The organism is Pseudomonas sp. GD04058 (assembly GCF_029836855.1).
Classification (GTDB): domain Bacteria; phylum Pseudomonadota; class Gammaproteobacteria; order Pseudomonadales; family Pseudomonadaceae; genus Aquipseudomonas; species Aquipseudomonas bharatica.
In genome coordinates, this window is the sequence record NZ_JAOECN010000003.1 from 170,567 (window position 1) to 226,211 (window position 55,645).

Below are 55,645 nucleotides of genomic sequence, written 5' to 3' on the forward strand. Positions count from 1 at the left end.
TTCCTCGTGCTGAGCCTGCAGCAACGCCTGCGGATGTTCCCGATGTGGCAGCAGAGCCTGACCATTCTGGTGGTGTTCGGTGTGGCGCAACTGGTGCAGTTGTGGCTCAGTGCCCTTACCGGTAACCGCCAGCCGACCCTGGCGCTGGTCTGGCCCGCGGTCACCAGTGCCTTGCTCTGGCCGTGGATCAGCTTTGGCCTGCGCGGCCTGCGCAGCCGTTTGAGCATCTACTGAACCATTCGCTTTTCGACGCTGACAGGGAGTAGTCAAGATGACCCCGCTGTACCTGGCCTCCGGTTCGCCGCGTCGCCGTGAACTGCTGACCCAGATCGGCATTCCCTTTACCGTCGTCAGCGCCTCCATCGACGAAACCCCGCTTCACGGCGAGCAGCCCGGTGCCTATGTCGAGCGCCTGGCCCGTGGCAAGGCTGCGGCGGGCCTGGCCCTGCTCACCGCCAGTGGCGCCAGCGCTCCGCTCGCGGTGCTGGGCGCCGATACCGCCGTCGTGCTCGATGGACGGATCCTCGGCAAGCCGGTCGATCGCGAGGATGCCATGGCCATGCTGGCGGCGCTGTCCGGGCGCGAGCACGAAGTGCTGACCGCCGTCGCCGTCACCGATGGACAGCGCACGGAAAGCCTGTGCATCAGCAGCCGTGTTGCGTTCAACACCATCAGCGAGGAGCGTGCCCGCGCCTACTGGGCCAGCGGCGAGCCTCGGGACAAGGCCGGCGCCTATGCCATCCAGGGGCTTGGCGCGGTATTCGTGCAGGGCCTGCAGGGCAGCTACTCTGCGGTGGTGGGCTTGCCGGTGGCGGAAACCGCCGAATTGCTGGCCCGCTTCGGCATTCCGTGCTGGCAGGGCGTACCAGGCAGCGAGTGAGGATGCACCGACGCCGTTTATCGCTCGCCAGTCGGTGTCGGGCGATCCATGATTACCCGAAGCCCCTTTGACGAGAGATTGCCATGAGTGAAGAGATCCTGATCAACATCACCCCGATGGAATCCCGCGTGGCGGTGGTGGAAAACGGTGTCCTTCAGGAAGTCCATGTCGAGCGCACCCAGCGTCGCGGCATCGTCGGCAACATCTACAAGGGCAAGGTGGTGCGGGTCCTGCCGGGCATGCAGGCGGCCTTCGTCGATATTGGCCTGGACCGCGCCGCTTTCATCCATGCGTCGGAAATCTCCCTGCGCGAAGGCACCACGGTGGAAAGCATCAGCGCCCTGGTCCACGAAGGGCAGAGCCTGGTGGTCCAGGTGACCAAGGACCCGATCGGCTCCAAGGGCGCACGCCTCACCACCCAGTTGTCGATCCCCTCGCGCTACCTGGTGTACATGCCACGCACCAAGCATGTCGGCATTTCCCTGAAGATCGAAGACGAAGCCGAGCGCGAGCGCCTGAAGAAGGTGGTCAGCGACTGCGTGGCCCAGGAGAACATCCAGGATTCCGGTGGTTTCATCCTGCGCACCGCCGCCGAAGGGGCGGGTGCCGACGAGATCCTCATGGACATCCGCTACCTGCGCCGGCTCTGGGACCAGATCGGCGTCCAGATCAAGACCGTGGGCGCCCCCACTGAAATCTACGAGGACCTCGGCCTGGCCCTGCGCACCCTGCGCGACCTGGTCAACCCGAAGATCGAGAAGATCCGTATCGATTCCCGGGAAACGTTCCAGAAAACCACGCAGTTCGTCGCCGAACTGATGCCGGAAATCGCCGATCGGCTGGAGCACTATCCCGGCGAGCGACCGATCTTCGATCTCTACGGCGTCGAGGACGAGATCCAGCGTGCCCTGGAGCGCAAGGTGCCGCTCAAGTCCGGCGGCTACCTGGTGGTCGATCCGGCCGAGGCCATGACCACCATCGATGTGAACACCGGTGCCTTCGTCGGCCATCGCAATCTTGAAGAAACCATCTTCAAGACCAACCTCGAAGCGGCCACCGCCATTGCCCGGCAACTGCGCCTGCGCAACATCGGCGGGATCATCATCATCGACTTCATCGACATGGAAGACGAAGAGCACCAGCGCCAGGTCCTGCGCACGCTGGAAAAGCAGCTCGAACGCGACCATGCCAAGACCAACATCATCGGCCTGACCGAACTGGGCCTGGTACAGATGACCCGCAAGCGCACCCGCGAAAGCCTGGAGCAGGTGCTCTGCGAGCCGTGCATCTGCTGCCAGGGCCGCGGCAAGCTGAAAACCCCGGAAACCGTCTGCTACGAAATCTTCAGGGAAATCCTTCGCGAAGCGCGGGCCTACCAGGCCGAAGGGTACAGGGTGCTCGCCAACCAGAAGGTGGTGGACCGCCTGCTGGACGAAGAATCGGGGAATGTCGCCGAACTCGAAGCCTTTATCGGGCGAACCATTCGCTTCCAGGTGGAGTCCATGTATTCCCAGGAACAATACGATGTGGTGCTGCTCTGACTGGCCCTGAATCCCGGATGGTGGCAAACCCTGCATGGCAGGCCATAGTTAGGGCTTGCACGAGTCGGGGGCCACAGCTATGGAGCGTCTGATCCGCGTTCTGGCTGCCCTGGTTCGCTGGGGGCTGGGCGCCTGCGCATTGGTCGCGGTGCTGGTGGCCCTGTATGTCAGCCTCGGGCGCGAGCTGGTTCCACTGGTCGCCGAGTACCGTACCGACGTCGAGGACAAGGCCGCGGCAAGCCTCGGCCTGCCCGTGCATGTCGGTGAGCTGGAGGGGCGTTGGAGCGGGCTGGCGCCGATCCTGGTGGTTCGCGACGTGCAGGTCGGCGAGGGCGCTTCGGCCTTGCGCCTGGACGCAGTCAAGGTCGTCCCCGACCTGTGGGCCAGCCTGATGGCGCGGGATGTGCGCCTGGCCCGGGTGGAGCTGGGTGGGCTACAACTCAACCTGCACGAAGACGAAAGCGGCAAGTGGACCCTCAAGGGCCTGCCGGTGCAGGACGACGACCAGCCACTGGACGTCGAGCAGGCGCTGCGGCGCATGCAGATGGTCTCCCGGGTTTCGCTGCTGGACAGCCAGATCACCCTGGAACCCTTCGATCACGATCCCATGACCCTGACCTATGTCGGCCTCAGCTTGCAGACCGGCAGCGTGCGCCAGCGCCTGGACGCGCGGCTGACCCTGCCCGACGGCCAGCCCGTGGCGCTGAGTCTGAAAAGCCGGATTCGCCCGGCGCAGTGGCGCGAGGCCGAGGTCGAGGCCTACGCCAGCCTGCCGCAGAGCGACTGGGCCAAATGGCTGCCGGCCCGCCTGCTGGGCCAATGGCAACTGCCACAGCTGCGTGCAGGCGGCGAAGTCTGGCTCGACTGGGGCAAGGGCACGGTGCAAAGCGCCACGGTGCGCCTGAATGCCCCGCAAGTACAGGCCGCCTACGCCGAACGCAAGCCGGTGAAGCTCGACAACCTGGCGCTCAATGCATGGCTGCGGCGGGATGACGAAGGCATTCAACTGAGCATCGACTCGTTGGCCATGAATCTGGGTGAGACACGCTGGGAATCCCGCGTCCGCATCAGTCAGTCGATGGCCGGTGACGAGGGCGAGTTGTGGAAGATCCAGGCCGACCGTGTCGACCTGACGCCTGTGACACCGGTGATCCAGGCCCTCGGCCCGCTGCCGAAACAGGCCATGGCGGTGGTCGATGGCCTCAAGGTCACCGGTGGGCTGCGCAACGTCCTGCTCGAAGTGCGGCCGCAGGTCGAGGGTGACCGCAGATTCAGCTTCGCCGCCAACCTCGACCGCGTCGGCTTCGATGCCTATCACGGCGCTCCGGCGGCGGGGAACGTCAGCGGCAGCATCAGCGGTGACCTGGGGCATGGCGAGCTGCGCCTGGATACCGACAAGTTCATGCTGCACCTGGCGCCGATCTTCGCCGATCCCTGGCATTACCTGAAGGCCAACGCCCTGCTGACCTGGAAGCTGGACAAGGAAACCTTCACCCTGGTCGCGCCCTATCTCAAGGTGCTGGGGGAGGAAGGCAAGATCGCCGGCGACTTCCTGATCCGCCTGCATCTGCAACCGGGGCACGAAGACTACATGGACCTGCGGGTCGGCCTGGTCGAGGGGGACGGCCGCTACACCGGCAAGTACCTGCCCGAGGTGCTCAGCCCCGAGGTCGATCACTGGTTGCGCACGGCGATTCTCAAGGGAACGGTAGACGAGGGGTATTTCCAGTACCAAGGGTCGCTGAACCATGGCGCGCCGGATCATGCCCGCAGCATCAGCCTGTTCTTCAAGGTGCGCGATGCGGCCCTGGACTTCCAGCCGGGCTGGCCGCAACTGAGCAAGGTGGACGGCGATGTGTTCATCGACGACCACGGCGTGCGGATCAAGGCCAGTACCGGACAGATACTCGATACCCGGGTGAGCGACGTGTTGGTGGACATCCCCCATGTTCCGGCCGGCGAGCACAGTCATCTGCTGGTCGATGGCAAGTTCGACGGCACCCTGGCCGACGGCGTGACGATTCTTCAGCAAGCGCCGATCGGCACCGGCCCCACCTTCGCCGGCTGGGAAGGCGAGGGCGGCCTGACCGGCTCGCTGAAGCTGGATATCCCGCTGGCCCACGGTATCGAGCCCAAGGTAGTAGTGGACTTCCATGCCGAACAGTCGCGCCTGAAAATCAGTGAGCCGGTCCTGGAGCTGAGTCAACTGAAAGGGGACTTCCGTTTCGACCTGGGCCAGGGCCTGAGTGGCAAGAACATCAGCACCGTGGCGTTCGGCAAGCCGGTGACCGCCGAGATTTTCGCCGAAGGCAAGCCCGGGCAGTTGCAGACCCGGATCGTTGCCAAGGGCCAGATTGCCCTGAAGTCCTTGACCGACTGGCTGCAGTTCACCCAACCGTTGCCGGTTTCCGGGGAGTTGCCGTACCAATTGCAGGTGTCCCTGGGGCGGGATAACCAGCTAGTGGTCGATTCCAGCCTCAAGGGCCTGGCCATCGACCTGCCCGCGCCCTTCGGCAAGGCAGCCAGCGACACCCGCAGCAGCCAGTTCCGCATGAACCTGGGAGGCACCGAGCGGCGTATCGACGCGAGCTATGTCGATCTGGCCAGCCTGGCCATGGCCGCTCCGGCAGGCAAGGCCGAACAGGTGCGCGGCGAATTGCTGCTCGGCGCAGGGGCCGCGCAGTTGCCGACCAGCCCGGGCTTGCGCGTGCGTGGCCGGATTGCCGAGGTGAACCTCGACGATTGGCAGAGCAAGGCCGGTAGCTACACCGGCGACGATCCGGGGGGCAGTGCCCGGCAGATCCTGCGGAGCGTTGAATTGAGCGTGGGCAAGATCAAGGCCTACGACTTCGAACTGAACCAGGCGGTAGTACGCCTTGATCGCAGCAGCGACAGTTGGGGATTGCGCCTGGATAGCCGGGAAGTGATCGGCAATGCGCGGATTCCCGACGCCAAGGCGGCGCCCATCGTGGTCCAACTGCCGACCTTGCGCCTGCCTGCTGCCGACCCCGCGGTCGAAGCCGAGCCGGATGCCCCGGATCCACTGGCGTCGAGCGATCCTCGCAAGGTTCCTGCGGTGAACCTGAGCATCGACAAACTGTTCCGTGGCGACGACCTGATGGGCAGTGTGTCCCTCAAATCGCGACCCACCGCGCAGGGTGTGGCATTCAATGACCTGGACCTGAATCTCAAGGGCCTGGCGATCAACGGTTCCGCCGCCTGGGAAGGTACCCCCGGCGCCAGCAGCAGTTGGTACAAGGGGCGCGTCGAGGGCGGTAACCTCGCCGATGTGCTCAAGGCCTGGAACTTTGCGCCGACCGTGACCAGCCGCGATTTCCATATGGACGTCGATGGCCGCTGGCAAGGTTCGCCGGCCTGGATCAGCCTCAAGCGCTTCTCCGGAAGCATGGACGCTTCGCTGCGCGACGGGCAGATCGTCGAGGTGGACGGCAGTGCCCAGGCGCTGAGGGTGTTCGGGCTGCTCAACTTCAACTCGATCGGTCGCCGCCTGCGCCTGGACTTCTCCGACCTGCTGGGCAAGGGGCTGAGCTACGATCGGGTCAAGGGCCTGCTGGTGGCCAGCGAAGGGGTCTATGTAACCCGCGAGCCGATCACGCTCACCGGCCCGTCGAGCAACTTCGAACTGGAAGGCACCCTGGACATGGTTCGCGACCGGATCGCCGCCAACCTGATGGTCACCCTGCCGGTGACCAACAACCTGCCATTGGCGGCGCTGATCGTTGGTGCGCCTGCCGTCGGCGGCGCCCTGTTCCTGGTGGACAAGCTGCTGGGCGACCGGGTGGCTCGCTATGCCAGTGTCAACTATCGGGTCGAAGGCCCGGTGAAAGAGCCTAAGATTACCTTCGTGAAACCCTTTGATAAATCAAGGTAGAGCGTGGCCATGACCTTTGCCGTCATCCAGATGATCAGCCAGGACGATATCGCCGCCAACCTGGCCCGCGCCCGGGCACTGCTCGAACAGGCAGCAGGGCAAGGCGCACGGCTTGCGGTACTTCCGGAAAACTTCGCTGCCATGGGCCGCCGCGACAGTGCCGCCATCGGCCTGGCCGAAGCCCGTGGCGAAGGGCCGATCCTGCCCTGGTTGAAACGCACGGCCCGCGACCTCAGATTGTGGATAGTAGCGGGCACCTTGCCGCTGCCGCCCGTCGACCGGCCCGAGGCCAAAGCCCATGCCTGCTCCCTGCTGGTAGACGAGCACGGCGAGCTGGTCGCCCGCTACGACAAATTGCACCTGTTCGACGTGGACGTGGCCGACAACCGCGGCCGCTATCGCGAGTCGGACGATTATGCCCATGGCGCCAATGTGGTGGTGGCCGATACCCCGGTGGGCAAGCTGGGCCTCACGGTCTGCTACGACCTGCGCTTTCCCGAGCTGTACAGCGCACTGCGCGAGGCCGGGGTGGAACTGATCACGGCGCCGGCGGCCTTTACCGCGGTGACCGGCGCTGCGCACTGGGAAGTGCTGATCCGTGCGCGCGCCATCGAGACCCAGTGCTATGTGCTGGCTGCGGCCCAGGGTGGAATGCACCCGGGACCGCGTGAAACCCACGGCCAGGCGGCGATCGTCGACCCCTGGGGGCGGATCCTCGCGCAGCAGGCCCGCGGCGAAGCGGTGCTCCTGGCCACGCGCGACAGCGCAGAACAGGCGTCCATACGGGCGCGGATGCCGGTGGTCTCGCACCGGCGCTTTTTCTCGCAGGACGCATTGCGGCCTGCGCACACCTCGGAGTGACTATGAGCGAGTTGTTAACAAGCGTCAGCGAGCAACTGCTGGCCCCCGGCGACCTGACCCTCGACAGCCTGCAGAGCGTGCTGGGCGAGCTGGCCGGGCCGGGCATCGACGCGGCTGACCTGTATTTCCAGGGCCAGATCTCGGAGTCCTGGGCGCTGGAAGACGGCATCGTCAAGGAAGGCAGCTTCAATCTTGACCAGGGCGTGGGTGTGCGTGCCCAGTCCGGCGAGAAGACCGGCTTCGCCTACAGCAATGCCATCAGTCTCGAAGCCCTGAGCGCCGCTGCCCAGGCGGCCCGCTCGATTTCCCGGGCCGGGCAGAACGGCACGGTGCAGGCTTTCCGCAGCCAGGCGATCACGCCCCTGTACGCGGCGGACAACCCGCTGGAAGTCATCAGCCGGGCGGAAAAGGTCGCCCTGCTCAAGCGTGTCGATGCTGCCACCCGCGCGCTCGATCCGCGGATCCAGCAGGTCAGCGTGAGCATGGCCGGGGTCTGGGAGCGCATCCTGATCGCCGCTGCCGATGGCAGCCTGGCGGCCGACGTCCGGCCGTTGGTGCGCTTCAACGTCAGCGTGATCGTTGAACAGAATGGTCGCCGCGAACGCGGTGGCCATGGCGGCGGCGGACGCACCGACTATCGCTATTTCACCGAAGACCGGGTCATGGGCTTTGCCCGCGAGGCGCTGCGCCAGGCGCTGGTCAACCTGGAAGCGCTGCCGGCTCCGGCAGGCACCTTGCCGGTGGTGCTGGGGCCGGGTTGGTCCGGCGTGCTGCTGCACGAAGCGGTCGGCCATGGCCTTGAGGGCGACTTCAATCGCAAGGGCAGTTCGGCGTATAGCGGGCGCATCGGCGAGAAGGTTGCGTCGAGCCTGTGCACCATCGTCGATGACGGTACCCTGAAGGATCGTCGCGGCTCCCTGAGCGTCGATGACGAGGGTACGCCGACCGAATGCACCACCCTGATCGAGAACGGCAAGCTGGTCGGCTACATGCAGGACAAGCTCAACGCGCGCCTGATGGGCATGGCCGTCACCGGCAACGGGCGCCGCGAGTCCTACGCGCATCTGCCGATGCCGCGCATGACCAACACCTACATGCGGGCGGGCGAGAGCGATCCGGCGGAAATCATCGCTTCGGTCAAGCGCGGCCTGTACTGCGCCAACCTTGGTGGCGGCCAGGTGGATATCACCAGTGGCAAGTTCGTCTTCTCCACCAGCGAGGCGTACCTGATCGAAGACGGCAGGATCACCGCCCCGGTCAAGGGCGCCACCCTGATCGGCAATGGTCCGGAAGCCATGAGCCGGGTTTCCATGGTCGGCAACGACCTGAGCCTGGACAGCGGCGTGGGGACCTGTGGCAAGGATGGGCAGTCGGTGCCGGTTGGCGTGGGCCAGCCGACCCTGAAGATCGATGCGATCACCGTGGGTGGCACGGGCGCATGAGCGGGACACCGGGCGGGCAGGGTGCCTGCCCGGTAGCGTGAATCAGCGCAGGCCGCGCTGGCTCTCGTCGAGGTCGCGAATGTACTTGAAGATCTTGCGCGCTGCGGTTGGCGGCTTGTTGGTCTTGGCCTCGTGCTGGGCCTGACGGATCAACGAGCGCAGTTGCTGGCGATCGGCTTCCGGGTACTCCTGGACGAATTTTTCCAGGACGTCGTCGGTGCCGCCGATCAGCCGGTCACGCCAGCGTTCGAGGTTGTGGAAGCGCTCGTTGTACTGGCGCGAAGACGCGTCCAGCTGGTCGAGCAGGGCGTTGATGGCGTCGAGGTCCTGGTCGCGCATCAGCTTGCCGATGAACGAACGGTGACGGCGCTTGGCCTCGTTGGCCGTGTGCTTCTTGTGTTCTTCGAGTGCTTTGCGCAGCTCGTCGGTCAGAGGCAGTTTGGCCAGGGTATCGGGCTTGAGCGTGGTAAGGCGCTCGCCCATATCGACCAGCGCCTGGAGTTCGCGCTTGATCTGGGATTTGCTTTTTTCGCCTTCGTCGAAGGCATCGTAAGAATCAACCATGGGGGCAGTCCGCTGAGAAACGCCGCCATGATAACCAGTCGGGGGCCGCTTGTCCGGCCCGGTCGCTCGATGACCCTCGCCGAACGCCGTATTTGAGTGGAGAAAACCATGAGTGCAGTCCAGAGCGTAGGTCCGCAAGCCCTGCCGGCCTTGCAGGAGCAGGTCGAGCAGATCATCGCCGAGGCGAAACGCCAGGGCGCCAGCGCCTGCGAGGTGGCGGTGTCGCTGGAGCAGGGCTTGTCGACCTCGGTGCGCCAGCGCGAAGTGGAAACGGTGGAGTTCAACCGTGACCAGGGCTTCGGCATCACCCTCTACGTTGGCCAGCGCAAGGGCTCGGCCAGCACTTCGGCCAGCGGCAGCGACGCCATTCGGGAAACCGTCGCGGCGGCCCTGGCGATTGCCAAACACACCTCCGAGGACGATTGCGCCGGGTTGGCCGATCCGGCGCTGATGGCCCGCGACCTGCCGGATTTCGATCTGTACCACGCCTGGGATATCACCCCGGAACAGGCCATCGAGAAAGCGCTGGTCTGCGAAGCGGCGGCTTTCGATGCCGATCCGCGGATCAAGAATGCCGACGGTACTACCTTGAACACCCATCAAGGTTGCCGGGTCTACGGCAACAGCAACGGTTTCATCGGTGGCTACGCGTCGACCCGGCACAGCCTGAGCTGCGTGATGATCGCCGAAGGCGACGGACAGATGCAGCGTGATTACTGGTACGACGTGAATCGCCAGGGCGAGTTGCTGGCCGATCCCAAGGCCATTGGCATTCGCGCCGCGCAGCGTGCCGCCAGTCGCCTCGGCGCAAGGCCGGTGCCGACCTGCGAGGTGCCCGTGCTGTTCTCGGCGGAGCTGGCCGGCGGATTGTTCGGCAGCTTCCTGTCGGCGATTTCCGGCGGCAACCTGTACCGCAAATCGTCGTTCCTCGAAGGCACCATCGGCCAGCGCCTGTTCCCGAGCTGGCTGACCCTCGACGAGCGTCCCCATTTGCCCCGGGCACTGGGCAGTGCTGCATTCGATGGCGATGGCCTGGCGACCTATGCCAAGCCGTTCGTCGAGAATGGCCAGTTGGTTTCCTATGTCCTGGGCACCTACTCGGGGCGCAAGCTCGGCCTGCCAAGCACCGCGAATGCTGGTGGCGTGCACAACCTGTTCGTTTCCCATGGTGTCGAGGACCAGGCGGCGCTGATCCGCCGGATGGGGCGTGGCTTGCTGGTCACCGAACTGATGGGGCACGGCCTGAACATGGTGACCGGCGATTATTCCCGCGGTGCGGCAGGCTATTGGGTGGAAAACGGCGAGATCCAGTTCGCTGTCCAGGAAGTCACGATCGCCGGGAATATGAAAGACATGTTCCAGCAGATCGTAGCCATTGGCAGTGATCTTGAAACCCGCAGCAACATCCACACCGGCTCGATCCTGATCGAGCGGATGACCGTAGCCGGTAGCTAAACGGCGCTTCGTCTGTTTCGCCTAAAAGCCCGGCCCTTGCGCCGGGCTTTTTCGTTGGTGTCACAACGGGGTTGTACTGATTCTATTTATCAATTAATAATGAATATCATTATCTCGGCGATGATATTCCTGCCATGAAATCCGTCCTTCGCGAACTGCCCTACCTCGATAACTGGCGCTGGCTGAGCCTGCGCATCCGCTGCGCGCTGGAGCCCGACGAGCCGCGCCTGATCGAGCATTACCTGGCCGAAGGGCGCTACCTGGTCTGCTGTACGGACACCTCGGCCTGGGGCGTCGCCCTGACGTCGTTCCGTGTTCTGCTCGATACCGCCTGCGATCGCATGCTGCCGTGGCACTGGCGCTGCCTGTGCCTGGACCAGGCCTGGCGACCGCTGCTGCAACTGCGCAAGCTCGACGGCGGCGAGCACGGCCAGCGCTGGCAGCCGCTGGCCTTGCAACTGGCGAACTGCACGCTGTTGCCTTCGATTTCATCCTTTGAACTGATGCAAGGACTTGATGATGAGTAATACCCGTATCGAGCGTGACAGCATGGGCGAGTTGCAGGTGCCGGCCGAGGCCCTGTATGGCGCCCAGACCCAGCGTGCGGTCGACAACTTCCCGATCAGCCGGCAACGCATGCCGGCCCAGTTCATCCGTGCGCTGCTGTTGGCCAAGGCCGCGGCAGCCCGGGCCAACGTCCAGCTGGAACAGATCACCCAGGCCCAGGGTGAGGCCATAGTCGCTGCGGTGGAGCAACTGCTGGCTGGCGACTTCATGCAGCACTTCCCGGTGGATGTGTTCCAGACCGGCTCCGGCACCAGCTCGAACATGAACGCCAACGAGGTGATCGCCACCCTCGCCAGCCGCATCGCCGGCGACCAGGTCAACCCGAACGACCACGTCAATTGCGGGCAGAGCAGCAACGACATCATCCCCACCACCATTCACGTCAGTGCCGCGCTGGCCCTGCATGAGCAACTGCTGCCGGCGCTGCAGCATCTGGTCGGGGTCATCGAGGCCAAGGCGGTGCAGGTCCACGCGTTCGTCAAGACCGGCCGTACCCATCTGATGGATGCCATGCCCGTGCGCATGAGCCAGGTGCTGGCTGGCTGGGCGCAGCAGATCAAGGCCAGTATCGGTCACCTGCAGGACACCCTGCCGGCCCTCCAGGCCCTGGCCCAGGGTGGCACGGCGGTGGGCACGGGGATCAACGCCCATCCACAGTTTTCCGTGCTGTTCTCCAGGCAGTTGAGTGAACTGACCCGCGTCGACTTCGTGCCGGGCGATAACCTGTTTGCCCTGATCGGCTCCCAGGACACTGCGGTTGCCGTCTCCGGCCAGCTCAAGGCCACCGCCGTGGCGTTGATGAAAATCGCCAACGACCTGCGCTGGATGAACTCCGGCCCACTGGCCGGCCTTGGGGAAATCGAGCTGGAAGGGCTGCAGCCGGGCTCCTCGATCATGCCGGGCAAGGTCAATCCGGTGATTCCGGAAGCCACGGCGATGGTCGCTGCCCAGGTCATCGGCAACGACGCGACCATCACCGTTGCCGGCCAGTCGGGCAACTTCGAGCTGAACGTGATGCTGCCGGTCATTGCCCGCAACCTGCTGGAAAGCATCGAGCTGATGGCCAATGCCAGCCGCCTGCTGGCCGACAAGGCCATCGCCAGCTTCAAGGTCAACGAGCCGAAGCTCAAGGAAGCGCTGGCGCGCAACCCGATCCTGGTGACCGCGTTGAACCCGATCATCGGTTACCAGAAGGCTGCCGAGATCGCCAAGACCGCCTACAAGCAGGGCCGCCCGATCATCGATGTGGCGCTGGAACATACCGAGCTGTCGCGTACCCGGCTGGAAGTCCTGCTGGATCCGGAGAAGCTCACCGCCGGCGGAATCTGAAACCGCCGACAACCGCTTTGGAGGTTCGCTATGCAGCACTGGAAACGTACCACCGAGATTGCCAACCGCCTGTTCAATCAGGGGGATCTGGTCGATGCCCGTGAGCTGTACCTGCAGGCCCTGGCCTTGGCCCAGGTGCTGTTCGAGCGCTGGCAGGACGCCGACGAAGCGGTCGCCGCCTGCGTGATATCCCATCACAACCTGGCGGACCTTCATCTGCGCCTGAAGCAGCCCCAGGAAAGCGCCGAGTACCTTTGTGCGATCCATCAACGCCTGCTCGCGGCCAGCCAGGATCCGCGTCTGCCCGAGCCGTTGCGCCAGGCTGCCTTGCGCCACAGCGGCAAGACCTACACCGAACTGCTGAGCTTCATCAGCGAGTACGGCCAATACCCGCGTACCGAGCGCCTGCTGTACCGGCAGGAGCCACAGCCCGGTGTGCTGGCCGGTCGCGACCCCGTGATTTCCCAAGCCATCCGACAAGGAATCCACTGATGCCACATGCCTTGCCTGCATTGCCCTACGCCTACGACGCGCTGGAACCGCATATCGATACCCAGACCATGCAGATCCACCATACCAAGCATCACCAGACCTACATCAACAACCTCAATGCCGCCCTCGATGGCACCGAATGGGCCGAATGGCCAGTGGAGAAGCTGGTGGCGGCGGTCAAGCAACTGCCGCAGGGCCTCCAGGCCGCGGTTATCAACCAGGGCGGTGGCCACGCCAACCACACCTTGTTCTGGACCGTTATGTCGCCGAACGGCGGCGGTGTGCCACACGGCGCGGTTGCCAAGGCCATCGACGAGCAACTGGGCGGGTTCGAAGCCTTCAAGGACGCCTTCACCAAGGCCGCGCTTACCCGCTTCGGCAGCGGCTGGGCCTGGCTGAGCGTGACGTCGGAGAAGCACGTCGTGGTGGAAAGCAGCGGCAACCAGGACAGCCCGCTGATGCACGGCAACACGCCGATCCTTGGCCTGGACGTCTGGGAGCACGCCTACTACCTGCTGTACCAGAACCGCCGTCCGGAATACATCAACGCGTTCTACAACGTGGTCGACTGGGCCGAAGTCGAGCGGCGCTACCTTGCCGCCGTGGCGTGAGTGACAAGCGAATGCGCTCGGATGTCTTGTCCGTAAGCAGCGTGCGTTTGTTCCGCCTGGCGCTGGGCACCCTGTTGCTGCTGGTGGGTACGGCCTTGCTGGTGGCCCAAGGAATCGCCTGGCTGGACCTGGAGCCGCGGATGATGCGGGCACTGGAGGGCGGGGCGCTTTGTGCGCTTGGTACCGCGCTTGGTGCGGTACCGGTGCTGGTGATCCGCAGCATGCCGGTGGCGCTGGCGGACACCCTATTGGGCTTTGGTGCTGGCGTCATGCTGGCGGCGACGGCGTTCTCGCTGATCATCCCGGGGCTGGATGCCGCCCAGGCCGTCGGCTTCGGCAAGTGGGGCGCGGGTGGTCTGGTCAGCTTCGGCCTGTTATCCGGCGCGTTGTGCCTGTACCTGGTGGATCGCCAGGTCTCCAGCGCTTCGCCCGAGGCGCTGGTGGCGTGCGGAACCCAACCGGTGATACCGGCGCGGATCTGGATCTTCGTCATCGCCATCATCGCCCACAACATTCCGGAAGGCATGGCCATCGGTGTGTCTGCCGGCGGTGGCATGCCGGATGCGGACAGCCTGGCGATGGGCATCGCCTTGCAGGACGTACCGGAAGGGTTGGTGATCGCGCTGGTGTTGGCCGGCGCCGGGATGGCGCGTTTCAAGGCGTTCCTGATCGGCGCGGCGTCCGGACTGGTGGAGCCTGCGGCGGCCTTGGTGTGTGCCTGGCTGGTCAATGTGGCCGAGCTGCTGTTGCCGCTGGGGCTGGCCTTTGCGGCCGGGGCGATGTTGCTGGTGGTGACTCAGGAAATCATTCCCGAATCGCGGGCCAACGGGCACCATCGGTTGGCCAGCCTGGGGCTGTGCGTCGGGTTCTGCCTGATGATGGTGATGGATACCGCGCTGTCTTGATAAAGGCTGCGACTAACCCTGTGGGAGTCCGCCCAGCCTTTCAGGCTGCGCTGTCGCGCAGAGAACAGTTCCAAAGCACGACGCTTACCCTGTGGGAGCGGGTTCACCCGCGATTGCTATGGTGAATTCACTGCTGCAATCGCGGGTGAACCCGCTCCCACAAGGTCCCTGTAAATCAAAGAGTTATGTTTTGTTCTATGAGAGCTGGCTTGTCTGCGATGGACTGCGAAGCAGTCCCGAAACCATCAGCCCGAATGAAAAAGCCCGCCAAATGGCGGGCTTTTCGGGGCTGGGTGGCGACTTCACTCGCCTTCATCAAAGCGATTGTTGATCAATTCCACCAGCGCCTGGATCGCTTCATTGTCCTGTTCCCCTTCCGCAGACAGGTGCACCGTGGTGCCCTTGCCCGCCGCCAGCATCATCACCGCCATGATGCTCTTGCCGTCCACCAGCTTGTCCGGCGCGCGCCCGACCTTGACCGTGCAGGGAAACTTGCCGGCCACGCCGACGAATTTGGCGGCAGCACGGGCATGCAGCCCCAGCTTGTTGATGATCTCGATTTCAATGGCGGGCATCGCGGGAGGGATCCTGTGGACTAGAGGTCGCGGTGGCGGACCTGGACGTTCTTCAATATGGGTTGCAGCAACTGGCCCAGGCGCTCGGTCAGGTAGACCGAGCGATGGTGACCTCCGGTGCAGCCGATGGCAACGGTGACGTAGGCGCGGTTGCTGGCGGCGAAGCGTGGCAACCATTTCAGCAGGTAGGACGATATGTCCTGGAACATCTCTTCCACATCCGGTTGTGCCGCCAGGTAATCGATGACGGGCTCCTCCAGGCCGGAATGCTCGCGCAGTTCCGGTTTCCAGTACGGATTCGGCAGGCAGCGCACGTCGAATACCACATCGGCATCCACCGGCATGCCGCGTTTGAATCCGAAGGACTCGATCAGGAAGGCGGTACCGGGCTCAGGCTGGTTCAGCAGGCGCAGCTTGATCGAGTCACGCAACTGATAGAGGTTCAGGTTGGTGGTATCGATTTTCAGGTCCGCCAGGTCGGCGATGGGGCCCAGCAGTTCGCTTTCAACCCGTATCGCTTCGGCCAGCGAACGGTCCTGGTTGGTAAGCGGGTGACGCCGCCGGGTTTCGGAGAAGCGCTTGAGCAGGGTGTCCTCATCGGCGTCCAGGTAAAGCACATCGCATTGGATATGCCGGGACCTCGCTTCCTCCAGCAATTCGGGGAAGCGTGTAAGGTGGCTGGGCAGGTTGCGGGCATCGATCGATACCGCAACCCGCGGTTGCAGCAGTTCGGTGTTGAGCAGCGCGCTTTCCGCCAGTTGCGGCAGCAGGCCGGCGGGGAGGTTGTCGATGCAGTAGAAGCCGTTGTCTTCCAGGACATCGAGGGCGGTGCTCTTGCCCGATCCGGAACGGCCGCTGACGATGACCAGGCGCATGCTCAGGACTCGTTCTGCCCGTCCAGGACAACCTGGTACAGGGCGGTGCTGCTGTCGGCGGCGCGCAGCCTGTCACGAATTTCCTTGCGATCAAGCATGCTGGCAATCTGGCGCAGCAGCTCCAGGTGCGCATCGGTGGCGGCTTCCGGGACCAGCAGGACGAACAGCAGGTCTACCGGGGCGCCGTCGATGGCGTCGAAATCGATGGGGGCATCCAGGTGCAGCAAGGCGCTGACCGGACTGGCGCAGCCCTTGAGCCGGCAGTGAGGAATCGCGATCCCGTTGCCGAAGCCTGTGGAGCCCAGCTTCTCGCGGGCAATCAGGCTTTCGAACACTTCCTGTCGGTCCAGTCCGGGAACATCCGTCCCGATCAGGTTGGCGATCTGTTCAAGTACGCGCTTTTTACTGCCACCCGGCACGTTCACCAGGGAACGGCCGGGGGTCAGGATGGATTCAAGTCGGATCATGGATGAGTGGGATCAGCGGGCCGCTGCGCCTTGCAGCAGGCTTTGCTGTTTTTCCTTGTGTTTTTTCAGTTGGCGGTCGAGCTTGTCGGTCAGGAGGTCGATTGCGGCATACATGTCTTCGTGCTCTGCGTTCGCTACCACCTCGCCACCAGGGATCTGCAAGGTCGCTTCCACTTTCTGCTGGATTTTCTCGACCTTCATGATGACCTGAACGTTGGTGATGCGGTCGTAATGACCCTCCAGGCGCTTGAGCTTCTGCTCGACATAGTCACGAAGCGGTGGAGTAACTTCTACATGTTGTCCACTGATGTTGACTTGCATACTGCTTCTCCTTTATTGCCGTGCATAAAGAGGCAGGTGTTGCGCCTGCCACTGAATTGCGATGGCACATCTCAGGGAATGTCACATCAATCGCTTGCGTTCACTCGATGGCGCAATGCCAAGGGATTCGCGGTACTTGGCGACGGTGCGACGTGCTACCTGGATGCCTTGTGCCTCCAGTAAACCAGCGATCTTGCTGTCACTCAATGGCTTTTTCTGATTTTCCGCAGCAACCAGTTTCTTGATGATCGCGCGGATGGCGGTGGAGGAGCATTCACCCCCTTCGGAGGTACTGACGTGGCTGGAGAAGAAGTACTTCAACTCGTAGATGCCGCGAGGGGTGTGCATGTATTTCTGCGTGGTGACGCGGGAAATGGTCGACTCGTGCATGCCCACCGCCTCGGCGATGTCATGCAGCACCAGCGGCTTCATGGCCTCGTCGCCATGGTCGAGGAAGCCGCGCTGATGCTCGACGATCTGGGTCGCTACCTTCATCAGGGTCTCGTTGCGGCTCTGCAGGCTCTTGATGAACCAGCGCGCCTCCTGCAACTGGTTGCGCATGAAGGTGTTGTCGGCACTGGTGTCCGCACGGCGGACGAAGCCGGCATATTGCGGGTTGACCCGCAGGCGCGGCACCGCTTCCTGGTTCAGTTCGACCAGCCAGCGTTCGTTGTCCTTGCGCACGATGACATCGGGCACCACGTATTCCGGCTCGCTGGACTCGATCTGCGAGCCGGGGCGCGGGTTCAGGCTCTGTACCAGCTCGATGACCTGGCGCAGCTCGTCTTCCTTGAGCTTCATGCGGCGCATGAGCTGGCTGTAGTCGCGGCTGCCGAGAAGGTCGATGTAGTCGCTGACCAGGCGCTGGGCTTCGTTCATCCACGGCGTGCTGGCGGGCAGCTGGCGCAGTTGCAGCAACAGGCACTCGCCCAGGTTGCGCGCACCGATGCCCGCAGGCTCGAACTGCTGGATGCGGTGCAGGACGGCTTCGACTTCGTCCAGCTCGATATCCAGCTCAGGGTCGAAGGAGTCGCAGATTTCCTCCAGGGTCTCGTCGAGGTAGCCCTGGTTGTTGATGCAGTCGATCAGGGTGACGGCGATCAAGCGGTCGGTGTCCGACATCGGTGCCAGGTTGAGCTGCCAGAGCAGGTGGCTTTGCAGGCTCTCGCCGGCCGAGGTGCGGGTAGTGAAGTCCCACTCGTCGTCATCATTGCTGGGCAGGCTGCTGGCGCTGGTCTGGTAAATGTCTTCCCAGGCGGTATCGACAGGCAGTTCGTTGGGGATCCGCTCGTTCCATTCGCCTTCTTCGAGGTTCTCCGCAGTGGCTGTGGATTGTTCGAAGCTGCTCTCCTGAGACTCCGCGACGGGCTTGCTCTCGGCGTTGTCGGCCATGGGGTCGCTGTTGTCGAAGTCGTCGCCGTCTTCCTGGCGTTCGAGCATCGGATTGGACTCCAGGGCTTCCTGGATTTCCTGCTGCAGGTCCAGCGTGGAGAGCTGGAGCAGACGGATGGCCTGTTGCAACTGCGGGGTCATCGTCAGTTGCTGGCCCATTCTTAGGACGAGCGATGGTTTCATGGCTGGGGCTTTACACCTTATTCGCCGGCGCGCATGCGCCATCTACGACACGGGCGCTGGGCGCCAATTTTAAGCAAGTTATATGCCTGAAATTGTAGCGTTTGCCTAGAGCGCTGTAACAATTAAGCCCGGAATAATGGCTTAATGCCAGCGCTCGGGTCATTCCGAATTGTCGACCTACAGACGGAACTCGTGGCCGAGGTACACCTCTTTCACCAATTGGTTGGCGAGGATGGTTTGCGCATCGCCTTCGGCGATCAACTGGCCGTCGTTGACGATGTACGCGGTTTCGCAGATGTCCAGGGTCTCGCGGACGTTGTGGTCGGTGATCAGCACACCGATACCCTTGGCCTTGAGGTGATGGATGATCTGCTTGATGTCGCCGACCGAGATCGGGTCCACGCCGGCGAAGGGTTCGTCGAGCAGGATGAACTTCGGTGCGGTGGCCAGGGCCCGGGCGATTTCCACCCGGCGGCGTTCACCGCCGGACAGGCTCATGCCGAGGTTGTCGCGAATATGGCTGATGTGGAATTCCTGCAGCAGGCTTTCCAGCTCCTTGCGCCGGCCGTCGCTATCGAGGTCCTTGCGGGTTTCCAGGATCGCCATGATGTTGTTGGCCACCGACAGCTTGCGGAAGATCGAGGCTTCCTGGGGCAGGTAGCCGATGCCGGCGCGGGCGCGGCCGTGCATGGGCTGGTGGCTGACGTCCAGGTCGTCGATCAGCACGCGGCCCTGGTCGGCCTGGACCAGGCCGACGATCATGTAGAAGCAGGTGGTCTTGCCGGCGCCGTTCGGGCCGAGCAGGCCGACGATCTGGCCGCTGTCGATGGACAGGCTGACATCGCGCACGACTTGCCGGCTCTTGTAGCTCTTGGCCAGGTGCTGGGCTTTGAGGGTTGCCATTACTCGGCCTTCTTCTTCGGCTGGATCACCATGTCGATGCGATTGCGCGGGGTCTTGATGTCCTTGCCGCCGCGACCGGCCGTGGCGACCTGAGTCTTGGAGTTGTAGACGATCTTCTCGCCCTCGGTGGTGTTGCCGGCGTTGATCACCTTGGCTTGGTCGGTAAGGACGATCAGGTCCTTGCCCGCCTGGTACTGGATCTGCTTGGCGTAACCCTGCATCTTGTCCGGCTTGGAGGCGTCCTGCTGCTGCTCGAAGTAGGCCAGGTTGCCCACCGAGGTCGCGGTGTCGATATCGCCGGCCTGGTTCAGGGTGACGGTTACCGTATGGCCTTTGATCATCATCGAGCCCTGGGTGATGATGACGTCGCCGGTGTAGGTCGCGACCTTGTTCTTGTCATCCATCTGGGCGCTGTCGGCCTGGATGCGCACGGGCTGTTCGCGATCATTCGGCAGGGCCAAGGCGCTCGCGCTTCCCAGTGCCGCGCTCAGGCTGAGCAAATAGGGGAGGGTTTTAACGAGCCTCATACTGTCCTCTTACGTTGGACAGCAGGTCCATCCTGCCGTCTTTCAAATACGCTTTCATTCCCTTGCCCGTAGTCACGCCACCGGCGCCGTCGATTCTAACGTCTTGCTCGGTTTGCGCATATTGCTTCTGCGGGAATACCGTCATGCGGCTGGAAGTGATGATGGTGGTGCGATCCTTCTCGTCGGTGCGGGCGACCCGTACCGAATCGATCAGCTCCACCTCGGTTCCGTCGGGGTTGACCTCGCCGCGCTCGCTCTGCACGTGCCAGGGGAAGGTGGTTCCGCGGTACATCTGCAGGTCGGGCTTGGTCAGCAGGGTGACTTCGCTGGCCTTGAGGTGCTCGACCTTGTCCGCGGTCATTTCGTATTGCAGCTTGCCGTCAGGCAGGAACTGCACACTGTGGGCATTGATCGCATAGTAGTCGATGGCGCTTTCATCGACCTGAGCCGCTGGCTGGTCAAGGAAGCGCTCGGGCACGATGTTCCAGTAGCCGATCGCCCCGAACACCAGGGCGATCACGCCGAACAGCGCAATGTTGCGAATCTTCTTGCTGAACATGGCGTGCTCTACAGGTAGTGGGCGTTTGCCGCTTCAAGGTTGCCCTGGGCTTGCAGGATCAGCTCGCAGAATTCGCGGGCTGCACCTTCACCGCCGCGGGCCTGGGTCACGCCGTGGGCGTGCTGGCGGACGAACGCTGCCGCGTTGGCCACCGCCATGCCGAGGCCGACCCGGCGAATCACCGGCAGGTCTGGCAGGTCGTCGCCCAGGTAGGCGACCTCTTCATAGCTTAGGCCGAGCTGGGCGAGAAGCTCGTCCAGTACCACCAGCTTGTCCTCGCGGCCCTGGTACAGGTGCGGGATGCCGAGGTTCTTCGCCCGGCGCTCGACCACGGGCGTCTTGCGACCGCTGATTATCGCGGTGGTCACGCCCGAGTTCATCAGCATCTTGATGCCTTGCCCGTCGAGGGTGTTAAAGGTCTTGAACTCGCTGCCGTCCTCGAGGAAGTACAGGCGGCCGTCGGTCAGCACGCCGTCCACATCGAAAACCGCCAGCTTGATGGCTTTGCCGCGTTGCAACAGGGTATTCATCACATCACTCCGGCGCGCAGCAAGTCGTGCATGTTCAACGCCCCGACCGGACGGTCGGTCTTGTCGACGACGACCAGCGCACTGATCTTGTGGTCTTCCATGATCTTCAGGGCCTCGGCGGCGAGCATTTCGGCGCGGGCAGTCTTGCCATGGACGGTCATGACCTCTTCGATCAGGGTCTTGTGCACATCGATATTGCGGTCGAGGCTGCGGCGCAGGTCGCCATCGGTGAAGATCCCGGCCAGGCTGCCGTCGGCCTCGACCACCACGGTCATGCCCAGGCCCTTGCGCGACATTTCCAGCAGGGCGTCCTTGAGCAGCGTGCCGCGGTTGACCTGCGGCAGCTCGTCGCCAGCATGCATCACGTTCTCGACCTTGAGCAGCAGGCGGCGACCCAAGGCGCCACCGGGGTGGGAGAAGGCGAAGTCTTCGGCGGTGAAGCCGCGTGCCTCGAGCAGGGCGATGGCCAGGGCGTCGCCCAGCACCAGCGCGGCGGTGGTCGAGGAGGTCGGTGCCAGGTTCAGCGGGCAGGCTTCCTGGGCGACCCTGGCATCGAGGTTGACCTCGGCGGCTTTGGCCAGGGGCGAGTCGGGGTTGCCGGTCAGGCTGACGAGCTTGATGCCGAGGCGCTTGATCAACGGCAGCAGGGTGACGATTTCGGCGGTGGAGCCGGAGTTGGACAGTGCCAGGATGATGTCGTCCCGGGTGATCATGCCCATGTCACCGTGGCTGGCCTCGGCAGGATGGACGAAGAACGCCGGGGTCCCGGTGCTGGCGAGCGTTGCGGCAATCTTGTTGCCGATATGCCCGGATTTGCCCATGCCCACCACGACAACGCGGCCCTTGCTGCCCAGGATCAGTTCGCACGCCTTGACGAAATCGGCGTCGATATGGGCGAGCAAGCCCTGCACCGCCTCGATCTCGAGGCGGATGGTGCGCTGCGCGGATTGGATCAGGTCGGTGGATTGGCTCATGTCGGAAATCGGGTTGCCTGATGAAAGGGGCGCGATTATAGCGGTAATGCGCGAAAGCCTCACCTGCGGATTGGTCGCAGGCTGTCCGTTTGAGCGATTTGTGCCATCGCGGTTCCCTTTGGCGATGGCACGAAAATGCCTGTACCGGGCCTGAACAGGCAGCGCGATGGCCTTGGGAAGGCCTTGCCAGCGGTGCTATAGTTCGCCACCAGTTCGGCCTGCTCGATTATTGCGTGTCTCCACGAAGGGGCCGTGCGTCTGAGCTCAAGGCTGCATCGCAAGGAGTCTAGATGAGCGTTGATAACGCCTACGCGGTCGAGTTGAAGGGCGTGACCTTCAAGCGCGGCTCGCGCAGCATCTTCAATAATGTCGACATACGCATTCCCAAGGGCAAGGTCACCGGCATCATGGGGCCTTCCGGCTGTGGCAAGACCACGCTGCTGCGCCTGATGGGCGCCCAGCTGCGACCGGCCAGCGGTGAAGTGTGGGTGGCCGGGCAGAACCTGCCGACCCTGTCGCGCAGCGATCTGTTCGACGCGCGCAAGCAGATGGGCGTGCTCTTCCAGAGCGGCGCGCTGTTTACCGACCTCGACGTGTTCGAGAACGTGGCGTTTCCGTTGCGCGTCCACACCCGGCTTTCCGAGGAGATGATTCGCGACATCGTTCTGATGAAGCTGCAGGCGGTCGGCCTGCGCGGCGCCATCGAACTGATGCCCGACGAGCTCTCCGGTGGCATGAAGCGCCGCGTGGCGCTGGCCCGGGCGATCGCCCTGGATCCGCAGATCCTCATGTACGACGAGCCTTTCGTCGGCCAGGACCCGATCGCCATGGGCGTCCTGGTACGCCTGATCCGCCTGCTCAACGATGCGCTTGGCATCACCAGCATCGTGGTTTCCCATGACTTGGCGGAAACCGCCAGCATCGCCGACTACATTTATGTGGTGGGCGACGGCCAGGTGCTTGGCCAGGGTACCCCGGCAGAGCTGATGGACTCGGACAACCCACGCATCCGCCAATTCATGAAGGGCGACCCGGACGGACCGGTGCCTTTCCATTTTCCTGCGCCTGACTACCGCGCCGATCTGTTGGGGAAGCGTTAGATGCGCAGAAAATCCTTGCTTGAACGTATCCGCCGTTTCGGCCGTTCGGCCATCGACGTGGTCGCGGTCATGGGGCGCTCCTGCCTGTTCCTGTTGCACGCGCTGGTCGGGCGCGGCGGTATCGGCGGCGGTTTCCAGCTGCTGGTGCGCCAGCTCTATTCGGTAGGCGTGCTGTCGCTGGCGATCATCGTCGTATCCGGCATGTTCATCGGCATGGTCCTGGCCCTGCAGGGGTTCAGCATCCTGACCAAGTACGGTTCGGAGCAGGCGGTGGGGCAGATGGTCGCCCTGACCCTGCTGCGCGAACTGGGGCCGGTAGTCACCGCGCTGTTGTTCGCCGGGCGTGCCGGTTCCGCGCTGACCGCCGAGATCGGCAACATGAAGTCCACCGAGCAGCTTTCCAGCCTGGAAATGATCGGTGTCGACCCGCTCAAGTACATCGTCGCCCCGCGCCTGTGGGCCGGCTTCATTTCCCTGCCGCTGCTGGCGATGATCTTCAGCGTGGTGGGCATCTGGGGCGGCTCGTGGGTCGCGGTGGACTGGCTGGGGGTCTATGAAGGCTCATTCTGGGCGAACATGCAGAACAGCGTGTCGTTTACCGATGACGTGCTCAACGGCGTGATCAAGAGCGTTGTGTTTGCCTTCGTCGTCACCTGGATTGCCGTTTTTCAAGGCTATGACTGCGAGCCCACCTCAGAGGGGATCAGTCGGGCCACCACCAGAACCGTGGTCTATGCCTCGCTGGCAGTCCTTGGCCTGGACTTTATTCTGACCGCCCTGATGTTTGGAGATTTCTGATGCAAAACCGCACCCTGGAAATCGGTGTCGGCCTGTTCCTTCTGGCCGGGATCCTGGCGCTGATCCTGCTGGCCCTGCGTGTCAGTGGCCTGTCCGCCAGCCCTGGCAGCGATACCTATAAACTTTATGCGAATTTCGACAATATCGCCGGTTTGACGGTCAGAGCAAAAGTGACCATGGCCGGTGTGACCATCGGCAAGGTCACGGCCATCGATCTGGACCGCGATACCTATACCGGTCGGGTGACCCTGCAACTGGACAAGAGCGTGGACAACCTCCCGGTCGACTCCACTGCATCGATCCTGACCGCCGGGTTGCTCGGCGAGAAGTACATCGGCATCAGCGTCGGCGGGGAAGATTCCGTGCTCAAGGATGGCGGCGTGATCCATGACACGCAGTCGGCGCTGGTCCTGGAAGATCTGATTGGCAAGTTCCTGCTCAATACCGTAGGCAAAGAAGCTAAATAAGGAGTTTCCATGATTTCCATCCTGCGACGCGGCCTGCTGGTGTTGCTGGCGGCCCTGCCCATGCTGGCACTGGCGGCACCGGGTCAATCGGCCCATGACGTGATTCAGGGCACCACCACCCAGTTGCTCAACGACCTCAAGGCCAACAAGGAGCAGTACAAGGCCAATCCTGGCCAGTTCTACGATGCGCTGAACAACATCCTCGGTCCGGTCGTGGATGCCGACGGCATCTCGAAGAGCATCATGACCGTGAAATACTCGCGTCAGGCCAGCCCGGCGCAGATGCAGCGCTTCCAGGAAAACTTCAAGCGCAGCCTGATGCAGTTCTATGGCAACGCCCTGCTGGAGTACAACAACCAGGGTATCGTGGTGGATCCGGCCAAGGCCGAGGATGGCGATCGCGCCAGCGTCGGCATGAAGGTCACCGGCACCAATGGTGCTGTCTATCCGGTGCAGTACACCTTGCAGAAGCTCAATGGCGAGTGGAAGGTGCGCAACGTGATCGTCAACGGCATCAACATCGGCAAGCTGTTCCGTGACCAGTTCGCCGACGCCATGCAGCGCAACGGCAACGACCTCGACAAGACCATCGACAACTGGGCCGGCGAAGTCGCCAAGGCCAAGGCGGTCACCGAGGATGCGGCGGAGAAGCAGGCGCAATGAGCCTTGGCAGCGTGCAGTTGGCCGAGCCGGGAGTGCTGAGCCTGGCCGGCATTCTCGACTATCGCTCCGGTCCGGACCTGCGCAAGCAGGGCGCCGCGCTGATTGCATCGAGCAAGGCCGAGGCGCTGGTGCTCGATTGCACCGCGGTGGAACAGTCCAGCAGCGTCGGCCTGTCCTTGCTGCTGGGCTTTATCCGTGACGCCCAAGCCGTCGGTAAACACTGCGCAATCCGCGGCATGCCCCACGGCATGCGGGAAATCGCGGAAGTCTATGGCCTGGACGACATCCTGGCATTGCAGTGATCGAGTAAGCGAAACGAAGCCCCTCTGTCAGAGTCCTCGTCAACGGGGTTCGCAGGCGAGGGGCTTTTTTGTATGATGGCCGACCCGCGCGCACAGGGCGCCGATTGAGGTTGAGCATGCAGGCCGTAGAAGTTAAGAACTTCCTTGAAGAAAAGTTGCCGGGAACCCGGGTCGAAGTTGAAGGCGAAGGCTGCAACTTCCAGTTGAACGTGATCAGCGACGAAATCGCGGCCCTGAGCCCGGTCAAGCGTCAGCAGCAGATCTACGCTCACCTTAATCCGTGGATCACCGATGGCCGCATCCACGCGGTCACCATGAAATTTTTCAGCAGCGCAGCCTGGGCTGAGCGCACCTGAGCCACCTGTGGCGGCGAGAGTTCAAATGGACAAACTGATTATTACTGGCGGCGCTCGTCTCGACGGCGAGATCCGTATCTCCGGCGCGAAGAACGCGGCCCTGCCGATTCTGTCGGCCACTTTGCTGTGCGATGGCCCGGTCACCGTTGGCAACCTGCCGCACCTGCACGACATCACCACCATGATCGAGCTGTTCGGGCGCATGGGCATCGAGCCGGTGATCGACGAGAAACTCTCGGTGGAGATCGATCCACGCACCATCAAGACCCTGGTCGCGCCGTACGAGCTGGTCAAGACCATGCGCGCCTCGATCCTGGTGCTGGGCCCGATGGTCGCCCGTTTCGGCGAGGCCGAAGTGGCCCTGCCTGGTGGTTGCGCCATCGGTTCGCGTCCGGTCGACCTGCACATCCGCGGCCTCGAGGCCATGGGCGCGAAGATCGAAGTGGAAGGCGGCTACATCAAGGCCAAGGCGCCTGAAGGTGGCCTGCGCGGTGCGCACTTCTTCTTCGATACCGTCAGCGTGACCGGTACCGAGAACATCATGATGGCTGCTGCCCTGGCCAAGGGTCGCAGCGTCCTGCAGAACGCCGCGCGCGAGCCGGAGGTGGTCGACCTGGCCAACTTCCTGATCGCCATGGGCGCGAAGATCCAGGGTGCCGGTACCGACACCATCACCATCGATGGCGTCGAGCGCCTGGGTTCGGCGACCTACCGTGTCATGCCCGACCGTATCGAGACCGGCACCTACCTGGTCGCCGCTGCCGTTACCGGCGGTCGCGTCAAGGTCAAGGACACCGATCCGACCATCCTCGAAGCCGTCCTCGAGAAGCTCAAGGAAGCCGGCGCGGAAATCACCACCGGCGAAGACTGGATCGAACTGGACATGCACGGCAAGCGGCCCAAGGCCGTCAACCTGCGTACCGCACCGTACCCGGCGTTCCCGACCGACATGCAGGCGCAGTTCATTTCCCTCAACGCGATTGCCGAAGGCACTGGCGCGGTGATCGAGACGATCTTCGAAAACCGCTTCATGCACGTCTACGAAATGCACCGCATGGGCGCGCAGATCCAGGTCGAGGGCAACACTGCCATCGTCACCGGGACCAAGGCCCTGAAAGGCGCCCCGGTCATGGCCACCGACCTGCGGGCCTCTGCCAGCCTGGTATTGTCGGCACTGGTTGCCGAGGGCGACACCCTGATCGACCGCATCTACCACATAGATCGCGGCTACGAATGCATCGAGGAAAAACTGCAGATGCTTGGCGCGAAGATCCGTCGCGTACCGGGCTAGCCTGCACCAGGCGCAGGGACGCGCCGACACTGCCGTACCGAACTGATCGCCGCCGGTTGCTCGTACAGGGCCGGCGGCTTCAAGCCGCATAAGGACCGACGTTTCATGTTGACCATCGCGCTGTCCAAGGGCCGCATTCTCGACGATACCCTGCCGCTGCTGGCGGAAGCGGGCATCGTGCCCACCGAGAATCCGGACAAGAGCCGCAAACTGATCATCCCCACGACCCAGGACGACGTGCGCCTGCTGATCGTGCGGGCCACCGACGTGCCGACCTATGTCGAGCATGGTGCCGCCGATCTGGGTGTGGCCGGCAAGGATGTGCTGATGGAATACGGCGGCCAGGGCATGTACGAGCCGCTGGACCTGAACATCGCCCGCTGCAAGCTGATGACCGCCGGTGCCATCGGCGCCCCGGAGCCCAAGGGCCGCCTGCGCGTCGCCACCAAGTTCGTCAATGTTGCCAAGCGCTACTACGCCGAGCAGGGCCGCCAGGTCGATATCATCAAGCTCTACGGCTCGATGGAGCTGGCGCCGCTGGTCAACCTCGCCGACAAGATCATCGACGTCGTCGATACCGGCAACACACTGCGGGCCAACGGTCTTGAGCCCCAGGAACTCATCGCCACCATCAGCTCCCGCCTGGTGGTCAACAAGGCATCGATGAAGATGCAGCACGCCCGTATCCAGAGCCTGATCGACACCCTGCGCCAGGCCGTGGAGTCGCGACACCGCGGCTGACCATGCGCGCGGCTTTTAGTCGCGCCCGTCTATCCGCGTCATAGCCAATTTTCTCGGGTGCCCGCGCGGATGGTCTGGTAGCTTCAGGGCGCCTGAGCATTCGCCAAATAACCGAGGCCTTAGCTATGACCACGTCCACCGCAATTCGCCGACTCAATGCCGCTGACCCGGATTTCGCCCGACATCTGGATCATCTGCTGAGCTGGGAAAGCGTGTCCGATGACGCGGTGAACCAGCGGGTCCTCGACATCATCCAGGCCGTGCGCGAGCGCGGCGACGCAGCGCTGGTGGAGTTCACCCAGCGTTTCGATGGCGTCGACGCCAAATCCATCGATGACCTGATCCTCGGCCGCGAGCGCCTGGAACTGGCCCTGACCCGCATCACCGCGGAGCAGCGCCAGGCCCTGGAAAAGGCTGCCGAGCGCGTGCGCCTGTACCACGAGCGGCAGAAGCAGGATTCCTGGAGCTACACCGAGGCCGACGGCACCGTTCTCGGCCAGAAAGTCACCCCGCTGGATCGTGCCGGCCTTTACGTGCCGGGCGGCAAGGCGTCGTATCCTTCCTCCGTGCTGATGAACGCCATTCCGGCCAAGGTCGCCGGTGTCAGTGAGGTGGTGATGGTGGTACCAACCCCGCGTGGTGAGGTCAACGAACTGGTCCTTGCCGCGGCCTGCATCGCCGGTGTCGATCGCGTCTTCACCATTGGCGGAGCCCAGGCCGTCGCGGCCCTGGCGTATGGCACCGAGAGCGTCCCGCAGGTGGACAAGGTGGTCGGTCCGGGCAACATCTATGTCGCCACTGCCAAGCGCCATGTGTTCGGCCAGGTCGGTATCGACATGATCGCCGGCCCGTCGGAAATCCTCGTGGTCTGTGATGGCCAGACCGACCCGGACTGGATCGCCATGGACCTGTTCTCCCAGGCCGAGCACGACGAGGACGCCCAGTCGATCCTGGTCAGCCCCGACGCCGATTTCCTCGAGCGTGTCGCCGCCAGCATCGACAAGCTGCTGCCGACCATGGACCGCGCCGGGATCATCCGCACCTCCATGGAAGGGCGTGGCGCACTGATCCAGGTTCGCGACATGGAGCAGGCCATCGAAGTGGCCAACCGCATCGCGCCGGAGCACCTGGAGCTGTCGGTCGCCGACCCACAGGCCTGGCTGCCGAAGATCCGTCATGCCGGTGCGATCTTCATGGGCCGCCACACCAGCGAAGCCCTGGGTGACTACTGCGCCGGCCCGAACCACGTGCTGCCGACCTCCGGCACCGCGCGGTTCTCCTCGCCGCTGGGGGTCTACGACTTCCAGAAGCGTTCGTCGATCATCTTCTGCTCCGAACAGGGGGCTTCCGAACTGGGCAAGACCGCATCGGTCCTGGCCCGCGGCGAGTCCCTCAGCGCCCACGCGCGCAGTGCCGAATACCGCATCCTTGCCGATAAAGAGGGCAACTGAACATGAGCAAATTCTGGAGCCCCTTCGTCAAGAACCTGGTGCCTTACGTACCGGGCGAACAGCCGAAGCTGACCAAACTGGTCAAGCTCAATACCAACGAAAACCCGTATGGCCCTTCGCCGAAAGCGCTGGAAGCCATGCGCGGCGAACTGGGCGAGAACCTGCGCCTGTACCCGGACCCGAACAGCGACCTGCTCAAGCAGGCCGTCGCTCGCTATTACGGCGTGCAGCCCAACCAGGTGTTCCTCGGCAACGGCTCGGACGAAGTGCTGGCGCACATCTTCCACGGCCTGTTCCAGCACGACGCACCGCTGCTGTTCCCGGACATCAGCTACAGCTTCTATCCGGTGTACTGCGGCCTGTATGGCATCAAGTCGGCACCGGTGGCGCTGGACGCGCAGTTCCAGATCCGCGTCGAAGACTACAGCCAGCCGAACGCCGGGATCATCTTCCCCAACCCGAACGCGCCGACCGGTTGCCTGCTGGCCCTGGACGCCATCGAGCAACTGCTCAAGCTCAACACCGAGTCCGTGGTGGTGGTGGATGAGGCCTATATCGATTTTGGCGGGCAGACTGCGATCAGCCTGGTGGACCGCTACCCGAACCTGCTGGTGACCCAGACCCTGTCCAAGTCGCGCTCGCTGGCGGGGCTCAGGGTTGGCCTGGCAGTCGGGCACCCGGACCTGATCGAGGCGCTGGAGCGGATCAAGAACAGCTTCAACTCCTATCCGCTCGATCGTATCGCCATCGTCGGCGCCACTGCGGCGTTCGAGGACCGCGGGTATTTCGAAGAGACGTGCAACAAGGTCATCGCCAGTCGCGAGAAGCTGGTGGCCGAGTTGACCGCGCGTGGCTTTGACGTGCTGCCGTCGGCGGCCAACTTCATCTTTGCCCGTCACCCGCAGAAAGATGCTGCAGGCATCGCTGCGGCGCTGCGCGAGCAGGGCGTGATCGTGCGGCACTTCAAGCTGCCGCGGATCGACCAGTTCCTGCGTATCAGCATCGGTACCGAAGAGCAGAACCAGGCGTTGCTCGACGCCCTGAACTGACCTTAGGGCCTCATCGCTGGCAAGCCAGCTCCACAGGGTGGGAGCTGGCTTGCCAGCGATGAGGCCCGAAAGCTCAACCTTTATCTCCCTCCCGATTTGCAATTCTCTGAAACAACCCGTTAACCTTGCCCTCCCTGAATTCATCCGATGATTGGATGTAATAACCCAATGCTCATCAAACGCTCCCTGGTCGAACAAGCCGTCGAACAACTGCGCCAGCGCATCACCCAGGGCTTCTGGGCCGTTGGCCAGCGCCTGCCCACCGAGCCCGAACTGGCTGCCGAACTCGGCATCAGCCGCAACACCGTGCGTGAAGCCATGCGCGTACTGGCCTTCAGCGGCCAGGTGGAGATCCGTCAGGGCGATGGCAGCTACCTGCGCACCGCCTCCGATCCGTTGTCGGCGGTGCAGGCGCTGTCGGCCTGCAGCCTGGAACATGCCAGGGAAGCGCGGCACCTGCTGGAAGCCGAAGCCATCGGCCTGGCCGCGCTGCGTCGTACCGAGGCGGACCTGGCCGGATTGCACGAGGCGCTCAAGCACAGCGGCAACCATTTCCATGGCGAGCTCGACGACTACATCCGCTGCGACCTGGTCTTCCACCAACGCCTGGTGGACGCCGCGCACAACCCTGCACTCATCGAGCTGTACCGCTATTTCTCCAGTGTGGTGGCGATGAAGCTGGAACACAGCATGAGCCACACCCCGCGCAAGCAGGCGGTATTCGACCTGCACGTACAAATCCTCGACGCCGTCGAGCGACAAGATCCGGAACGGGCCAAGACCCTCAGCCGGACGTTGATCAATGAACCTTGAACTTTCGAGACTGCCATGGGCCAAGACCTTCCCACCAAGCCGACGCCCCACGGGCCGGTGCTTGACGAATTGCTGATCGACGCCGAAGTCGACGATGCCGAACTGCAGCCGCCTGCCGGACAACCCAGCGCCTGGCTGCTTCTGCTCGGCCTGGTGCTGGTGGCGCTGAACCTGCGTCCGGCGCTGTCGAGCATGGCCCCGGTCCTCGGTGATGTGTCCCGCAGCCTGGGCCTGAGCGGTTCCCAGGCCGGTTTGCTGACGACCTTGCCGGTGCTGTGCCTGGGCCTGTTCGCGCCCCTGGCACCGCTGCTGGCACGGCGTTTCGGCAGCGAGCGGGTGATCCTCGGTGTGCTGCTGTGCCTGGCCGGCGGTATCGCCTTGCGCAGTAATTTCGGTAGCTTCGGCATCTTCGCCGGCAGCCTCATCGCGGGTGCCAGCATCGGGGTGATCGGCGTTCTCCTGCCGGGCATCGTCAAGCGCGATTTTCCGAACCATGCCGGCAGCCTGATGGGCGTCTACACCATGGCCCTGTGCCTGGGCGCGGCGCTGGCGGCGGGGGCGACGGTGCCGCTGGGTCATCACTTCGGCGATGACTGGCGCCTCGGGCTTGGCGTCTGGTTGGTTCCAGCGCTGCTGGCAGCCTTGATCTGGTTGCCACAGGCCCGTCAGGGCCACGGCGCGCATCATGCCGCGTTCCAGGTACGCGGCCTGTGGCGCGACCGCCTGGCCTGGCAGGTCACGCTGTACATGGGTTTGCAATCGTCGCTGGCCTATATCGTCTTTGGCTGGCTGCCGTCGATCCTTATCGGTCGGGGCCTGAGCCCTGTCGAAGCGGGCCTGGTGCTGTCCGGCTCGGTGATCGTGCAATTGCTCAGCGCACTGACCGCGCCGATGCTGGCCACCCGCGGCAAGGACCAGCGCCTGGCGATCGTTATCGTCATGCTGCTGACCCTGGTCGGTCTGTTCGGCTGCCTGTACGCGCCGCTCGGCGGGTTGTGGGGCTGGGCCGTGGTGCTTGGCATCGGCCAGGGCGGCACCTTCGCCCTGGCCCTGACCCTGATCGTCCTGCGTTCCCGGGACGCCCATGTCGCAGCCCATCTTTCGAGCATGGCCCAGGGCGTCGGTTATACCCTGGCCTCGGCCGGACCGTTTGCGGTGGGACTGGTGCACGACCTATCCGGCGGTTGGAATGCGGTGGGCTGGATCTTCGCGGTCATCGGCACCGGTGCCATCGGCTTCGGGGTGCTGGCCGGCCGCGCACGGTATGTCCGGGTGAGCAGCGAGCGGATCTGAAGTCGCGCCATTCGTCCGGTTGATGGCACTGGCCTTGTGCTGCCGGCCGGACTATCGTGCATCGCTCGATCCTTCCGGTGATGGAACCCGCCATGAGCGATGCCAACAGTGCCCTGATCAACCGTTTCTACCAAGCCTTCCAGCGCCTGGATGCCGAGGCGATGGTCGCTTGCTACAGCCCCGATATCGTCTTCAGCGACCCGGCCTTCGGCACCCTGCGCGGCAAGGATGCTGGCGATATGTGGCGCATGCTGACCAGCCGTGCCAAGGACTTCTCCCTGACCTTCGATAATGTTCGCGCCGACGAGCGTGGCGGCTCGGCGCATTGGGTAGCGACCTACCTGTTCAGCCAGACGGGACGCGTGGTGGTCAACGATATTCGCGCCACTTTCGTCATCCGCGATGGCCTGATCGTCGAACACCATGATGTCTTCGATTTCTGGCGCTGGTCCCGCCAGGCACTGGGCACTCCAGGGCTGCTGCTGGGCTGGACGCCATTCCTGCGCAACAAGGTCGGCCAGCAGGCGCTCAAGGGCCTGCGCGCGTTCCAGAGCGGGCGCTGAGGCGGTAAGCTGTCGGCTTCTGCCGTCAGACCTTTCAGTTCACCGTGACCGACGCCGCCGCCCCCGTTCTCCCTGAAAAGCCTTGGTACGTCTATCTCGTGCGGGCCGCCAACGGCTCGCTGTACTGCGGCATCAGCGACAATCCCGAACGCCGTTTCGCGGCTCACCAGAAAGGCCAGGGCGCTCGCTATTTCAGCACCAGCCCGGCGGTGGCGCTGGTGTACGTCGAGCAATGGCCGGACAAGTCGCAGGCCTTGCGTCATGAACGCCTGATCAAGCGCTTGCGCAAGAGCGCGAAGGAGGCACTGGTGGCATCCTTCGCCGGAGTATCCTTCTAAAGGTTGCAGTTCATGTTCTTCAACGCTTCGGTCGTACCCTCGGGGCGCTTGGGCTCCAGCGTGATGATCCCCGGTCGTGCCGGCAGTGCCAGTTGGCAGGCCAACTGAGCACGCATGCCGCTGACGATATGGGTGGGGCGTGGATAGTTTTTGGCCTGTACCAGTGCCGCGTTCTGCGTGGCATCGCTGGTAAGGACCGGGTGGTCTCCCCATTTCTCGTCCCGGTAATGGCGGGCAGCGATCTCATTGAACAGATTGTTCAATTGGCTGGGCGGGATAGTTTTCGCGCAATCGTTGAGCTCGACCTGCAGGCTGTCCAATTGAGTGGCGAAGTAGGCGCCTTTGCGTTCGGTTTTCCAGGCAGAGCTTTTGATGAAGCCCGGGCACCGATCGGGTTCGCTGACAGGCTGGATCACTTGATCCACGGTGTCGAAGCCAAAGTGCGGATTGGCCGCCATGGTCTGCGGCAGGTTCAGCTTGACCAGCGGCAGGTACTGCCTGGCTGCCAGCCACCATTCGATCTGCTCGGCCCGGGCACCCTCCAGGCCCGAGGTGTCGGACACCGGAGGCGCTGTGTAGAAGACGCTTTCCACCGGAGGGTCGAAGGGCGGATTGTTGCCCCAGGTGGCGATGCGCAGTTCGTTCTGCACGGCGAACAGGGTCTCGCCGCCCAGGTTGCGGGCATTGATGCTGGCCATGAAGGCCGGGCCGGCATGGGCATTGCGACGGTCGCGAATGTCGAAGGCGCAGATCTCGCTGTACTGCACCTTGTCGGAACGGAATCTCCTGTACCAGTCTTCCCCGGTCATGATGCCCAGCACGTCGCAGTAGTCCTGCACCTCGGGGTTTTGCACATGATCCCCGCAGCCGCGATCGTTGCGGTTATCCGTGCCGCCATCGTTGGGGAAGGCGCAGAGCACCTCGTAAGTTTGGTTGTTTGGCCGGTTGAGCAAGACCGGTAACAGGGTGAAGCCCCTGTTGCGGCCAAAGACCAAGGTCTTGAACTTGGCATCGTTGCGCAGGTACGAGGCGGAGATCGCGCCGGACTTGATGTTCTTTTCCTGGGGGACCCAGAACCTGGGATCGTCGGTGGCCCTGACTATGACCCCGGTGCAGAGAACGGCGGGCATCGACAGCGCGCCGCAATTCACTCTCTGGTCGGTGAGACGAACGTTCATGGCATTGACCGTATCCTCGCCGGGGCCGGCGAGGGTGGTACCCGAGGCGAGTACGGTCGTCAGTGCAAGAAGTGTCGCGAGTGTCTTCATCGTTCACCCCGGCAAGCGAAGGTTGACTGGCAGGAAGTCACCACGAGCGGGACATGAGGCCGAGATTGCCGGTGGTGACAATCTCAGGCTAAGGAGGCGGACATAGGCTCAGCTACTGACAAAAATGCCAGTTCGGACCGGCGGTTCAGTCCTTGCGGCGTTTCAACTGGTCGGTCAATTGGGTCGGCAGGCCCTTGATGATCAGGGTTCCGGCCTCCTCGTCGTACTCGATCTTGGAACCCAGCAGATGGGCCTCGAAGCTGATCGAGAGGCCCTCGGCGCGGCCGGTGAAGCGGCGGAATTGATTCAGGGTACGCTTGTCCGCCGGAATCTCCGGTGACAGGCCGTAGTCCTTGTTGCGGATATGGTCATAGAAGGCTTTCGGCCGGTCTTCGTCGATCAGGCCGGAGAGTTCTTCAAGGGTCACCGGCTCGCCGGCGCGGGTCTGGCTGGTGGCGTAGTCGACCAGGGTCTGGGTCTTCTCGCGGGCGGCTTCCTCCGGCAGGTCCTCGCTCTCGACGAAATCGCTGAAGGCCTTGAGCAGGGTGCGTGTTTCGCCCGGACCGTCGACCCCTTCCTGGCAGCCGATGAAGTCGCGGAAGTAGTCCGAGACCTTCTTGCCGTTCTTGCCCTTGATAAAGGAAATGTACTGCTTGGAGTTCGCGTTGTTGCGCCACTCGGAAATATTGATCCGTGCCGCCAGGTGCAACTGGCTGAGGTCCAGGTGACGGGACGGGGTGACATCCAGCTCGGCGTTCACCGCCACGCCTTCGCTGTGGTGCAGCAGGGTGATGGCCAGGTAGTCGGTCATGCCTTGCTGGTAATGGGCGAACAGCACGTGCCCGCCGACCGACAGGTTCGACTCTTCCATTAGCTTCTGCAGGTGTTCCACCGCGATGCGGCTGAATTCGGTGAAGGTCTTCTCGCTATCGAGGTATTCCTTCAGCCAGCCGCTGAAGGGGTGGGCGCCTGACTCGGCATGGAAGAAGCCCCAGGCCTTGCCCTGCTTGGCGTTGTAGCTGTCGTTCAGGTCGGCCAGGAGGTTTTCGATGGCGGTCGATTCTGCCAGTTCGGAATCGCGCGCGTGCAGGACTGCTGGGCTGCCATCGGGTTTCTTGTCGATCAGGTGGACGATGCAGTGACGGATCGGCATGGAATTCTCGGCTCGGTGAAGGTATGGCGCGGGGCCGGGCAAAGTTGCCAAGTGTAACCTAGCTGGAGCCCGGGACGGGGTTCTGTAGCGCATGCGAAGGATCAAGGTTCGTTTTTCCTTCCCTTTTTTGCGATATTTTGTGTAAACCCCCGAAAAACCTGCACTTTTGCCTTGGGCGAAGCGGATATTTATCCATTCCTGTGGTAGTTTTGCCCGGTCTTGCGCCCCCCTTAAGGCGCATTGCTGGCAGACCGCTGGCGTCACGTCGAACCAATCGCATTTTTATGTATCTACATACGCGATTGGCAAAATGGAAGTACCCCGGGTTTCCGCACTACGAAACCGGAATCGACGGCTGACACGGCACTCTGCAAACTCACTGAATTTGATTAGGGAAGGAACACCACCATGGCATTGACCAAAGACCAACTGATCGCCGATATCGCTGAAGCTATCGACGCGCCGAAAACCACCGCGCGTAACGCTCTGGAGCAACTGGGCCAGATCGTTGCTGATCAACTGGAAAACGGCAGCGAAATCACCCTGCCAGGCATTGGCAAGCTGAAAATCACCGAGCGTCCTGCCCGTACCGGTCGCAACCCTTCGACTGGCGCTGCCATCGAAATCGCTGCCAAGAAAGTCGTCAAGTTCGTGCCAGCCAAAGTGCTGACCGACGCTGTTAACAAGTAATTGTAAGCAGCAAAAAAACCGCATCCGGCGCGAGCCTGATGCGGTTTTTTTATACCTGCCGAAAGTTGCTTATTTCCAGCGTTGCTCGCGCCAAAGCCGGCGACTGTCCGCATTCTGGAAAGTCCAGGCCACCAGTCGGCTCTGCTTCTGCCCCTGGCCCATCTCCATCACCCGCTGCTCCACGGCACCAGCCTTCTTCAGCGCGGCTTCGATGCCGGGCAGGTTGGATGCCTTCGACACCAGGCTGCTGAACCACAGCACCTGCTGGCCCAAGGCCTTGCTCTCCTGCACCAATTGGGTGACGAAACGAATCTCGCCGCCCTCGCACCACAACTCGTTGTTCTGCCCGCCGAAGTTCAGCACCGGCAGCTTGCGCTTCGGATCGGCCTTGCCCAGGGCGCGCCATTTGCGCTGGCTGCCCCGGGTAGCTTCCTCGCGAGAGGCGTGGAAGGGTGGGTTGCACAGGGTCAGGTCGAAGCGCTCGTCGGCAGCCAGCAGGCCGCTGAGGATGTGCTTGCGGTTGCCTTGTTGGCGCAGGCTGATGAACTTGCCCAGGCCATTGGCCTGGACGATGGCCTTGGCCGAAGCCAGGGCGACCGGGTCGATATCCGAGCCGGCGAAGCGCCAACGGTAATCGGCATTGCCCAGCAGCGGGTAGATGCAGTTGGCGCCGACGCCGATGTCCAGAACCTGGATCTGCGCGCCACGAGGGATCTCCCCGGCGTTTTCCTCGGCCAGCAGATCGGCCAGCGCATGCAGGTAATCGGCACGGCCGGGAATCGGCGGACACAGGTAGTCGGCGGGAATATCCCAGAACTGGATGCCGTACTGGGCCTTGAGCAGCGCCCGGTTGAACACCCGCACCGCTTCCGGGTCGGCGAAGTCGATGCTCGGCTTGCCATGGGGGTTGGTGATGGTGAAGCGCGCCAGTTCCGGGCTGCTCTTGATCAACTGGGGGAAGTCGTAGCGGCCTTGATGGCGATTGCGTGGGTGCAGGCTGGGTTTGTTCATGGTCATTAATACAAGAGCGGGCCAGGCCCGCTCTCAAGGATTACCGCATGATGTGTTGGCTTGACGCAGACCTGTGGGAGCTGGCTTGCCAGCGATTACGTCAGTGAATTCACCATCGTCATCGCTGCGGTTCGGCGCTCCGACAAGCCAGCTCCCACAGGGGCCGCGGCGCTGTCGCCTTGTTTAAAGAGCTGCGATCCGCGCGTGCTGCTCGGTGAAGTTGGCCAGGGCCTGTTCGGCCTCGGCCAGCTTGGCGCGCTCCTTGTCGATCACCGCAGGGGGGGCCTTGTCGACGAAGGCGGCGTTGGACAACTTGCCGCCGACTCGCTGGACCTCGCCTTGCAGACGCTGGATTTCCTTGTTCAGGCGCGCCAGCTCGGCGTCCTTGTCGATCAGGCCGGCCATCGGCACCAGCACTTGCAGGTCACCGACCAGTGCGGTGGCACTCAGCGGCGCTTCGTCCTGTTCGCCGAGCACGGTGAACGACTCGATCTTCGCTAGTTTCTTCAGCAGGGCTTCGTTCTCGACCAGGCGGCGCTGGTCATCGGCACTGGCGTTTTTCAGGAACAGTTGCAGCGGCTTGCCCGGGCCGATGTTCATTTCGCCGCGGATATTGCGGACGCCGAGCATCAGTTCCTTGACCCACTCGATATCGGCTTCGGCGGCGGCGTCGATGCGGCTTTCGTTCGCAACGGGCCATGGCTGCAGCATGATGGTCTTGCCGTCGATGCCGGCCAGCGGCGCCAGGCGCTGCCAGATTTCCTCGGTGATGAACGGCATGAACGGATGGGCCAGGCGCAGCGCTACTTCCAGCACGCGGACCAGGGTGCGACGGGTGCCGCGGGCGCGCTCGACCGGGGCGTTCTCGTCCCACAGCACCGGCTTGGACAGCTCCAGGTACCAGTCGCAGTACTGGTTCCAGATGAACTCGTAGAGGGCCTGGGCGGCCAGGTCGAAGCGGAACTGTTCCAGTTGGCGGGTCACTTCGGCTTCGGTGCGCTGCAACTGCGAGATGATCCAGCGATCGGCCAGGGACAGCTCGTAGGCCTCGCCGTTCTGACCGCAGTCTTCGCCCTTGTCCAGCACATAGCGAGCGGCGTTCCAGATCTTGTTGCAGAAGTTGCGGTAGCCCTCGACGCGGCCCATGTCGAACTTGATGTCACGACCGGTGGACGCCAGCGAACAGAAGGTAAAGCGCAGGGCATCGGTACCGTAGCTGGCGATGCCTTCAGGGAACTCGGCCTTGGTCTGCTTGGCGATTTTCTCCGCCAGCTTCGGCTGCATCAGGCCGCTGGTGCGTTTTTCCAGCAGCGCATCGAGGGTGATGCCATCGACGATATCCAGCGGGTCGAGGACGTTGCCCTTGGACTTGGACATCTTCTGGCCCTGGCCGTCGCGCACCAGGCCATGGACGTAGACGGTCTTGAACGGTACCTGCGGGGTACCGTCCTCGTTCTTCACCAGGTGCATGGTCAGCATGATCATCCGGGCGACCCAGAAGAAGATGATGTCGAAGCCGGTGACCAGCACGTCGGTGGAGTGGAAAGTCTTGAGGAATTCGGTCTGCTGCGGCCAGCCGAGGGTGGAGAAGGTCCACAGGCCGGAGCTGAACCAGGTGTCGAGGACGTCGTTGTCCTGGTTCAGGACCACGTCGGCACCGAGGTTGTTCTTCGCGCGGACTTCTTCCTCGCTGCGACCGACGTAGACCTTGCCGGACGCGTCGTACCAGGCCGGGATGCGATGGCCCCACCACAGCTGGCGGCTGATGCACCAGTCCTGGATATCGCGCATCCAGGAGAAATACATGTTCTCGTACTGCTTGGGTACGAACTGGATGCGGCCGTCTTCCACGGCGGCGATGGCAGGCTCTGCCAGCGGCTTGGTGGAGACGTACCACTGGTCGGTCAGCCACGGCTCGATGACGGTGCCCGAGCGGTCGCCCTTCGGCACTTTCAGGGCGTGGTCGTCGACGCTGACCAGCAGGCCCAGCGCTTCGAAGTCGGCAACGATCTGCTTGCGCGCGGCGAAGCGGTCGAGGCCGGCGTACTTGGCCGGCAGGCGCGCGTCGATGGATTCGTTGAGGCTGCCGTCGAGGTTGAACACCTGGGCGTTGGCCAGGACCGCAGCGTTCTTGTCGAAGATGTTCAGCAGCGGCAGGTTGTGGCGCTTGCCGACTTCGTAGTCGTTGAAATCGTGGGCCGGGGTGATCTTCACGCAGCCGGTGCCGAACTCGGGGTCGCAGTAATCGTCGGCGATGATCGGGATGCGTCGGCCGACCAGCGGCAGCTCGACGAACTTGCCGATCAGTGCCTGGTAGCGCTCGTCGTTCGGGTTCACGGCCACGGCAGCGTCGCCGAGCATGGTTTCCGGACGGGTGGTGGCAACCACCAGGTAGTCCTGGCCCTCGGCGGTTTTCGCGCCGTCGGCCAGCGGGTAGCGCAGGTTCCACAGGTGGCCTTTCTCGTCGTGGTTTTCCACTTCGAGGTCGGAGATCGCCGTGTGCAGCTTGGTGTCCCAGTTGACCAGGCGCTTGCCGCGGTAGATCAGGCCGTCCTCATGCAGGCGCACGAAGGCTTCCTTGACCGCTTCGGACAGGCCGTCATCCATGGTGAAGCGCTCGCGGCTCCAGTCCACCGAGGAGCCCAGGCGGCGGATCTGGCGGCTGATGTTGCCACCGGATTGATCCTTCCATTCCCAGACCTTTTCCAGGAACTTCTCGCGGCCCAGGTCGTGGCGGTTCTGGCCCTTGGCTTCCAGTTGACGCTCCACCAGCATCTGCGTTGCGATACCGGCGTGGTCGGTGCCTGGCTGCCACAGGGTGTTGCGGCCTTGCATGCGGCGGAAGCGGATCAGGGCGTCCATGATCGCATTGTTGAAGCCGTGGCCCATATGCAGGCTGCCGGTGACGTTCGGCGGCGGAATCATGATGGTGTACGACTCGCCTGCGCCTTGCGGGGCGAAGTAGTTCTCGGACTCCCAGGTGTTGTACCAGGAGGTTTCGATGGCGTGCGGCTGGTAGGTCTTATCCATTGCGCGGGGGGACCCTATGGCATTTATTCGGGAAAGCCGGGAAGTATAACGGAGGCGGGGGGTTGAGGCGATAAGCAGGGAAGACAACACAAAACCTTGTGGGAGCTGGCTTGCCGGCGATTTGGCCAGACCTGACAACATCATTGCTCTTGCCGGCCTCATCGCTGGCAAGCCAGCTCCCACAGGGTTATGAGTCAACTGTGGGATTGGCGTAAGTCAGGAAGACTGGTTGAGCAGGCGTTCCAGGCGTGCGTCCAGGCGGCGCTTGATCTCGTTCTCGATGTGCGGGGCGAAATCGTCGATTACGTCCTGCATGATCAACTGCGCGGCGGCACGAAGTTCGGCGTCCAGGTGCAGCAGGGTGTCCTGGCGGCGGGTCTGCGGATCGACTTCTTCCGCCGGGGCCGCGGCGGGCGCCGGTCTGGCCGGTTCTTCGGCAGGTTCCAGCAGCAAAGGAATCTGCTCTTCGACGGTCTCGGTCAGCAGCGGCGGCTGCAGGGTTTCATCGCCCAGCAGCTGGCGAATCGATTCCAGGTCGTCGAGCAAATGAGCGGATTGAGGCAGGGGCGGGCGTTTGTCCATCGTCGTCAGAATCGCTGTAAGCGGTGATCTTGCAGAGCATAGCCCTGTTCACGGTAGAAGCGGAAACTCTCTCGAGTGGCCTGGCGGATCGCCGGATCCTCCACCACGATCTCGGCGATACGGGCGAAGCGGCCGGCGAACAGTGGCACCTTCAGGTCGAGATTGACCAGCAGGTCCTGGTGTTCGCCGGCATTCTCGCTGATGCCCAGCGCCACCGCAGCCGCCGCATCTTCTTCGGCATGGCTGTGGGGCACGAACGCCTCGCCCTTGAAGGCCCAGAGGCGGGCATCCAGTTCATCGCGCTGTGTCGCATCGGAGCAGTGCAGATAGACCCGATGTCCCAGGCGCCAGGCCTTTTCGCACAGCTTGCAGGCGAAGTCCAGGCGCGCGGAGGGGGAGGGGCTGGGCAGGATGTAGAAGTCGACTTTGCTCATCGGGCAGTCGCCGGCCGGTCGCGCGAACGGCCGGCCTCCGGATCAGGCATTGGCACGGTCGAGCAGGTATTGGGTCAGCAGCGGAACCGGGCGGCCAGTGGCGCCCTTGTCCTTGCCGCCGCTGATCCAGGCGGTGCCGGCGATGTCCAGGTGCGCCCAGTCGTAGGCCTTGGCGAAGCGCGAAAGGAAGCAGCCTGCGGTGATGGTGCCGGCCTTCGGCCCGCCGATGTTGGCGATGTCGGCGAACGGGCTGTCCAGTTGTTCCTGGTATTCATCGAACAGCGGCAATTGCCAGGCGCGGTCGTCGGCGCGCTTGCCGGCGTCGAGCAGTTGTTCGACCAGCGCCTCGCTGTTGCCCATCAGGCCCGAAGTATGGCTGCCGAGGGCGACGATGCAGGCGCCGGTCAGGGTGGCGATGTCGATCACCGCCTGCGGCTTGAAGCGCTCGGCGTAGGTCAGGGTGTCGCACAGCACCAGGCGGCCTTCGGCGTCGGTGTTGAGGATCTCCACGGTCTGCCCGCTCATGGTGGTGACGATGTCGCCCGGACGGGTCGCGCCGCCGCTCGGCATGTTTTCGGCGCACGCCAGCAGGCATACCAGGTTGATCGGCAACTGCAGTTCGAGCACGGCGCGCAGGGTGCCGAAGACGCTGGCGGCACCGCACATGTCGAATTTCATCTCGTCCATCCCGGCGCCCGGCTTCAGGCTGATGCCGCCGGTGTCGAAGGTGATGCCCTTGCCCACCAGCACGAACGGCTTGTCGCTCTTCTTCGCGCCCTGGTAGTTCATCACGATCAGGCGGGGCGGCTGGTCGCTGCCCTGGCCTACGGCGTAGAAGGCGCCCATGCCGAGGTCCTTGATCTTCTTCTCGTCGAGGACTTCGACCTTGAGGCCCTTGAACGCCTTGCCGAGGTTCTTCGCTTCTTCGGCGAGGAAGGTCGGGTGGCACAGGTTCGGCGGCAGGTTGCCGAGGTCGCGGGTAAAGCGCATGCCGCTGGTGATGGCCACGGCGTGCTTGACTGCGCGCTCGGTGTCGGCCAGCCCGGCCTTGTCGGCCAGCAGGGTGACTTTCTTCAGGGCGCGGGGTTCGGCTTTCTGGCTTTTGAAGCGGTCGAAGACGTATTCGCCGTCGAGCAGGGTTTCGGCCAGCAGGCGGATCTTGCCGTAGTGAGCATCGCGGCCGGCCACGGCGACGTCGTCCAGGGCCAGTACCGCGTCGGCGCCGTTCAGGCCCTTGAGGGCACCGAGGATGGCGTTGGCGATCTTGCGCCAGCTACGGTCGCCCAGGCTTTCGTCCTTGCCGGTGCCGACCAGCAGCACGCGTTCGGCCTTCAGCCCGGCGATGCCTTGCAGCAGCAGGGTCTGGCCGACCTTGCCGGCGATATCGCCACGCTTGAGCACGGCGCTCAGGGCCCCCTTGGCGGCGTCATCGACGGCCTTGGCGCTGGCGCCCAATTTGCGGCCTTCGCCGACGGGCAGGACCAGGGTGGCGGTTTTCAAGGATGCTGCGGCTACACTTTTTACAACCAATTCCATGTCAGGGTCCCCGAATGAACTGTCAGCGCGCTGCCTGTCGTACAAACCACAGTGAGCGCTCGAAGTGACCTGGCCAGCGTGAGGGGCCAGACGCAAAGCCGCCAGTTTGAGCCCGGTGCGGCGCCCATGACAACCCCGTTTTCAAGCATTGCACGGAGCGAAGTGACAGGCAGGGGCAATCACAGGATAATGCGCCCACTTCGAAGTCCGGGTGCATTGACGCACCGGCAACTATCTTGTTGGTTGCAACGTTTTCCTTGTTTGGCTGTCCGAGCCTGACAACCCAGGAGTGGCTGGTTTGATCGTCTTCCGTTATCTGTCCCGCGAGGTCCTGGTGACCTTGAGTGCCGTCAGCGCCGTGCTGCTGGTCATCATCATGAGCGGGCGCTTCATCAAGTACCTGGCCCAGGCCGCACAGGGCATGCTCGATCCGGGCGTGCTGTTCCTCATCATGGGCTATCGCCTGCCGGGTTTCCTGCAGTTGATCCTGCCGCTGGGCCTGTTCCTCGGCATCCTGCTGGCCTATGGGCGCCTGTACCTGGAAAGCGAAATGACCGTGCTTTCGGCCACCGGCATGAGCCAGCAACGCCTGCTGTGCATGACCCTGGCACCGGCCGCGCTGGTGGCGCTGCTCGTCGCCTGGCTGAGCCTGAGCCTGGCGCCGCAGGGCGTAGCGCGCGTTGCGCAGATCATCAACCAGCAGGATGCCCTGACCGAGTTCGACACCCTGGTGCCGGGCCGTTTCCAGACCTTGCGTGATGGCACCCGGGTGACCTACACCGAACAACTCTCGGACGACCGCGCCAACCTGGCCGGCGTGTTCATTTCCGAGAAGCGTTTCTCCAGCGACAAAAGCAAGGACCGCGGCATCAGCGTGCTGGTCGCCGAGAAAGGGCGCCAGGAAGTCCAGGCCGACGGCAATCGCTACCTGATCCTGGAAAACGGCTATCGCTACGACGGCAATCCGGGCCAGGCCGACTACCGGGCGATCAAGTACGACACCTATGGCGTACTGCTGCCCAAGCCGGAAGTCAGCCAGGACATCACCGAACGCGAGGCGATCCCCACCTCCGAACTGTTCAAGAGCGATGCCCCGCGCGAGCGCGCAGAGCTGGAGTGGCGCCTGTCGCTGCCCCTGCTGGTGTTCATCGTGACCCTTATGGCGGTGCCGCTGTCGCGAGTCAATCCGCGTCAGGGCCGTTTCCTCAAGCTGCTGCCGGCGATTCTCCTGTATATGGCCTACCTGACTGTCCTGATTGCCGCCCGCGGCGCCCTGGAGAAGGGCAAGATCCCGCTTTCCGTGGGCCTGTGGCCAGTGCACCTGCTGTTCCTGCTAATCGGTCTCGGCCTGATGTACTGGGAGCCGCTGCGCCTGAAGATGCGTGCCCGTGCTGCGGAGGTGCCTCATGCGCAAGCTTGACGGCTACATCGGCAGCAGCGTGTTCCTGGCGATTCTCGCCGTGCTCGGGATCATCCTGGCCCTCGCCTCGCTGTTCGCCTTCATCGACGAAATGGGCGATATCAGCGACACCTATACCCTCTGGAACGCGGGCCAGTTCGTCCTGCTGACCGCGCCGCGGCGTCTCTACGACATGCTGCCGATGGCCGGCCTGATCGGGTGCCTGATCGGCCTCGGCAGCCTGGCCAGCAACAGCGAGCTGACTGTCATGCGTGCTGCCGGTGTGTCCGTCGGTCGCATCGTCTGGGCGGTGATGAAGCCGATGCTGGTCTTGATGCTGGCCGGTGTCCTGATTGGCGAGTACGTCGCTCCGGTTACCGAGAACAAGGCCCAGGCCGACCGTTCCCTGGCCCAGGGTGGCGGCGAGGCGCAAACCTCCAAGCGTGGCCTGTGGCACCGCCAGGGCGAGGAGTTCGTGCATATCAACACGGTGCAGCCCAACGGCCTGATGCTCGGTGTGACCCGCTATCGCTTCGATGCCGAGCGGCACATGCAGTCGTCGAGCTTTGCCCGGCGTGCCCAGTACCAGCAGGACCACTGGCTGCTCACCGATGTCACCACCACCCTGTTCCGCGGTGATCACACCGAAATCGTGAAAGCCCCGGAAGAGCGCTGGGACGTGGCCCTGACCCCGCAACTGCTGAATACCGTGGTGATGGCCCCGGAGTCGCTGTCGATCACCGGCTTGTGGGATTACATCCACTACCTGTCCGACCAGGGCCTGAACAACGACCGCTACTGGCTGGCGTTCTGGACCAAGGTCCTGCAGCCGTTGGTGACCGCCGCGCTGGTGCTGATGGCGATCTCCTTCATCTTCGGCCCGTTGCGTTCGGTGACCCTTGGTCAACGCGTGTTCACCGGCGTGCTGGTGGGCTTCGTGTTCCGCATCGCCCAGGACCTGCTTGGGCCGTCCAGCCAGGTGTTCGGTTTCCCGCCGTTGCTGGCGGTGCTGCTGCCGGCGGTGATCTGCGCGCTGGCGGGGGTGTGGTTGTTGCGTAGGGCGGGTTGATCCGTTTCCTGTGGAGGTGAAAAAGCCGACCGATTGAGGTCGGCTTTTTCATTTCTGTTGTCTGTGCTGGCCTCATCGCTGGCAAGCCAGCTCCCACAGTGATCGTGTGCACCGCCGGACCTGTGGGAGCTGGCTCGCCAGCGATGAGGCCAGTGAGAACAACATCATTTCTTGCGCTTGGGAACCCGCACCAACTGCGTTTCCGAGTAGATGTCATGCCAGCTACGTTTCTGCTTGTCGAACAGCGCCCAGAAGAAACCCAGGCCAACGCATAGCCAGGAAGCGATCGACACGATGAAGCGCAGCAGTGCCTGCCACAGGCTGATGGCGCTGCCGTCGGCGTTCTGTACGCGCACACCCCATACCTGCATGCCGAGGGTCTGGCCGCCATGGGTCCAGAACTTGGCGAAGAAGCCGAACAGGACGAACAGCAACACCGTGGACAGCAGGGGATCGCCATCCAGGGCGCCGGCTTCGGTCATGGCGCGCATGCGCGTTTCGCCGATGATCGACATCTGGATCATCTTGTAGACCAGCGTGGTCACCATCAGCAAGGCAGTGCAGAGCAGGAAGTCGTAGAACATCGCCGCGAAACGACGGCCAAGTCCGGCAGCCGGAAAATCGCCCTGCGGCTGGAGCAAGGGTTTGGACATGCAATGAGGCTCCTGGCGCAAAAGCCTGCATTCTACGGAATTGCGCGCAAAAAAAAGCCCCTGTCGAAGACAGGGGCTTTCGGGGCGTGCGAAAACTCAGTTTTCAGCGATAACTTCGTCAGCCTGCATGCCTTTCTGGCCTTGCACAGCGATGAAGGACACTTTCTGGCCTTCTTTCAGGCTCTTGAAGCCGCTGCCCTGAATGGCGCGGAAGTGTACGAACAGATCCGGACCGCTTTCAGGAGTGATGAAACCGAAACCCTTCTCGTCGTTAAACCACTTGACGGTACCGCTCTGACGTTCAGCCATGTCTTATTCCCTTTGAAACTTTGAATTGTGATTACAGTTTCCTTCATCGATTTGCAATGAAAGAACACTGGGCTGGGTTGCAGGAAAGTAAGAGACGTCGAACGGTTTGTAGCGAATCTCAGCCTACTGTTCCAGGTCACTAACCGAGCGACCCACGCAAACACAGTGCACCGACTCTACGCTAACTTCCCCGGGAAAAACAAGCCCTGGAGAGTCGCGGTTCAAGGCTTTTTTAAACGCTTGCCGGCGGCTTTTTATGCACTCTTTCAGCGCCTTGCCGAGACTCATGTTCGAAAGTTTGCCGGTGCGTTCGAAATCGAATAATACGAACGCACCATGACACTTTTTGTCCTGGGCTCAGCCTCGGTAATAACGCTGTGCCACGAACGGCATCCTGCTCACTTTCATCGGCACCCGCTTGCCGCGCACGATGGCCCAGACCTGGCTGTCCAGGGCCGAGCGGGCGCTGTCCAGATAGCCCATTGCGACCGGTGCGCCCAAGGTCGGGCCGAAGCCGCCGCTGCACACCTGGCCGATCACTTCGCCCGCATCGTCGACGATCTCGGCACCTTCGCGCACCGGCGTGCGCTCCTGTGGCAGCAGGCCGACACGCTTGCGTGCCACGCCTTCCTGCTGCTGGGCGAAGACCCGGGCCGCTCCCGGGAAGCCGCCGGCCCTTGTACCGTCGGCGCGACGGGCCTTGGAAACGGCCCAGAGCAGGCTGGCCTCGACCGGTGTGGTCGTGCTGTTCATGTCATGGCCATAGAGGCACAGGCCGGCCTCCAGGCGCAGGGAGTCGCGGGCACCGAGGCCGATGGCGGCGACTTCCGGTTCGTCCAGCAGACGGCGGGCCAGCGTCTCGGCCTGCCCTGCCGGGACGGAGATCTCGTAACCATCCTCGCCGGTGTAGCCCGAGCGACTGACGTAGCAGTCCTCGCCCAGCAGTTGTACCGGTGCGAACTGCATGAAGGTCATCTTCGCCACCTGCGGCGCCAGGCGCTCCAGTACCTTCACCGCCGCCGGACCTTGCAGGGCGAGCAGGGCGCGCTCCTCGAACAGCGGCTCGATCTCGCACTGGTCGCCGATGTGCTGGCGCAGATGGGCCAGGTCCTGATCCTTGCAGGCGGCGTTGACCACCAGGAACAGTTCGCCATCACCGAGGTTGGCGACCATCAGGTCGTCGAGGATGCCACCCTGCTCGTTGGTGAACATGGCGTAGCGCTGCATGCCTACGGGCAGGTCGATGATGTCCACCGGCACCAGGCTTTCCAGTGCCTTGGCCGCATTGGCGCCGCGCAGGCGGATCTGGCCCATGTGCGAGACATCGAACAGGCCGGCCTGCTCACGGGTATGCAGGTGTTCCTTCATCACCCCCAGCGGGTACTGCACCGGCATGTCGTAGCCGGCGAACGGCACCATGCGCGCGCCCAGTTCCAGGTGCAGGGCATGCAGCGGGGTTTTCAGCAGTGTTTCGGTGGACATTTGGAACTCCTGGGTTGCAAAGGGATGTCAGCATTCGATGATGTTGACGGCCAGACCGCCGCGGGCGGTCTCCTTGTATTTGCTTTTCATATCCGCGCCGGTCTGGCGCATGGTGCGGATGACCTTGTCGAGCGAGACGAAATGCTGCCCGTCGCCGCGCAAGGCCATGCGCACCGCATTGATGGCCTTCACCGAGCCCATGGCATTGCGCTCGATGCAGGGCACCTGGACCAGGCCGCCGATGGGGTCGCAGGTCAGGCCCAGGTTGTGTTCCATGCCGATTTCCGCGGCGTTCTCCACCTGCTGCACGCTGCCGCCCATGACCTCGCACAGGGCACCTGCGGCCATCGAACAGGCCACGCCGACTTCGCCCTGGCAGCCGACCTCGGCACCGGAGATCGAGGCGTTCTCCTTATAGAGGATGCCGATGGCGGCGGCGGTGAGCAGGAAGCGCACAACGCCGTCTTCATTGGCGCCGGGGATAAAGCGCATGTAGTAATGCAGCACCGCCGGAACGATGCCGGCGGCGCCATTGGTCGGGGCGGTGACCACCCGTCCGCCGAAGGCGTTTTCCTCGTTCACCGCCAGGGCGTACAAGTTGACCCAGTCGAGCACCGACAGGGCATCGCGCAGGCTGGCTTCCGGGCTGGCGCAGAGCTGGCGGTACAGCGCCGCGGCACGGCGGCGAACTTTCAGGCCGCCGGGCAGGATGCCTTCGTTGCGGCAGCCGGCACTGACGCAATCCTGCATCACCTGCCAGATCTTCAGCAGACCGGCGCGGGTTTCGCTTTCCGGGCGCCAGGCGGCTTCGTTGGCAAGCATCACCTGGCTGATCGACAGGTGCTGCGCGGTGCAATGGGCCAGCAGTTCCTTGGCGGTCTTGAACGGGTAAGGCAGCGGGGTCTTGTCCTCGACGATGCGGTTGGCCCCGGCGGCATCCTCGTCGACCACGAAACCACCGCCCACCGAGTAGTACTCGCGGCTGCGAATCTGCAGGCCGGCGCTGTCGAAGGCACGGAAGATCATGCCGTTGGGATGGTAGTCCAGCGGCTTGCGGATCATCGCCAGGTGCTGTTTTTCCTGGAAATCGATGCTGTGCTCGCCGAGCAGGTCGAGACGGCCGCTGTCGCGGATCGCCTGCAGGCGGGCGGGAATGCTCTCGGTATCGACGCTGTCGGGGTGCTCGCCTTCCAGCCCGAGGAGCACGGCCTTGTCGCTGCCGTGGCCCTTGCCGGTGGCGCCGAGCGAACCATACAGCTCGACCTTGACGCTGTGGGTGGCGGCCAGCAGGCCATCACGCCGCAGCCCTTCGGCGAAGCGTGCGGCAGCGCGCATCGGGCCGACGGTATGGGAACTGGAGGGGCCGATGCCGATCTTGAACAGGTCGAAGACGCTTAATGACATGGCAGGTTCCTCTAGGGAGTGATTAAGGGCCCTATCGCTGGCAAGCCAGCTCCCACAGGGATCGCATGTGGGAGCTGGCTTGCCAGCGATGAGGCCCTCAAGCGAACTCAGACCTCTTGGTAGCTCTCGATCGACGGGCAAGCGCACACCAGGTTGCGATCACCGAACACGTTGTCGACCCGACCCACCGGTGGCCAATACTTGCCTTCCACCAGCGACGGCAGCGGGTACACCGCCTGCTCGCGGCTGTAACCGTGAGGCCATTCGCCCGCCAGCTCGGCCGCGGTGTGCGGAGCGTTCTTCAGCGGGTTGTCGTCCTTGTCCAGGCTGCCGTTCTCCACCGCACGAATTTCCTCGCGGATGCGGATCATCGCCTCGCAGAAGCGATCCAGTTCTTCCTTGGACTCGCTTTCGGTCGGCTCGATCATCAGGGTGCCGGCGACCGGGAAGGACATGGTCGGGGCGTGGAAGCCGAAGTCGATCAGGCGCTTGGCCACGTCGTCGACGCTGATGCCGCTGCTGTCCTTGAGCGGGCGCAGGTCGAGGATGCACTCATGTGCGACCAGGCCGTTGCTGCCGGTGTACAGCACAGGATAGTGCTCTTCCAGGCGACGGGCGATGTAGTTGGCGTTGAGGATCGCCATCTGCGAGGCACGCTTGAGGCCCGCGCCACCCATCATGCGGATGTACATCCAGGTGATCGGCAGGATGCTGGCGCTGCCGAATGGCGCTGCGCAGACCGCCCCTTGCTTGTTTTCCATCTGCGCATGGCCCGGCAGGAACGGCGCCAGGTGCGACTTGACGCCGATCGGGCCGACGCCCGGGCCACCGCCGCCGTGAGGAATGCAGAAAGTCTTGTGCAGGTTCAGGTGCGAGACGTCGCCACCGAACTTGCCCGGTGCGCAGAGGCCGACCATGGCGTTCATGTTGGCGCCGTCGATGTACACCTGGCCGCCGTTGTCGTGGATGATCGCGCAGATCTCGCCGATGGCTTCCTCGAACACGCCGTGGGTCGACGGGTAGGTGATCATCAGCGCGGCAAGGTGCTCGCGGTGCTCGATGGCCTTGGCCCGCAGGTCGTCGATATCCACGTTGCCGCGGGCGTCACAGGCGGTTACCACCACGCGCATGCCGGCCATATGGGCGGTGGCCGGGTTGGTGCCGTGGGCCGAGGACGGGATCAGGCAGATGTCGCGGCGGTCGTCGCCACGGCTCTGGTGATAGGCACGGATCGCCAGCAGGCCGGCATATTCGCCCTGGGAGCCGGCGTTCGGCTGCAGCGACACGGCGTCGTAGCCGGTGGCGGCGCAGAGCATGGCTTCCAGTTCGGAAGTCAGTTGCTGGTAACCCTGGCTTTGTTCGGCAGGGGCGAAGGGATGCAGGCTGCCGAATTCGGCCCAGGTCACCGGGATCATCTCGCTGGCGGCGTTGAGCTTCATGGTGCAGGAGCCCAGCGGAATCATGGTGCGGTCCAGCGCCAGGTCCTTGTCGGCCAGGCGGCGCAGGTAGCGCATCAGCTCGGTTTCGCTGTGGTAGCGGTTGAACACCGGGTGCTCGAGGATCGCCGATTGGCGCAGCAGGGCCTGCGGCAATTGCCCGGCGGTGCCGGCGGCCAGGGTGGCGAAGTCCGGGGCGGCCTTGCCTTGGGCGAACAGCGCCCACAGGGCTTCGACATCGGCCTGGGTGCTGGTTTCGTCGAGGGACACACCCACGCGCTCGCCATCGATCTGGCGCAGGTTGAAGCCGGCAGCGCGGGCTTGTGCGTGCAGTTCGGCGGTAGCGGCACCGGTAGCCAGGGTCAGGGTGTCGAAGAAGGCGCTGGTTTCGACGGTCACGCCCAGGCCGTTGAGGCCGGCAGCGAGGATCGCGGTCAGTTGGTGGGTGCGTGCGGCAATCTGCTTCAGGCCCTGCGGGCCGTGGTAGACGGCGTACATGCTGGCGATGTTGGCCAGCAGCACCTGGGCGGTGCAGATGTTGCTGGTGGCCTTCTCGCGGCGGATGTGCTGCTCGCGGGTCTGCATGGCCAGGCGCAGGGCGGTCTTGCCGAAGCGGTCGATGGACACGCCGACCAGGCGACCCGGCATGTCGCGCTTGAACGCGTCGCGGGTGGAGAAGTAGGCGGCGTGAGGGCCGCCGAAGCCCAGCGGTACACCGAAGCGCTGGGCGCTGCCGATGGCCACGTCGGCGCCGAACTCGCCCGGCGGGGTCAGCAGGGTCAGGGCCAGCAGGTCGGCGGCAACCGCGACCAGGGCGTTGGCGGCGTGGAAGCGCTCGACCAGCTCGCGGTAGTCGAAGACGTCACCGTTGCTCGCCGGGTATTGCAGCACGGCGCCGAAGAAGCGGCTGACGTCGCTCAGTTCGCGCTCGTCGCCGACTACCACTTCGATGCCCAGCGGCTCGGCACGGGTACGCAGCACGTCGAGGGTCTGCGGGTGGCAGTGCACCGAGGCGAAGAAGGCGTGGCTGCCCTTGTTCTTGCTCAGGCGCTTGCAGAAGGTCATGGCTTCGGCGACGGCGGTGGCTTCGTCGAGCAGCGAGGCGTTGGCGATCGGCAGGCCGGTGAGGTCGCTGATCAGGGTCTGGAAGTTCAGCAGGGCTTCCAGGCGGCCCTGGGAAATCTCCGGCTGGTACGGTGTGTAGGCGGTGTACCAGGCCGGATTTTCCAGAAGGTTGCGCAGGATCGGCGCTGGCGTATGGCAGTTGTAGTAACCCTGGCCGATCACGCTCTTGACCAATTGGTTCTTGCCGGCGATGGCTTTCAGGGCGGCGAGGGCGTCGGCTTCGCTTTGGCCTTCGCCCATCTCCAGCACGCTGGTGCCCTTGATGCTGTCGGGGATGACCGCGGCGCTCATGGCTTCCAGCGAGTCGAAGCCGAGGGTAGCGAGCATGGCCTGCTCATCGGCCTGGCGCGGGCCGATATGGCGGGCGATGAATTCGTTGGCGGTGCCGAGATTGATGGTCATGACGGGGTCCTCAGGCGTCGGCGTTGGCTTTGATCAGGCGGTCGTAGGCGTCCTGGTCGAGCAGTTGCGCGACGGCGCCGGCGTCTGCCGGGATAAAGCGGAAGAACCAGCCGTCGCCCAGCGGGTCTTCGTTGACCAGCTCCGGGCTGTCTTCCAGTTGCCCATTGACCTCGACCACTTCGCCGTCCAGCGGCATGTACACGCCGCTGGCGGCTTTCACCGATTCCACGGTGGAGGCTTCGGCGCCCTTGGCGTATTGCTGCAGTTCCGGCAGTTGCACATAGACCACGTCGCCCAGGGCGTTCTGGGCAAAGGCGGTGATGCCCACGGTCACGCTGCCGTCGGCTTCGGCACGCAGCCACTCGTGATCTTCAGTAAAACGCAACTCGCTCATGGAAACTCCTCGAAGGCCGTCGGTGCGGCCGGATGCGGTGGTGGCCCGCGGAAAAGGCGCGGCGGGCGGGGTCTGGAATATCCATAGCAAGTTCGCGGCCATGTTCGCCAAAAGCCCGTGAACAAAGGGTTTTCCCGAATTTTCCTGACCGAATTACAGAATGAGCGGAATGAAATCGATACGGCAGAAGGAAGGGATTAATGCCGAGAAGTATCAAGGCCTTGCCGGCTAGGCATTACAACAGATCGTATCGAAATCATTACGGTGTATTGATTTCGCTACGAATGGTCATTGTTTGGTTGGGATTCCGTACTTGCGCAGCCGGTGGGCAATCGCCGTGTGAGAGGTCTGCAAGCGACTCGCCAACTGGCGGGTCGAGGGATAGTCGGCGTAGAGCTTTTCCAGCAGGTTCTTCTCGAAGTTCTCGACGGCCTGCTCCAGGCTGGTGATTTCGCCGTCCTGCTCGCGGGCTACCGAGGTGCCGGCGATGTCCAGGTCGCCGATGTCCACCAGGCTGCTTTCGCTGATGGCGGCGGCGCGGAAGATCACGTTCTGCAGTTGCCGCACGTTGCCCGGCCAGCGGTTGCCGAGCAGCGCAGGGAAGGTGTCCGGGGCCAGGCGGCAAAGCGGGCGCTGGATCTGGGTACAGGCCTGCTGCATGAAGTAGCGGGCCAGCAGCAGGATGTCCTGGCCGCGATCACGCAGCGGCGGCACCTCGAGGTTGAGGACGTTGAGGCGGTAGAACAGGTCTTCGCGGAAGCTGCCTTCGGCGACCATCTTTTCCAGGTCGCGGTGGGTGGCGCTGAGGATCCGCACATTGACCTTGACCTCGCGATCGCCGCCGACCCGACGGAAGCTGCCGTCATTGAGGAAGCGCAGCAGCTTGGCCTGCAGGTAGGGCGACATCTCGCCGATTTCGTCGAGAAACACCGTGCCCTGGTTGGCCAGTTCCATCAGCCCCGGCTTGCCACCGCGCTGCGCGCCGGTGAAGGCGCCGGGGGCGTAGCCGAACAGCTCGCTTTCGGCCAGGTTCTCCGGCAGTGCCGCGCAGTTGAGGGCGAGGAACGGCGCGGCATGGCGGCTGCTGATGGCATGGCAGGCGCGTGCCACCAGTTCCTTGCCGGTACCGGTCTCGCCGTGGATCAGCAACGGCGCATCGAGGGCCGCCACGCGCAGGGCGCGGCTTTTCAGGGTACGGATCGCCGGGGATTCGCCAAGCAAGGCGTCGAAGCCCTCGGCGTGGTCGTGATGCAAGGCCGACAGGCGTTCGCCGATGCGATTCGGCGGGTACAGGGTGACCAGCGCACCGGCGTCGGTGATCGGCGTGGCGTCCAGCAGCAGCGTCTGGCCGTTGAGCACCACTTCGCGCATCGGCAGGTGGAAGCCCTGGTCGATCAGGGTGGCGAGCAGCTCCGGCGCATCGAACAGCTCGGCGATGCTGTGTCCCGCCGGCTCCTGCCCGCACAGTGCGACCAGCGCCGGGTTGGCCAGCAGCACGTTGCCGGCGCTGTCCAGGGCCAGCACCGGGTCGCTCATGGCTGCCAGCAGGGCATCGAGTTGCAGATGGCGGCGCTGGCCGGGAAGGATATCCACCACCCGTACCGACTGTACCCCGCGCACGTTGAGCAGGGCGTCGTGCAGTTCTTCGAGGACGAAGGGATTGAGCGTGGGCGCGTCGATATAGACGTTCGGCGGCACCATCTCCACCGCATCCAGGTTGAGGTTGCGCGCGCCCAGCAGGGCGAGCACTTCCTGGGTGATGCCGACGCGGTCGATGAAGCTGACATGGATGCGCATTGGTGGGCGATGGGTTCACGGCTGGCGAAGCGTGCAAGTATGCCTTGCGGCTGCTCGGTGGTCGATTGGCTTGCCAGCGGTGAAGGCTGTGCCGGTTACTCGAAACGCTCGGGCTTGATCGGGTCGCCCGATTTCACCTCCAGCTTGTCGCGGATATCTTCGAACATCCTGTCGTAGAGGGTGTTGTGCGCCGAGGTGACGATGCCCTTGATCGGCATGTCGTGCTTGCGGGCGATGTCATCGATGACGGCGGCGAAGTTGTACCAGTCGCTCTTGCCGAGGAAGAACGTCTCGTCGGCGGGCTTGTCCTGGATGGTCCCGTGCAGGCGGAACTGGATGCCCTTGCCTGCCGTGGGGTCCTGGACGGTTTCGTAATCGACGCAGAAGTTGTAGCTGTGGTCGTCCTTGTTCAGCGCATGGCGCTCGATATGCAGATGGCCTGGGGTGAACTGTGCCATTGGGGCTCCTTGTACGGTTGAAACAGGCGGGCCCGCCAGCAGGCCCGCCCTGGCGTTTCAACGATAGCTGAGGCCTGGGGAGGCGGTACTGACCCGGGTGCCGGCGGTGCCCTTGACGATATCCTCGATATCACTGAGCGAGCCGATCACCGCGACTTTGCCTGTGTGACGGGCGAAATCGCAAGCTGCCTGGACCTTCGGCCCCATGGACCCGGCGGCAAAGCCGAGGCGTTCCAGTTCGTCCGGGTGAGCCTGGGCGATGGCCTTCTGGGTCGGCTTGTTGAAGTCGACATAGGCCGCGTTGACGTCGGTGGCGATCACCAGCAGGTCGGCTTCCAGCTGTTCGGCCAGCAGCGCCGAGCACAGGTCCTTGTCGATCACCGCTTCGATGCCCTGCAGCTTGCCGTCGGCACCATACATGGTGGGAATGCCGCCACCACCGGCACAGATCACGATACTGCTCTTTTCCAGCAGCCATTTGATCGGGCGGATCTCGAAGATGCGCTTGGGTTTCGGGCTGGCGACCACACGGCGGAACTTGTCGCCGTCGGCGGCAATGGCCCAGCCCTTTTCCTTGGCCAGGCGCTCGGCTTCTTCCTTGGAGTAGACCGGGCCGATGGGCTTGGTCGGATTCTGGAAGGCCGGGTCGTTGGCGTCGACTTCGACCTGGGTGAGCAGGGTGGCGAAGGGCACCTCGAAGTCCAGCAGGTTGCCCAGTTCCTGTTCGATCATGTAGCCGATCATGCCTTCGGTCTCGGCGCCGAGAACGTCCAACGGGTAAGGGGTGACCGAGGTGTAGGCCGCCGCCTGCAGCGACAGCAGCCCGACCTGCGGGCCGTTGCCGTGGGCGATGACCAGTTGGTTGCCGGGGTGGATCTTGGCGATCTGTTCGGTAGCGATACGGATATTGGCGCGCTGATTGTCGGCGGTCATGGGCTCGCCA

The 55,645-nt window shown here is 63.6% G+C and carries 56 protein-coding genes (2 of these 56 cut by a window edge); 29 read left to right on the forward strand and 27 right to left on the reverse strand.

Translation table 11 applies throughout. From position 1 onward, the window contains the following. The 6 genes from mreD to tldD all read left to right on the forward strand — a co-directional run. Positions 1–234 carry the final stretch of a rod shape-determining protein MreD gene (mreD, locus tag N7650_RS04235; protein ID WP_009398188.1) on the forward strand. 255 nt of this gene lie to the left of the window's left edge, so the window shows 234 of its 489 coding nt (coding positions 256–489); the start codon falls outside the window, past its left edge; the stop codon is at positions 232–234. 37 nt (positions 235–271) lie between these two features. Further along, positions 272–880, forward strand: coding sequence for a Maf family protein (locus tag N7650_RS04240; RefSeq protein ID WP_279897196.1), 609 nt, complete (start codon positions 272–274; stop codon positions 878–880). A gap of 83 nt (positions 881–963) precedes the next feature. Beyond that, the gene (gene rng, locus N7650_RS04245) at positions 964–2,421 is read left to right on the forward strand and encodes a ribonuclease G (protein WP_009398191.1); all 1,458 of its coding nucleotides are present in this window, start codon (positions 964–966) and stop codon (positions 2,419–2,421) included. A gap of 79 nt (positions 2,422–2,500) precedes the next feature. Continuing rightward, positions 2,501–6,313 (forward strand): YhdP family protein, encoded by a 3,813-nt coding sequence (locus N7650_RS04250; protein WP_279897197.1) that lies wholly within the window; start codon positions 2,501–2,503, stop codon positions 6,311–6,313. A gap of 9 nt (positions 6,314–6,322) precedes the next feature. Further along, positions 6,323–7,174, forward strand: coding sequence for a carbon-nitrogen hydrolase family protein (locus N7650_RS04255; protein WP_279897198.1), 852 nt, complete (start codon positions 6,323–6,325; stop codon positions 7,172–7,174). 2 nt (positions 7,175–7,176) lie between these two features. Further along, positions 7,177–8,616 carry a metalloprotease TldD gene (gene tldD, locus N7650_RS04260; protein ID WP_009398196.1) on the forward strand — a complete coding sequence of 480 codons (1,440 nt, stop codon included), beginning with the start codon at positions 7,177–7,179 and terminating at the stop codon, positions 8,614–8,616. A gap of 42 nt (positions 8,617–8,658) precedes the next feature. On the opposite strand, the gene yjgA is transcribed toward tldD, so the two are convergent. After that, entirely contained in the window at positions 8,659–9,180 is a 522-nt protein-coding gene (gene yjgA / locus N7650_RS04265; RefSeq protein WP_009398198.1) for a ribosome biogenesis factor YjgA, read from the reverse strand. Between the two features lie 108 nt (positions 9,181–9,288). Between yjgA and pmbA the strand changes: the two genes are divergently transcribed. The 6 genes from pmbA (at position 9,289) to N7650_RS04295 (ending at position 14,539) form a co-directional block, all read left to right on the forward strand. Next, a complete protein-coding gene (gene pmbA / locus N7650_RS04270) occupies positions 9,289–10,635 on the forward strand; it encodes a metalloprotease PmbA (RefSeq protein ID WP_009398200.1) in 1,347 nt (448 codons plus the stop codon). 134 nt (positions 10,636–10,769) lie between these two features. Continuing rightward, positions 10,770–11,162, forward strand: a complete 393-nt coding sequence (locus tag N7650_RS04275; RefSeq protein ID WP_009398202.1) for a hypothetical protein — start codon at positions 10,770–10,772, stop codon at positions 11,160–11,162. Beyond that, positions 11,155–12,531, forward strand: coding sequence for a class II fumarate hydratase (locus N7650_RS04280; protein ID WP_279897199.1), 1,377 nt, complete (start codon positions 11,155–11,157; stop codon positions 12,529–12,531). Before N7650_RS04275 ends, N7650_RS04280 begins: the two co-directional genes overlap by 8 nt. A 30-nt stretch (positions 12,532–12,561) precedes the next feature. Next, complete coding sequence (locus N7650_RS04285; RefSeq protein WP_064301626.1) at positions 12,562–13,023, forward strand: hypothetical protein; 462 nt, start codon at positions 12,562–12,564, stop codon at positions 13,021–13,023. After that, a complete protein-coding gene (locus N7650_RS04290) occupies positions 13,023–13,634 on the forward strand; it encodes a superoxide dismutase (RefSeq protein ID WP_279897200.1) in 612 nt (203 codons plus the stop codon). Before N7650_RS04285 ends, N7650_RS04290 begins: the two co-directional genes overlap by 1 nt. Before the next feature lie 11 nt (positions 13,635–13,645). Continuing rightward, the gene (locus tag N7650_RS04295; RefSeq protein WP_279897201.1) at positions 13,646–14,539 is read left to right on the forward strand and encodes a ZIP family metal transporter; all 894 of its coding nucleotides are present in this window, start codon (positions 13,646–13,648) and stop codon (positions 14,537–14,539) included. Positions 14,540–14,841: 302 nt separating this feature from the next. On the opposite strand, the gene N7650_RS04300 is transcribed toward N7650_RS04295, so the two are convergent. The 10 genes from N7650_RS04300 to N7650_RS04345 all read right to left on the reverse strand — a co-directional run bounded on the left by N7650_RS04300 (position 14,842) and on the right by N7650_RS04345 (position 21,845). Next, positions 14,842–15,114, reverse strand: coding sequence for an HPr family phosphocarrier protein (locus tag N7650_RS04300; protein WP_009398212.1), 273 nt, complete (start codon positions 15,112–15,114; stop codon positions 14,842–14,844). 20 nt (positions 15,115–15,134) lie between these two features. Beyond that, on the reverse strand, positions 15,135–15,989 hold the full coding sequence (rapZ, locus tag N7650_RS04305; RefSeq protein ID WP_009398214.1) for an RNase adapter RapZ: 855 nt from the start codon (positions 15,987–15,989) through the stop codon (positions 15,135–15,137). A 2-nt stretch (positions 15,990–15,991) separates the two neighbouring features. Further along, positions 15,992–16,456: a PTS IIA-like nitrogen regulatory protein PtsN gene (gene ptsN, locus N7650_RS04310; RefSeq protein ID WP_009398216.1), complete on the reverse strand. Its 465-nt coding sequence runs from the start codon at positions 16,454–16,456 to the stop codon at positions 15,992–15,994. A gap of 12 nt (positions 16,457–16,468) precedes the next feature. Continuing rightward, entirely contained in the window at positions 16,469–16,777 is a 309-nt protein-coding gene (gene raiA / locus N7650_RS04315) for a ribosome-associated translation inhibitor RaiA (RefSeq protein WP_009398218.1), read from the reverse strand. 81 nt (positions 16,778–16,858) lie between these two features. Continuing rightward, positions 16,859–18,352 carry an RNA polymerase factor sigma-54 gene (locus tag N7650_RS04320; protein ID WP_009398220.1) on the reverse strand — a complete coding sequence of 498 codons (1,494 nt, stop codon included), beginning with the start codon at positions 18,350–18,352 and terminating at the stop codon, positions 16,859–16,861. 177 nt (positions 18,353–18,529) lie between these two features. Next, complete coding sequence (lptB, locus tag N7650_RS04325; protein ID WP_009398222.1) at positions 18,530–19,255, reverse strand: LPS export ABC transporter ATP-binding protein; 726 nt, start codon at positions 19,253–19,255, stop codon at positions 18,530–18,532. Then, the gene (gene lptA, locus N7650_RS04330; RefSeq protein WP_037059928.1) at positions 19,255–19,782 is read right to left on the reverse strand and encodes a lipopolysaccharide transport periplasmic protein LptA; all 528 of its coding nucleotides are present in this window, start codon (positions 19,780–19,782) and stop codon (positions 19,255–19,257) included. The genes lptB and lptA overlap by 1 nt, the downstream gene beginning before the upstream one ends. Continuing rightward, positions 19,769–20,341, reverse strand: coding sequence for an LPS export ABC transporter periplasmic protein LptC (lptC, locus tag N7650_RS04335; protein ID WP_009398226.1), 573 nt, complete (start codon positions 20,339–20,341; stop codon positions 19,769–19,771). The genes lptA and lptC overlap by 14 nt, the downstream gene beginning before the upstream one ends. 8 nt (positions 20,342–20,349) lie before the next feature. Continuing rightward, on the reverse strand, positions 20,350–20,871 hold the full coding sequence (locus N7650_RS04340) for an HAD family hydrolase (RefSeq protein ID WP_009398228.1): 522 nt from the start codon (positions 20,869–20,871) through the stop codon (positions 20,350–20,352). Continuing rightward, on the reverse strand, positions 20,871–21,845 hold the full coding sequence (locus N7650_RS04345) for a KpsF/GutQ family sugar-phosphate isomerase (RefSeq protein ID WP_064301632.1): 975 nt from the start codon (positions 21,843–21,845) through the stop codon (positions 20,871–20,873). The genes N7650_RS04340 and N7650_RS04345 overlap by 1 nt, the downstream gene beginning before the upstream one ends. Positions 21,846–22,135: 290 nt before the next feature. Here N7650_RS04345 and N7650_RS04350 point away from each other — a divergent pair, with 290 nt between their 5' ends. The 14 genes from N7650_RS04350 to N7650_RS04415 all read left to right on the forward strand — a co-directional run bounded on the left by N7650_RS04350 (position 22,136) and on the right by N7650_RS04415 (position 33,070). Continuing rightward, complete coding sequence (locus tag N7650_RS04350; protein ID WP_009398231.1) at positions 22,136–22,945, forward strand: ATP-binding cassette domain-containing protein; 810 nt, start codon at positions 22,136–22,138, stop codon at positions 22,943–22,945. Then, positions 22,946–23,743: a lipid asymmetry maintenance ABC transporter permease subunit MlaE gene (gene mlaE / locus N7650_RS04355; RefSeq protein WP_009398233.1), complete on the forward strand. Its 798-nt coding sequence runs from the start codon at positions 22,946–22,948 to the stop codon at positions 23,741–23,743. Continuing rightward, positions 23,743–24,210, forward strand: coding sequence for an outer membrane lipid asymmetry maintenance protein MlaD (gene mlaD, locus N7650_RS04360; RefSeq protein ID WP_009398235.1), 468 nt, complete (start codon positions 23,743–23,745; stop codon positions 24,208–24,210). Before mlaE ends, mlaD begins: the two co-directional genes overlap by 1 nt. Before the next feature lie 9 nt (positions 24,211–24,219). After that, positions 24,220–24,873 carry an ABC transporter substrate-binding protein gene (locus tag N7650_RS04365; protein WP_009398237.1) on the forward strand — a complete coding sequence of 218 codons (654 nt, stop codon included), beginning with the start codon at positions 24,220–24,222 and terminating at the stop codon, positions 24,871–24,873. After that, positions 24,870–25,175 (forward strand): STAS domain-containing protein, encoded by a 306-nt coding sequence (locus N7650_RS04370; protein WP_009398239.1) that lies wholly within the window; start codon positions 24,870–24,872, stop codon positions 25,173–25,175. The genes N7650_RS04365 and N7650_RS04370 overlap by 4 nt, the downstream gene beginning before the upstream one ends. 116 nt (positions 25,176–25,291) lie before the next feature. Beyond that, positions 25,292–25,531 (forward strand): BolA family protein, encoded by a 240-nt coding sequence (locus N7650_RS04375; RefSeq protein WP_009398240.1) that lies wholly within the window; start codon positions 25,292–25,294, stop codon positions 25,529–25,531. A gap of 25 nt (positions 25,532–25,556) precedes the next feature. Further along, positions 25,557–26,822: a UDP-N-acetylglucosamine 1-carboxyvinyltransferase gene (murA, locus tag N7650_RS04380; protein WP_009398241.1), complete on the forward strand. Its 1,266-nt coding sequence runs from the start codon at positions 25,557–25,559 to the stop codon at positions 26,820–26,822. Positions 26,823–26,927: 105 nt separating this feature from the next. Continuing rightward, positions 26,928–27,563: an ATP phosphoribosyltransferase gene (hisG, locus tag N7650_RS04385; RefSeq protein ID WP_009398242.1), complete on the forward strand. Its 636-nt coding sequence runs from the start codon at positions 26,928–26,930 to the stop codon at positions 27,561–27,563. Positions 27,564–27,688: 125 nt separating this feature from the next. After that, complete coding sequence (hisD, locus tag N7650_RS04390) at positions 27,689–29,014, forward strand: histidinol dehydrogenase (protein WP_009398243.1); 1,326 nt, start codon at positions 27,689–27,691, stop codon at positions 29,012–29,014. Positions 29,015–29,016: 2 nt separating this feature from the next. Next, positions 29,017–30,063, forward strand: coding sequence for a histidinol-phosphate transaminase (hisC, locus tag N7650_RS04395; RefSeq protein ID WP_279897202.1), 1,047 nt, complete (start codon positions 29,017–29,019; stop codon positions 30,061–30,063). A 150-nt stretch (positions 30,064–30,213) separates the two neighbouring features. Further along, positions 30,214–30,876, forward strand: a complete 663-nt coding sequence (locus N7650_RS04400) for a FadR/GntR family transcriptional regulator (protein WP_279897240.1) — start codon at positions 30,214–30,216, stop codon at positions 30,874–30,876. A 15-nt stretch (positions 30,877–30,891) separates the two neighbouring features. After that, positions 30,892–32,169: a CynX/NimT family MFS transporter gene (locus tag N7650_RS04405; protein WP_279897203.1), complete on the forward strand. Its 1,278-nt coding sequence runs from the start codon at positions 30,892–30,894 to the stop codon at positions 32,167–32,169. A gap of 92 nt (positions 32,170–32,261) precedes the next feature. Further along, a complete protein-coding gene (locus N7650_RS04410; RefSeq protein ID WP_279897204.1) occupies positions 32,262–32,732 on the forward strand; it encodes a nuclear transport factor 2 family protein in 471 nt (156 codons plus the stop codon). 44 nt (positions 32,733–32,776) lie between these two features. Beyond that, entirely contained in the window at positions 32,777–33,070 is a 294-nt protein-coding gene (locus tag N7650_RS04415) for a GIY-YIG nuclease family protein (RefSeq protein ID WP_279897205.1), read from the forward strand. Here the strand turns inward: N7650_RS04415 and N7650_RS04420 are convergent. Together N7650_RS04420 and yejK are read right to left on the reverse strand one after the other, a co-directional pair. Further along, positions 33,067–34,338, reverse strand: a complete 1,272-nt coding sequence (locus N7650_RS04420; RefSeq protein WP_279897206.1) for a hypothetical protein — start codon at positions 34,336–34,338, stop codon at positions 33,067–33,069. The two genes, N7650_RS04415 and N7650_RS04420, sit on opposite strands and share 4 nt — an antisense overlap. 145 nt (positions 34,339–34,483) lie before the next feature. Continuing rightward, positions 34,484–35,491 carry a nucleoid-associated protein YejK gene (gene yejK / locus N7650_RS04425; RefSeq protein ID WP_279897207.1) on the reverse strand — a complete coding sequence of 336 codons (1,008 nt, stop codon included), beginning with the start codon at positions 35,489–35,491 and terminating at the stop codon, positions 34,484–34,486. A 408-nt stretch (positions 35,492–35,899) separates the two neighbouring features. Between yejK and N7650_RS04430 the strand changes: the two genes are divergently transcribed. Beyond that, positions 35,900–36,181, forward strand: coding sequence for an HU family DNA-binding protein (locus N7650_RS04430; protein WP_009398256.1), 282 nt, complete (start codon positions 35,900–35,902; stop codon positions 36,179–36,181). A 69-nt stretch (positions 36,182–36,250) separates the two neighbouring features. Here N7650_RS04430 and rlmF read toward each other — a convergent pair whose 3' ends face one another. The 5 genes from rlmF to N7650_RS04455 all read right to left on the reverse strand — a co-directional run bounded on the left by rlmF (position 36,251) and on the right by N7650_RS04455 (position 42,774). Then, complete coding sequence (rlmF, locus tag N7650_RS04435; protein WP_279897208.1) at positions 36,251–37,198, reverse strand: 23S rRNA (adenine(1618)-N(6))-methyltransferase RlmF; 948 nt, start codon at positions 37,196–37,198, stop codon at positions 36,251–36,253. Between the two features lie 177 nt (positions 37,199–37,375). Then, positions 37,376–40,222 (reverse strand): valine--tRNA ligase, encoded by a 2,847-nt coding sequence (locus N7650_RS04440; protein ID WP_064301643.1) that lies wholly within the window; start codon positions 40,220–40,222, stop codon positions 37,376–37,378. 216 nt (positions 40,223–40,438) lie between these two features. Then, positions 40,439–40,804: a DNA polymerase III subunit chi gene (locus N7650_RS04445; protein WP_279897209.1), complete on the reverse strand. Its 366-nt coding sequence runs from the start codon at positions 40,802–40,804 to the stop codon at positions 40,439–40,441. A gap of 5 nt (positions 40,805–40,809) precedes the next feature. Further along, positions 40,810–41,238, reverse strand: a complete 429-nt coding sequence (locus N7650_RS04450; protein WP_279897210.1) for a DNA polymerase III subunit chi — start codon at positions 41,236–41,238, stop codon at positions 40,810–40,812. A 42-nt stretch (positions 41,239–41,280) separates the two neighbouring features. After that, the gene (locus tag N7650_RS04455) at positions 41,281–42,774 is read right to left on the reverse strand and encodes a leucyl aminopeptidase (RefSeq protein ID WP_064301646.1); all 1,494 of its coding nucleotides are present in this window, start codon (positions 42,772–42,774) and stop codon (positions 41,281–41,283) included. A gap of 298 nt (positions 42,775–43,072) precedes the next feature. On the opposite strand from N7650_RS04455, the gene lptF reads away from it, so the two are divergent. Beyond that, the gene (lptF, locus tag N7650_RS04460; RefSeq protein WP_009398264.1) at positions 43,073–44,194 is read left to right on the forward strand and encodes an LPS export ABC transporter permease LptF; all 1,122 of its coding nucleotides are present in this window, start codon (positions 43,073–43,075) and stop codon (positions 44,192–44,194) included. After that, positions 44,181–45,242 carry an LPS export ABC transporter permease LptG gene (gene lptG / locus N7650_RS04465; RefSeq protein WP_064301648.1) on the forward strand — a complete coding sequence of 354 codons (1,062 nt, stop codon included), beginning with the start codon at positions 44,181–44,183 and terminating at the stop codon, positions 45,240–45,242. The genes lptF and lptG overlap by 14 nt, the downstream gene beginning before the upstream one ends. A gap of 164 nt (positions 45,243–45,406) precedes the next feature. Here lptG and N7650_RS04470 read toward each other — a convergent pair whose 3' ends face one another. From N7650_RS04470 to arcC, 9 genes are all read right to left on the reverse strand, one after another. Then, positions 45,407–45,895: an RDD family protein gene (locus N7650_RS04470; protein ID WP_009398266.1), complete on the reverse strand. Its 489-nt coding sequence runs from the start codon at positions 45,893–45,895 to the stop codon at positions 45,407–45,409. Positions 45,896–45,991: 96 nt separating this feature from the next. Continuing rightward, on the reverse strand, positions 45,992–46,204 hold the full coding sequence (locus N7650_RS04475; RefSeq protein ID WP_279897211.1) for a cold-shock protein: 213 nt from the start codon (positions 46,202–46,204) through the stop codon (positions 45,992–45,994). A 357-nt stretch (positions 46,205–46,561) separates the two neighbouring features. Next, on the reverse strand, positions 46,562–47,686 hold the full coding sequence (gene gcvT, locus N7650_RS04480; protein WP_279897212.1) for a glycine cleavage system aminomethyltransferase GcvT: 1,125 nt from the start codon (positions 47,684–47,686) through the stop codon (positions 46,562–46,564). A gap of 27 nt (positions 47,687–47,713) precedes the next feature. Next, a complete protein-coding gene (locus N7650_RS04485; RefSeq protein WP_279897213.1) occupies positions 47,714–49,090 on the reverse strand; it encodes an L-serine ammonia-lyase in 1,377 nt (458 codons plus the stop codon). A gap of 107 nt (positions 49,091–49,197) precedes the next feature. Beyond that, entirely contained in the window at positions 49,198–52,053 is a 2,856-nt protein-coding gene (gcvP, locus tag N7650_RS04490) for an aminomethyl-transferring glycine dehydrogenase (protein ID WP_279897214.1), read from the reverse strand. A 10-nt stretch (positions 52,054–52,063) separates the two neighbouring features. Beyond that, complete coding sequence (gene gcvH, locus N7650_RS04495) at positions 52,064–52,447, reverse strand: glycine cleavage system protein GcvH (RefSeq protein WP_009398272.1); 384 nt, start codon at positions 52,445–52,447, stop codon at positions 52,064–52,066. A 288-nt stretch (positions 52,448–52,735) separates the two neighbouring features. Further along, positions 52,736–54,244, reverse strand: coding sequence for a sigma-54-dependent transcriptional regulator (locus tag N7650_RS04500; protein ID WP_009398273.1), 1,509 nt, complete (start codon positions 54,242–54,244; stop codon positions 52,736–52,738). A 95-nt stretch (positions 54,245–54,339) separates the two neighbouring features. Continuing rightward, positions 54,340–54,702: a DUF5064 family protein gene (locus tag N7650_RS04505; RefSeq protein WP_009398274.1), complete on the reverse strand. Its 363-nt coding sequence runs from the start codon at positions 54,700–54,702 to the stop codon at positions 54,340–54,342. Positions 54,703–54,759: 57 nt separating this feature from the next. Next, on the reverse strand, positions 54,760–55,645 hold the 3' portion of the coding sequence (gene arcC, locus N7650_RS04510; protein ID WP_009398276.1) for a carbamate kinase. It continues 44 nt past the right edge of the window; the window shows 886 of its 930 coding nt (coding positions 45–930); its start codon lies beyond the right edge, outside the window; the stop codon is at positions 54,760–54,762.

Excerpts from the sequence above, each read along its gene's own strand:
- N7650_RS04240 (WP_279897196.1), top strand. The coding sequence starts at position 272 with ATGACCCCGCTGTACCTGGCCTCCGGTTCGCCGCGTCGCCGTGAACTG.
- rng (WP_009398191.1), top strand. The coding sequence starts at position 964 with ATGAGTGAAGAGATCCTGATCAACATCACCCCGATGGAATCCCGCGTG.
- N7650_RS04250 (WP_279897197.1), top strand. The coding sequence starts at position 2,501 with ATGGAGCGTCTGATCCGCGTTCTGGCTGCCCTGGTTCGCTGGGGGCTG.
- N7650_RS04255 (WP_279897198.1), top strand. The coding sequence starts at position 6,323 with ATGACCTTTGCCGTCATCCAGATGATCAGCCAGGACGATATCGCCGCC.
- tldD (WP_009398196.1), top strand. The coding sequence starts at position 7,177 with ATGAGCGAGTTGTTAACAAGCGTCAGCGAGCAACTGCTGGCCCCCGGC.
- yjgA (WP_009398198.1), bottom strand. The coding sequence starts at position 9,180 with ATGGTTGATTCTTACGATGCCTTCGACGAAGGCGAAAAAAGCAAATCC.
- pmbA (WP_009398200.1), top strand. The coding sequence starts at position 9,289 with ATGAGTGCAGTCCAGAGCGTAGGTCCGCAAGCCCTGCCGGCCTTGCAG.
- N7650_RS04275 (WP_009398202.1), top strand. The coding sequence starts at position 10,770 with ATGAAATCCGTCCTTCGCGAACTGCCCTACCTCGATAACTGGCGCTGG.
- N7650_RS04280 (WP_279897199.1), top strand. The coding sequence starts at position 11,155 with ATGAGTAATACCCGTATCGAGCGTGACAGCATGGGCGAGTTGCAGGTG.
- N7650_RS04285 (WP_064301626.1), top strand. The coding sequence starts at position 12,562 with ATGCAGCACTGGAAACGTACCACCGAGATTGCCAACCGCCTGTTCAAT.
- N7650_RS04290 (WP_279897200.1), top strand. The coding sequence starts at position 13,023 with ATGCCACATGCCTTGCCTGCATTGCCCTACGCCTACGACGCGCTGGAA.
- N7650_RS04295 (WP_279897201.1), top strand. The coding sequence starts at position 13,646 with ATGCGCTCGGATGTCTTGTCCGTAAGCAGCGTGCGTTTGTTCCGCCTG.
- N7650_RS04300 (WP_009398212.1), bottom strand. The coding sequence starts at position 15,114 with ATGCCCGCCATTGAAATCGAGATCATCAACAAGCTGGGGCTGCATGCC.
- rapZ (WP_009398214.1), bottom strand. The coding sequence starts at position 15,989 with ATGCGCCTGGTCATCGTCAGCGGCCGTTCCGGATCGGGCAAGAGCACC.
- ptsN (WP_009398216.1), bottom strand. The coding sequence starts at position 16,456 with ATGATCCGACTTGAATCCATCCTGACCCCCGGCCGTTCCCTGGTGAAC.
- raiA (WP_009398218.1), bottom strand. The coding sequence starts at position 16,777 with ATGCAAGTCAACATCAGTGGACAACATGTAGAAGTTACTCCACCGCTT.
- N7650_RS04320 (WP_009398220.1), bottom strand. The coding sequence starts at position 18,352 with ATGAAACCATCGCTCGTCCTAAGAATGGGCCAGCAACTGACGATGACC.
- lptB (WP_009398222.1), bottom strand. The coding sequence starts at position 19,255 with ATGGCAACCCTCAAAGCCCAGCACCTGGCCAAGAGCTACAAGAGCCGG.
- lptA (WP_037059928.1), bottom strand. The coding sequence starts at position 19,782 with ATGAGGCTCGTTAAAACCCTCCCCTATTTGCTCAGCCTGAGCGCGGCA.
- lptC (WP_009398226.1), bottom strand. The coding sequence starts at position 20,341 with ATGTTCAGCAAGAAGATTCGCAACATTGCGCTGTTCGGCGTGATCGCC.
- N7650_RS04340 (WP_009398228.1), bottom strand. The coding sequence starts at position 20,871 with ATGAATACCCTGTTGCAACGCGGCAAAGCCATCAAGCTGGCGGTTTTC.
- N7650_RS04345 (WP_064301632.1), bottom strand. The coding sequence starts at position 21,845 with ATGAGCCAATCCACCGACCTGATCCAATCCGCGCAGCGCACCATCCGC.
- N7650_RS04350 (WP_009398231.1), top strand. The coding sequence starts at position 22,136 with ATGAGCGTTGATAACGCCTACGCGGTCGAGTTGAAGGGCGTGACCTTC.
- mlaE (WP_009398233.1), top strand. The coding sequence starts at position 22,946 with ATGCGCAGAAAATCCTTGCTTGAACGTATCCGCCGTTTCGGCCGTTCG.
- mlaD (WP_009398235.1), top strand. The coding sequence starts at position 23,743 with ATGCAAAACCGCACCCTGGAAATCGGTGTCGGCCTGTTCCTTCTGGCC.
- N7650_RS04365 (WP_009398237.1), top strand. The coding sequence starts at position 24,220 with ATGATTTCCATCCTGCGACGCGGCCTGCTGGTGTTGCTGGCGGCCCTG.
- N7650_RS04370 (WP_009398239.1), top strand. The coding sequence starts at position 24,870 with ATGAGCCTTGGCAGCGTGCAGTTGGCCGAGCCGGGAGTGCTGAGCCTG.
- N7650_RS04375 (WP_009398240.1), top strand. The coding sequence starts at position 25,292 with ATGCAGGCCGTAGAAGTTAAGAACTTCCTTGAAGAAAAGTTGCCGGGA.
- murA (WP_009398241.1), top strand. The coding sequence starts at position 25,557 with ATGGACAAACTGATTATTACTGGCGGCGCTCGTCTCGACGGCGAGATC.
- hisG (WP_009398242.1), top strand. The coding sequence starts at position 26,928 with ATGTTGACCATCGCGCTGTCCAAGGGCCGCATTCTCGACGATACCCTG.
- hisD (WP_009398243.1), top strand. The coding sequence starts at position 27,689 with ATGACCACGTCCACCGCAATTCGCCGACTCAATGCCGCTGACCCGGAT.
- hisC (WP_279897202.1), top strand. The coding sequence starts at position 29,017 with ATGAGCAAATTCTGGAGCCCCTTCGTCAAGAACCTGGTGCCTTACGTA.
- N7650_RS04405 (WP_279897203.1), top strand. The coding sequence starts at position 30,892 with ATGGGCCAAGACCTTCCCACCAAGCCGACGCCCCACGGGCCGGTGCTT.
- N7650_RS04410 (WP_279897204.1), top strand. The coding sequence starts at position 32,262 with ATGAGCGATGCCAACAGTGCCCTGATCAACCGTTTCTACCAAGCCTTC.
- N7650_RS04420 (WP_279897206.1), bottom strand. The coding sequence starts at position 34,338 with ATGAAGACACTCGCGACACTTCTTGCACTGACGACCGTACTCGCCTCG.
- yejK (WP_279897207.1), bottom strand. The coding sequence starts at position 35,491 with ATGCCGATCCGTCACTGCATCGTCCACCTGATCGACAAGAAACCCGAT.
- N7650_RS04430 (WP_009398256.1), top strand. The coding sequence starts at position 35,900 with ATGGCATTGACCAAAGACCAACTGATCGCCGATATCGCTGAAGCTATC.
- rlmF (WP_279897208.1), bottom strand. The coding sequence starts at position 37,198 with ATGACCATGAACAAACCCAGCCTGCACCCACGCAATCGCCATCAAGGC.
- N7650_RS04440 (WP_064301643.1), bottom strand. The coding sequence starts at position 40,222 with ATGGATAAGACCTACCAGCCGCACGCCATCGAAACCTCCTGGTACAAC.
- N7650_RS04445 (WP_279897209.1), bottom strand. The coding sequence starts at position 40,804 with ATGGACAAACGCCCGCCCCTGCCTCAATCCGCTCATTTGCTCGACGAC.
- N7650_RS04450 (WP_279897210.1), bottom strand. The coding sequence starts at position 41,238 with ATGAGCAAAGTCGACTTCTACATCCTGCCCAGCCCCTCCCCCTCCGCG.
- N7650_RS04455 (WP_064301646.1), bottom strand. The coding sequence starts at position 42,774 with ATGGAATTGGTTGTAAAAAGTGTAGCCGCAGCATCCTTGAAAACCGCC.
- lptG (WP_064301648.1), top strand. The coding sequence starts at position 44,181 with ATGCGCAAGCTTGACGGCTACATCGGCAGCAGCGTGTTCCTGGCGATT.
- N7650_RS04470 (WP_009398266.1), bottom strand. The coding sequence starts at position 45,895 with ATGTCCAAACCCTTGCTCCAGCCGCAGGGCGATTTTCCGGCTGCCGGA.
- N7650_RS04475 (WP_279897211.1), bottom strand. The coding sequence starts at position 46,204 with ATGGCTGAACGTCAGAGCGGTACCGTCAAGTGGTTTAACGACGAGAAG.
- gcvT (WP_279897212.1), bottom strand. The coding sequence starts at position 47,686 with ATGTCCACCGAAACACTGCTGAAAACCCCGCTGCATGCCCTGCACCTG.
- N7650_RS04485 (WP_279897213.1), bottom strand. The coding sequence starts at position 49,090 with ATGTCATTAAGCGTCTTCGACCTGTTCAAGATCGGCATCGGCCCCTCC.
- gcvP (WP_279897214.1), bottom strand. The coding sequence starts at position 52,053 with ATGACCATCAATCTCGGCACCGCCAACGAATTCATCGCCCGCCATATC.
- gcvH (WP_009398272.1), bottom strand. The coding sequence starts at position 52,447 with ATGAGCGAGTTGCGTTTTACTGAAGATCACGAGTGGCTGCGTGCCGAA.
- N7650_RS04500 (WP_009398273.1), bottom strand. The coding sequence starts at position 54,244 with ATGCGCATCCATGTCAGCTTCATCGACCGCGTCGGCATCACCCAGGAA.
- N7650_RS04505 (WP_009398274.1), bottom strand. The coding sequence starts at position 54,702 with ATGGCACAGTTCACCCCAGGCCATCTGCATATCGAGCGCCATGCGCTG.